Source organism: Neobacillus sp. 204, assembly GCF_046562815.1.
Classification (GTDB): domain Bacteria; phylum Bacillota; class Bacilli; order Bacillales; family Cytobacillaceae; genus Neobacillus.
In genome coordinates this window covers 1-48,923 of sequence record NZ_JBJORY010000027.1, presented here as the reverse complement: position 1 = coordinate 48,923, position 48,923 = coordinate 1, and the positions used below count along the sequence as shown (strand labels likewise).

General features: G+C 38.5%; 53 protein-coding genes and 1 riboswitch. Of the genes, 14 read left to right on the top strand and 39 right to left on the bottom strand.

Annotated elements, in window-relative coordinates; all coding sequences use genetic code 11:
• Window positions 1–495: 495 nt before the first annotated feature.
• Entirely contained in the window at window positions 496–633 is a 138-nt protein-coding gene (locus ACJ004_RS29240; protein ID WP_410896593.1) for a hypothetical protein, read from the top strand.
• A gap of 54 nt (window positions 634–687) precedes the next feature.
• On the opposite strand, the gene ACJ004_RS29235 is transcribed toward ACJ004_RS29240, so the two are convergent.
• The 6 genes from ACJ004_RS29235 to ACJ004_RS29210 all read right to left on the bottom strand — a co-directional run bounded on the left by ACJ004_RS29235 (window position 688) and on the right by ACJ004_RS29210 (window position 5,495).
• Window positions 688–1,458 (bottom strand): class I SAM-dependent methyltransferase, encoded by a 771-nt coding sequence (locus ACJ004_RS29235; RefSeq protein ID WP_410896592.1) that lies wholly within the window; start codon window positions 1,456–1,458, stop codon window positions 688–690.
• A 96-nt stretch (window positions 1,459–1,554) separates the two neighbouring features.
• Window positions 1,555–2,313: an exodeoxyribonuclease III gene (locus ACJ004_RS29230; protein ID WP_410896591.1), complete on the bottom strand. Its 759-nt coding sequence runs from the start codon at window positions 2,311–2,313 to the stop codon at window positions 1,555–1,557.
• Window positions 2,314–2,424: 111 nt separating this feature from the next.
• A complete protein-coding gene (locus ACJ004_RS29225) occupies window positions 2,425–3,225 on the bottom strand; it encodes a divergent polysaccharide deacetylase family protein (protein ID WP_410896590.1) in 801 nt (266 codons plus the stop codon).
• Window positions 3,226–3,319: 94 nt separating this feature from the next.
• Window positions 3,320–3,760 carry a peptidylprolyl isomerase gene (locus ACJ004_RS29220; RefSeq protein WP_410896589.1) on the bottom strand — a complete coding sequence of 147 codons (441 nt, stop codon included), beginning with the start codon at window positions 3,758–3,760 and terminating at the stop codon, window positions 3,320–3,322.
• Window positions 3,761–3,994: 234 nt separating this feature from the next.
• A complete protein-coding gene (locus ACJ004_RS29215) occupies window positions 3,995–4,447 on the bottom strand; it encodes a CBO0543 family protein (protein ID WP_410896588.1) in 453 nt (150 codons plus the stop codon).
• A complete protein-coding gene (locus ACJ004_RS29210) occupies window positions 4,374–5,495 on the bottom strand; it encodes a DUF2515 domain-containing protein (RefSeq protein WP_410896596.1) in 1,122 nt (373 codons plus the stop codon). The genes ACJ004_RS29215 and ACJ004_RS29210 overlap by 74 nt, the downstream gene beginning before the upstream one ends.
• Window positions 5,496–5,585: 90 nt before the next feature.
• On the opposite strand from ACJ004_RS29210, the gene shc reads away from it, so the two are divergent.
• On the top strand, window positions 5,586–7,451 hold the full coding sequence (gene shc, locus ACJ004_RS29205; RefSeq protein ID WP_410896587.1) for a squalene--hopene cyclase: 1,866 nt from the start codon (window positions 5,586–5,588) through the stop codon (window positions 7,449–7,451).
• 41 nt (window positions 7,452–7,492) lie between these two features.
• Here the strand turns inward: shc and ACJ004_RS29200 are convergent, their stop codons facing one another.
• The 24 genes from ACJ004_RS29200 to ACJ004_RS29085 all read right to left on the bottom strand — a co-directional run bounded on the left by ACJ004_RS29200 (window position 7,493) and on the right by ACJ004_RS29085 (window position 31,496).
• On the bottom strand, window positions 7,493–7,999 hold the full coding sequence (locus tag ACJ004_RS29200) for a mismatch-specific DNA-glycosylase (protein ID WP_410896586.1): 507 nt from the start codon (window positions 7,997–7,999) through the stop codon (window positions 7,493–7,495).
• A 62-nt stretch (window positions 8,000–8,061) separates the two neighbouring features.
• Complete coding sequence (locus ACJ004_RS29195; protein WP_410896585.1) at window positions 8,062–8,646, bottom strand: YitT family protein; 585 nt, start codon at window positions 8,644–8,646, stop codon at window positions 8,062–8,064.
• 135 nt (window positions 8,647–8,781) lie between these two features.
• Window positions 8,782–9,888 (bottom strand): glycosyl hydrolase family 18 protein, encoded by a 1,107-nt coding sequence (locus ACJ004_RS29190; protein WP_410896584.1) that lies wholly within the window; start codon window positions 9,886–9,888, stop codon window positions 8,782–8,784.
• A gap of 240 nt (window positions 9,889–10,128) precedes the next feature.
• On the bottom strand, window positions 10,129–11,328 hold the full coding sequence (locus ACJ004_RS29185) for a macrolide family glycosyltransferase (RefSeq protein ID WP_410896583.1): 1,200 nt from the start codon (window positions 11,326–11,328) through the stop codon (window positions 10,129–10,131).
• A 34-nt stretch (window positions 11,329–11,362) separates the two neighbouring features.
• Complete coding sequence (locus ACJ004_RS29180) at window positions 11,363–12,688, bottom strand: Na+/H+ antiporter NhaC family protein (RefSeq protein ID WP_410896582.1); 1,326 nt, start codon at window positions 12,686–12,688, stop codon at window positions 11,363–11,365.
• Window positions 12,689–12,801: 113 nt separating this feature from the next.
• Window positions 12,802–13,233 (bottom strand): cell wall hydrolase, encoded by a 432-nt coding sequence (locus ACJ004_RS29175; protein WP_410896581.1) that lies wholly within the window; start codon window positions 13,231–13,233, stop codon window positions 12,802–12,804.
• Window positions 13,234–13,335: 102 nt separating this feature from the next.
• Window positions 13,336–15,207, bottom strand: coding sequence for a ribosomal protection-like ABC-F family protein (abc-f, locus tag ACJ004_RS29170; RefSeq protein WP_410896580.1), 1,872 nt, complete (start codon window positions 15,205–15,207; stop codon window positions 13,336–13,338).
• Between the two features lie 332 nt (window positions 15,208–15,539).
• Complete coding sequence (locus tag ACJ004_RS29165) at window positions 15,540–15,674, bottom strand: RAxF-45 family protein (RefSeq protein ID WP_410896579.1); 135 nt, start codon at window positions 15,672–15,674, stop codon at window positions 15,540–15,542.
• Window positions 15,675–15,792: 118 nt separating this feature from the next.
• Window positions 15,793–16,206 (bottom strand): hypothetical protein, encoded by a 414-nt coding sequence (locus ACJ004_RS29160; RefSeq protein ID WP_410896578.1) that lies wholly within the window; start codon window positions 16,204–16,206, stop codon window positions 15,793–15,795.
• A gap of 24 nt (window positions 16,207–16,230) precedes the next feature.
• Entirely contained in the window at window positions 16,231–17,118 is an 888-nt protein-coding gene (locus ACJ004_RS29155; protein WP_410896577.1) for a foldase protein PrsA, read from the bottom strand.
• Between the two features lie 21 nt (window positions 17,119–17,139).
• Complete coding sequence (locus tag ACJ004_RS29150; RefSeq protein ID WP_410896576.1) at window positions 17,140–18,579, bottom strand: S1C family serine protease; 1,440 nt, start codon at window positions 18,577–18,579, stop codon at window positions 17,140–17,142.
• A gap of 166 nt (window positions 18,580–18,745) precedes the next feature.
• Window positions 18,746–20,164 carry an ATP-binding protein gene (locus ACJ004_RS29145; protein WP_410896575.1) on the bottom strand — a complete coding sequence of 473 codons (1,419 nt, stop codon included), beginning with the start codon at window positions 20,162–20,164 and terminating at the stop codon, window positions 18,746–18,748.
• Entirely contained in the window at window positions 20,136–20,837 is a 702-nt protein-coding gene (locus tag ACJ004_RS29140) for a winged helix-turn-helix domain-containing protein (protein ID WP_410896574.1), read from the bottom strand. The genes ACJ004_RS29145 and ACJ004_RS29140 overlap by 29 nt, the downstream gene beginning before the upstream one ends.
• Window positions 20,838–21,096: 259 nt before the next feature.
• The gene (locus ACJ004_RS29135; RefSeq protein ID WP_410896573.1) at window positions 21,097–22,095 is read right to left on the bottom strand and encodes a phosphotriesterase family protein; all 999 of its coding nucleotides are present in this window, start codon (window positions 22,093–22,095) and stop codon (window positions 21,097–21,099) included.
• Between the two features lie 80 nt (window positions 22,096–22,175).
• Window positions 22,176–23,150, bottom strand: coding sequence for a quinone oxidoreductase family protein (locus ACJ004_RS29130; RefSeq protein ID WP_410896572.1), 975 nt, complete (start codon window positions 23,148–23,150; stop codon window positions 22,176–22,178).
• A gap of 12 nt (window positions 23,151–23,162) precedes the next feature.
• A complete protein-coding gene (locus ACJ004_RS29125; protein WP_410896571.1) occupies window positions 23,163–23,942 on the bottom strand; it encodes an enoyl-CoA hydratase/isomerase family protein in 780 nt (259 codons plus the stop codon).
• A gap of 49 nt (window positions 23,943–23,991) precedes the next feature.
• On the bottom strand, window positions 23,992–24,762 hold the full coding sequence (locus ACJ004_RS29120; RefSeq protein ID WP_410896570.1) for an SDR family NAD(P)-dependent oxidoreductase: 771 nt from the start codon (window positions 24,760–24,762) through the stop codon (window positions 23,992–23,994).
• A gap of 16 nt (window positions 24,763–24,778) precedes the next feature.
• Window positions 24,779–25,516, bottom strand: a complete 738-nt coding sequence (locus tag ACJ004_RS29115) for a 2-phosphosulfolactate phosphatase (protein WP_410896569.1) — start codon at window positions 25,514–25,516, stop codon at window positions 24,779–24,781.
• 17 nt (window positions 25,517–25,533) lie between these two features.
• Complete coding sequence (locus tag ACJ004_RS29110) at window positions 25,534–26,610, bottom strand: phosphotransferase family protein (protein ID WP_410896568.1); 1,077 nt, start codon at window positions 26,608–26,610, stop codon at window positions 25,534–25,536.
• A gap of 112 nt (window positions 26,611–26,722) precedes the next feature.
• Complete coding sequence (locus ACJ004_RS29105; protein ID WP_410896567.1) at window positions 26,723–27,289, bottom strand: TetR/AcrR family transcriptional regulator; 567 nt, start codon at window positions 27,287–27,289, stop codon at window positions 26,723–26,725.
• Between the two features lie 130 nt (window positions 27,290–27,419).
• Window positions 27,420–29,033 carry a long-chain-fatty-acid--CoA ligase gene (locus ACJ004_RS29100; protein ID WP_410896566.1) on the bottom strand — a complete coding sequence of 538 codons (1,614 nt, stop codon included), beginning with the start codon at window positions 29,031–29,033 and terminating at the stop codon, window positions 27,420–27,422.
• 57 nt (window positions 29,034–29,090) lie between these two features.
• Window positions 29,091–29,843 (bottom strand): SDR family NAD(P)-dependent oxidoreductase, encoded by a 753-nt coding sequence (locus tag ACJ004_RS29095; protein ID WP_410896565.1) that lies wholly within the window; start codon window positions 29,841–29,843, stop codon window positions 29,091–29,093.
• Window positions 29,844–29,872: 29 nt separating this feature from the next.
• The gene (locus ACJ004_RS29090) at window positions 29,873–31,081 is read right to left on the bottom strand and encodes an acyl-CoA dehydrogenase (RefSeq protein WP_410896564.1); all 1,209 of its coding nucleotides are present in this window, start codon (window positions 31,079–31,081) and stop codon (window positions 29,873–29,875) included.
• A 217-nt stretch (window positions 31,082–31,298) separates the two neighbouring features.
• On the bottom strand, window positions 31,299–31,496 hold the full coding sequence (locus ACJ004_RS29085) for a hypothetical protein (RefSeq protein ID WP_335502991.1): 198 nt from the start codon (window positions 31,494–31,496) through the stop codon (window positions 31,299–31,301).
• Window positions 31,497–31,707: 211 nt separating this feature from the next.
• Between ACJ004_RS29085 and ACJ004_RS29080 the strand changes: the two genes are divergently transcribed.
• The gene (locus ACJ004_RS29080; protein ID WP_410896563.1) at window positions 31,708–32,592 is read left to right on the top strand and encodes a VanW family protein; all 885 of its coding nucleotides are present in this window, start codon (window positions 31,708–31,710) and stop codon (window positions 32,590–32,592) included.
• Window positions 32,593–32,622: 30 nt separating this feature from the next.
• Here ACJ004_RS29080 and ACJ004_RS29075 read toward each other — a convergent pair whose 3' ends face one another.
• Window positions 32,623–32,889 (bottom strand): hypothetical protein, encoded by a 267-nt coding sequence (locus ACJ004_RS29075; protein WP_410896562.1) that lies wholly within the window; start codon window positions 32,887–32,889, stop codon window positions 32,623–32,625.
• A 246-nt stretch (window positions 32,890–33,135) separates the two neighbouring features.
• Between ACJ004_RS29075 and ACJ004_RS29070 the strand changes: the two genes are divergently transcribed.
• Window positions 33,136–33,849: a class I SAM-dependent methyltransferase gene (locus ACJ004_RS29070; RefSeq protein WP_410896595.1), complete on the top strand. Its 714-nt coding sequence runs from the start codon at window positions 33,136–33,138 to the stop codon at window positions 33,847–33,849.
• A gap of 133 nt (window positions 33,850–33,982) precedes the next feature.
• The gene (locus ACJ004_RS29065; RefSeq protein WP_410896561.1) at window positions 33,983–34,234 is read left to right on the top strand and encodes a sigma-G-dependent sporulation-specific acid-soluble spore protein CsgA; all 252 of its coding nucleotides are present in this window, start codon (window positions 33,983–33,985) and stop codon (window positions 34,232–34,234) included.
• 282 nt (window positions 34,235–34,516) lie between these two features.
• Here the strand turns inward: ACJ004_RS29065 and ACJ004_RS29060 are convergent, their stop codons facing one another.
• On the bottom strand, window positions 34,517–35,386 hold the full coding sequence (locus ACJ004_RS29060; protein ID WP_410896594.1) for a YitT family protein: 870 nt from the start codon (window positions 35,384–35,386) through the stop codon (window positions 34,517–34,519).
• A gap of 821 nt (window positions 35,387–36,207) precedes the next feature.
• Here ACJ004_RS29060 and ACJ004_RS29055 point away from each other — a divergent pair.
• The 4 genes from ACJ004_RS29055 to ACJ004_RS29040 all read left to right on the top strand — a co-directional run bounded on the left by ACJ004_RS29055 (window position 36,208) and on the right by ACJ004_RS29040 (window position 38,966).
• Window positions 36,208–37,461, top strand: a complete 1,254-nt coding sequence (locus ACJ004_RS29055; RefSeq protein ID WP_410896560.1) for an erythromycin esterase family protein — start codon at window positions 36,208–36,210, stop codon at window positions 37,459–37,461.
• Between the two features lie 142 nt (window positions 37,462–37,603).
• Window positions 37,604–37,807: a DUF1657 domain-containing protein gene (locus ACJ004_RS29050; RefSeq protein WP_410896559.1), complete on the top strand. Its 204-nt coding sequence runs from the start codon at window positions 37,604–37,606 to the stop codon at window positions 37,805–37,807.
• A gap of 73 nt (window positions 37,808–37,880) precedes the next feature.
• Window positions 37,881–38,087 carry a DUF1657 domain-containing protein gene (locus ACJ004_RS29045; protein ID WP_410896558.1) on the top strand — a complete coding sequence of 69 codons (207 nt, stop codon included), beginning with the start codon at window positions 37,881–37,883 and terminating at the stop codon, window positions 38,085–38,087.
• A gap of 18 nt (window positions 38,088–38,105) precedes the next feature.
• A complete protein-coding gene (locus ACJ004_RS29040; protein WP_410896557.1) occupies window positions 38,106–38,966 on the top strand; it encodes a DUF421 domain-containing protein in 861 nt (286 codons plus the stop codon).
• 55 nt (window positions 38,967–39,021) lie between these two features.
• Here ACJ004_RS29040 and ACJ004_RS29035 read toward each other — a convergent pair whose 3' ends face one another.
• Window positions 39,022–40,005 (bottom strand): DMT family transporter, encoded by a 984-nt coding sequence (locus ACJ004_RS29035; protein ID WP_410896556.1) that lies wholly within the window; start codon window positions 40,003–40,005, stop codon window positions 39,022–39,024.
• Window positions 40,006–40,212: 207 nt separating this feature from the next.
• Here ACJ004_RS29035 and ACJ004_RS29030 point away from each other — a divergent pair, with 207 nt between their 5' ends.
• The gene (locus ACJ004_RS29030) at window positions 40,213–40,827 is read left to right on the top strand and encodes a PH domain-containing protein (protein ID WP_410896555.1); all 615 of its coding nucleotides are present in this window, start codon (window positions 40,213–40,215) and stop codon (window positions 40,825–40,827) included.
• Between the two features lie 40 nt (window positions 40,828–40,867).
• Here ACJ004_RS29030 and ACJ004_RS29025 read toward each other — a convergent pair whose 3' ends face one another.
• Window positions 40,868–41,500, bottom strand: coding sequence for a nitroreductase family protein (locus ACJ004_RS29025; RefSeq protein WP_410896554.1), 633 nt, complete (start codon window positions 41,498–41,500; stop codon window positions 40,868–40,870).
• Window positions 41,501–41,633: 133 nt separating this feature from the next.
• On the opposite strand from ACJ004_RS29025, the gene ACJ004_RS29020 reads away from it, so the two are divergent.
• Window positions 41,634–41,990 carry a winged helix-turn-helix transcriptional regulator gene (locus ACJ004_RS29020; protein ID WP_410896553.1) on the top strand — a complete coding sequence of 119 codons (357 nt, stop codon included), beginning with the start codon at window positions 41,634–41,636 and terminating at the stop codon, window positions 41,988–41,990.
• 46 nt (window positions 41,991–42,036) lie between these two features.
• Here ACJ004_RS29020 and ACJ004_RS29015 read toward each other — a convergent pair whose 3' ends face one another.
• Window positions 42,037–42,849: a YitT family protein gene (locus tag ACJ004_RS29015; protein WP_410896552.1), complete on the bottom strand. Its 813-nt coding sequence runs from the start codon at window positions 42,847–42,849 to the stop codon at window positions 42,037–42,039.
• A 205-nt stretch (window positions 42,850–43,054) separates the two neighbouring features.
• Window positions 43,055–43,246, top strand: a riboswitch (Lysine riboswitch).
• A gap of 105 nt (window positions 43,247–43,351) precedes the next feature.
• Here ACJ004_RS29015 and ACJ004_RS29010 point away from each other — a divergent pair.
• Entirely contained in the window at window positions 43,352–44,833 is a 1,482-nt protein-coding gene (locus tag ACJ004_RS29010) for an amino acid permease (RefSeq protein WP_410896551.1), read from the top strand.
• A 90-nt stretch (window positions 44,834–44,923) separates the two neighbouring features.
• On the opposite strand, the gene ACJ004_RS29005 is transcribed toward ACJ004_RS29010, so the two are convergent.
• Window positions 44,924–45,148 carry a helix-turn-helix domain-containing protein gene (locus tag ACJ004_RS29005; protein ID WP_410896550.1) on the bottom strand — a complete coding sequence of 75 codons (225 nt, stop codon included), beginning with the start codon at window positions 45,146–45,148 and terminating at the stop codon, window positions 44,924–44,926.
• Between the two features lie 160 nt (window positions 45,149–45,308).
• Here ACJ004_RS29005 and ACJ004_RS29000 point away from each other — a divergent pair, with 160 nt between their 5' ends.
• Window positions 45,309–45,482, top strand: coding sequence for a hypothetical protein (locus tag ACJ004_RS29000; RefSeq protein ID WP_410896549.1), 174 nt, complete (start codon window positions 45,309–45,311; stop codon window positions 45,480–45,482).
• A gap of 60 nt (window positions 45,483–45,542) precedes the next feature.
• Here ACJ004_RS29000 and asnS read toward each other — a convergent pair whose 3' ends face one another.
• Window positions 45,543–46,934: an asparagine--tRNA ligase gene (gene asnS / locus ACJ004_RS28995; protein ID WP_410896548.1), complete on the bottom strand. Its 1,392-nt coding sequence runs from the start codon at window positions 46,932–46,934 to the stop codon at window positions 45,543–45,545.
• A gap of 176 nt (window positions 46,935–47,110) precedes the next feature.
• Entirely contained in the window at window positions 47,111–47,992 is an 882-nt protein-coding gene (locus tag ACJ004_RS28990; protein ID WP_410896547.1) for an alpha/beta hydrolase, read from the bottom strand.
• A gap of 199 nt (window positions 47,993–48,191) precedes the next feature.
• On the opposite strand from ACJ004_RS28990, the gene ACJ004_RS28985 reads away from it, so the two are divergent.
• Window positions 48,192–48,422 carry a hypothetical protein gene (locus ACJ004_RS28985; protein WP_410896546.1) on the top strand — a complete coding sequence of 77 codons (231 nt, stop codon included), beginning with the start codon at window positions 48,192–48,194 and terminating at the stop codon, window positions 48,420–48,422.
• A gap of 16 nt (window positions 48,423–48,438) precedes the next feature.
• On the opposite strand, the gene ACJ004_RS28980 is transcribed toward ACJ004_RS28985, so the two are convergent.
• The coding region (locus ACJ004_RS28980) for a GNAT family N-acetyltransferase (protein WP_410896545.1) at window positions 48,439–48,923 on the bottom strand (485 nt) is incomplete at its 5' end.

Below are 48,923 nucleotides of genomic sequence, written 5' to 3'. Positions count from 1 at the left end.
TTGTTACGTTGGCTTAGTTTCGTAAATGAAACTAAAATTTATTGTTTGTTTGCACGATCTTGTTTGTTTAGTTTTCAAAGAACAAGTCTAGTATTCTTATTCACCAACCAAGTGATTAGCGACATTTATTATTCTACCATAATACTTTTTCAACGTCAACTTCATTTGAAATAATTTTTGTAAATCTCTTTACCTAAGTTATTTCGTAGCAGCGACAATGAATATAATACTATCCTTCCAATCATTCGTCAACCATTTCTTTTCTATTTTTAAGAAATTGATTTACACAATATTAAACTCCCATTTCACAATAAGAAAGTAATCACTTCATTCTTCCCTTCTGCCTAAAAGAAAGATGAACCAAGGATTGCTGGACTTGCAATTATCTTAAATAATTACATACCTATAGAAAAGATAAGTTAATTGGGTTTAGATTCCTTTTTAAAGGAAAAAATACATTTATATTTGTGTAAGCAAAAAGGAGCTGACGCTAAAATGAGTATGGACTTCCAGAAAAAAGAGGATGAAAGAGGATTAGTTACTCCTGTGGAACAAGAGCAATTAAATCAAACAGTTTTGGATGAGAAATTGCCTGAATTTGATGTAATCGGAACAGCACTAAACGATGTTTAATCGCAAAAACCCTTTGCAAAAAGAGATATTCTGCTCTTTATGCAAAGGGTTTTTTCACCTTTTAATCGCTTTTAAAATGATTGCTTCACCTTGGAATGAGATGACTTGATCCTTAACAATGGAGACCTTAAATTTCTCTTGTACGTTTTGAGATGCTGTTCGGATGTATCCGGAAAGTTTACCTTTTTCACTTTCTGGTAAATTCATTCGATTACACCATGATTCAAATTGAAATGTTTTTTCAAAACGATGCATTTCATAAATTTCAAACCCATTCATTTCAAGCATACGAATCCATTCGCTCTTCTTCCAAGCACGAAAATGACTGTAATCCCGCCATTTTTCAATAGAATTATAAAATAGGTCATAGTCATCTTCTTCCGGGACGACATTATCATCAAGTAAAAACTGACCCGAAAGCTTGAGAACGCGCTGCACTTCTTCCACGAAGTTATTCACATGAGGGAAATGGTGGGGGGCAATCCGACAGGTGACAATATCAAATTGTCCATCTGAAAAAGGTAGATTTTCTGCATCCCCTGTTTTAAACACGACATTTTGATGACCATTTCCCTGAATGAATTTTTCTGCTGCTTTCAACATTTCAGGTGTTATATCCATTGCAGTCACTTTCTTCACAAAGGGAGCAAAGGCATTAGCGGTATGTCCGCCCCCTGTTGCAACATCGAGAAGTTCTTCATTACCAGTGATAGCTGCCATTTGCACAAGTTTTTGTAAGTCTACACCATCTTTGTGAATCGCACTGTTTACATATGATTCTGCACTTTTTCCAAACTGTTGTTTTACATCATTTTTAATATCCATGTCATCTCCCCCTTCGTTAACTTCTATATAATTCACTATAGAGCAGCTACTTCATAAAGAAAATGACAGGAATTTTATGATATTCAATAAGAAAAACTAATCGTTTTTGATTTCGAGTAAGATAGGACAATGGTCACTTCCCATTACATTGCAATGGATATCCACATTCTTGAGGCGCTCGCGTAATTTTTCCGATACGATAAAATAGTCAATTCGCCAGCCGATATTCCTTTCCCGGACTTTAGCCATGTAAGACCACCACGTATAAGCTCCTTCTTGATCCGGATGAAAATGACGGTAGCTGTCAATAAAACCCTCAGCAAGTAAAGAAGTCATTTTTCCTCTTTCTTCTTCCGTAAACCCGGAATTGCCAAGGTTGGATTTGGGATTCCGCAAGTCAATTTCTTGATGGGCGACATTCAAATCCCCACAAAGTACGACGGGTTTTAATTGATCTAACTCTTTCAAATGTTGAAGGATCCGATCCTCCCAGTCCAAACGAAAGTTAATTCTAGCTAAATCTCTTTGTGAATTAGGAGTATAGACATTAACCAAGAAAAAATCGTTAAACTCTATAGTAAGTATTCGTCCTTCATCTTCAGACTCATCCGCCCCTACCCCATACCGAACAGAAAGTGGTTTGATTTTGGAAAATACCGCAGTGCCGGAATATCCTTTTTTAATGGCATAATTCCAGAATTGATGATATCCATCCAACTCCAGATTAATTTGACCTTCTTGCAGTTTTGTTTCCTGCACACAAAAAATATCTGCATCTACTTCCTGAAAATAATCCAGAAATCCTTTTTTAACGCACGCCCTCAGGCCGTTGACATTCCATGATATTAGTTTCATTTTTTAAGATTCCTACTCCCTTGCTGACTAATTAATATTTTTTTGATAGGAGACATTTTATCAGTTAAGAAGGAAATGGGAAAGTAATATGAACAAGATAAAAGGCAGTGGTTAACTGCCTTTTTTAAATGGTATAAAGTACTTTTCTGCTGATTTGCCTGAAAACAGGTTGGAAACAGGGACTATTTTAATATGTCGTCTTTTGAATTCGTCCATCGATTGAACGACCCCAATCGAACATACCTTCCCTGTTATTCCGACGTGCCCAATAGCAATTCCCATCCCTTTGATTTCAGCCACCTTCGCTAGTCTAATCATTTGTTTTCGAACATGTGAAGAAGAAGAGATGTCGTCTAGAAATACATCTCTTTTGAGGATGGGTACACCTAGCTCTTCGGCTATTTCCGGAAATTTCGTCTTTGGACTCGTGGCACTATCGATAATAAATAATCTTTTTTCTTTCGCCACCTCAACGATTGCGCGGACGATTTCTTCATTTTCAACAGCAAGGGAGCCCATGTGGTTATTAATGCCGACTGCATACGGAACATCCTTGATTGCATCCTCAACAATTTGTTTAACTTCTGCAGCTGAAAGGTCATTCGTAATTGGCCTAGGCCCTAGCCATGATCTTTTTCCTCTTTTCGGTTCCATTGATAGATGTATCATCACTTCGATGCCGTATTTATGTGCCCACTTTGCATGTTCTGTTGAGTTTTCTGTAAATGGCATGACAGCTGCGGTAATTGGTATATCACCTTCGAGGAAATCACGCACACCACCCGCCCCACCGCCGAAATCATCAATGATAATTGCAGCCTTTAGTTCTTTACTTTCAATTTTTTTGGCTGAGGTTGGTTGTTGAAACGTAAATACCATTAATGGGATAAGCATAAAAGCAAATTTTTTCATAAATGACCCCCAAATTAATTTTTGAGGTTAATTTGCCCTATCGAATCATAAATTAGACAAAAAAAAGAGAGCTTCTAGAGCCCTCTTCTGTTACCTATTCTTCATCAAATACTTTAACTTCGACCATTTTATCGCCGTTACGCATAGCTTTAGCTGTTTCAAGTCCTGATGTCACTTGACCAAAAACTGTATGAACACCATTTAAATGTGGTTGTGACTCATGAACGATAAAGAACTGGCTACCACCTGTGTTTCTACCTGCATGTGCCATGGATAGGGAACCGGGAACATGCTTGTGAGGATTTCCTTCTGTTTCACAATTGATTGTGTAGCCTGGACCACCCATTCCAGTTCCAGTTGGATCGCCGCCTTGACTTACGAAACCAGGAATAACACGATGGAATACTACTCCATTGTAAAAACCTTCATTTGCTAACTTTTCAAAATTTTCTACTGTCCCAGGCGCTTCATTTGGGAATAAATCAAATTTAATTGTCTCGCCGTTTTCCATTTTTATGTATCCTTTTTTAGCCATTAGAAAACACTCCTTTATGTAAAAATCATTATTATCATACACTTTCCAATCAAGAAAAGAAAGTTTCGCACCCTAAATTGGTTATATTTCTACCAGGCTTGTGGTAATATAATAGTACCCCTTCCGAACATTCGCTTGTTGCGGGACACTTAACCACTGTACGGACGGAAGGGGCAAGGTGTAACTAAGGGTTACATCGCAAAAGCCGAGATGAAAGTCTCGGCTTTTTGTTTGTTAACCTTTTCGTTTCGCCATCCAGCAGTAGTAAGAATAAATAAACGTTAAAAAAAGCAAGTACCCAAAAAACGAATAGATATGTTCCCAGTTCTCAGCGTGTTCAAACCAGCCCATCACTTCCGATAACCTTTCAAAAATGGGCATCAAAAGACTGATAAAAACAATTAAGCCTACCTTCCCCCATTTATTCACATGATCCATGACCCGAAGAAAAACAAAAACCAACACTGGCAGCACCACTAGTAAAAATGCAATATTAATGGAAAATATAGTTGGCATTGGCCTCATTGGAAAGCGATAGAGGTGTTTCCCTACGAAATATAGATCTAAATACGTAGCGACCAGACTAGCTAAAAACACTGCAGCAAGGGATGGGTTAGTCCAAAATCGAAATCGCTTTTTTGGCGATGGCTGCGAGCTCGAGTCGTTCAAGTGTTTTACAGTATTCATTTTTTATCTCCCCGTCCATTTTTTCATGATTCTCAATTAAATAATCCACAACACGATCATTTTTAAACCAGTCCCCTTTTTCAGCTTCCATTTGACTGACATTCTTCCATGCGTTTTCAAGGGCTGGACTATAAATTTTCCTTGCCCGTGGTCTGAGCTGACAAGCTTTTAAGCGGGTTTGATAAGCAAAGCCAGGATTTCCTTCGTTTACGTTATTAAAAATATGCGGCCAGTAATCCTTCCTTGATCCAGTATGTGGATGAGCCATAGCCCATTCCAACACCTGTTTTAAACGCTCCTTATTTTTAAAAAGGACCGAATATAATCTTTTTCCTAGTAAAATTCGTTCATGTAATGACTCAAATTGATGCAGAGTTTGCCCGGCAAGGTTTCTTTTTTCATAGGGAAAGAGAATATGGTTAAAGGAAAGCAGATCCTGGAGGATAAATTCAAATTTATTTAACACTCCTTTTTGATACAGTGGATTTTGAACCACTCGTTGCTCCAAATAGCTTTGTTCATTAATAACAAGCGCGATGGCAAGGATATAGGATTCTTGTTTGAGCCAAAATTGATTCCATATCGTTTCCATGAAGGTTGAAATATTTAGGCAAGAACATAAATGAAACAACGGTTTATTTTGCCTTAAACTTTCCTTGTACAGCAAAAATTGCGGATATACATCTTGGAAAATCAGCCAATTCCCTCGCTCTAAAAAGGCAAAAAACGTTTCTCTTTCTTTTTTCGAGAGCAAACGGGTGAGGAATTCTCCTTTTAAGTCAGTCATGTTCCAGCCGCCATTACGAGAGACCATGTGTCCAAGAAAGGCCCAATGGATTTCAGGATGTTGAAGGTAAAATTCCAAATAGGCCTTGGTTCTTGTCACATTATTTAAGTTATGCTCCTCCGTTTTTACTCTAATTTGTTCTAGAAGCACCCCTTCTGCTTTCGTTAGTTTTTGCGGCAAAACGGGTTGTTTGCTCTTTTTCTTTAATTCTTCTCTAATCAATTCAAGTGGGGGTTTCTCGCGATTTCTCGTAAAAAATATGGCACATGACCTCCTTTACGAATTCTCCTTCCACCAATGGAATATGTATGAATGAGAATAATTTACTGGGAGAGGAATGAGTACTTACTTATGATCAATACTAGTAAGGGCATCAATTGGCTTATCGATAGGCTTCGAACGGACCAGTCTCCCGACGGATCTTGGAACTATCCCTTTGAAACAGGACTGTCAACAGATGCCTATATGATCATTTTATTGCGGACATTGAAATTAAATGATGAAGAATTAATTCAAGGCTTGGTTGCGAGAATCTTAAGCAAACAGGAGAGAAATGGGGCTTGGAAACTCTATTATGATGAAGGAGATGGTAACCTCAGCGCTACTGTTGAAGCCTATTACGCTTTGTTGTATTCGGGGTACGCAAAGAAGGATGACAAACGTTTGCGAGCAGCGAAAAGATTTATTTTATCAAAAGGAGGTTTAGAAGAAGTAAGTATCTTTACAAAAGTAATGCTTTCTTTAACCGGCCAATATGGATGGCCAGATTTTTCACCTCTTCCAATTGAATTTATCCTCTTGCCACACTATTTTCCGATTAATTTTTATTCCTTTTCGGTCTTTGGCCGAGCCAATCTAACGCCAATTATTCTTCTGGCCGACAAAAAGTTTTTCATCAAGACTGAGAAAAGCCCAAACCTTTCCGATCTGTTTATACATCGGAATCAGAAAAATCCTTGGTTTCGTTCCTTAGAATATCGCTCCTTGTTTTCATTTATCGAGGATGGGGTCAAAAGATTAATGGGTATACCTGAACAGTTGCATAAGCTAGCGGTCGAGCGTGCGAAGAATTATATGCTGGAGCACCTTGAGCCTGACGGCACTTTTTACAGTTATTACAGCTGTACATTTTTGATGATTTTTGCCTTACTTTCGCAAGGATATAAGAAAACAGATCCAGTGATTACAAAGGCCGTGAATGGCTTGCTAGCGATGAAATGTGAAATCAATGGTCATCCGCATATGCAATACACAACAGCAAATGTCTGGAATACTTCGTTAATTGGTTATGCATTGCAGTCCGCTGGGGTTGCTACAGACGATCCAATGCTAACGAAGGCTAATCAATACCTATTAAATCGGCAGCATTATAAATTTGGAGATTGGGTTATTCATAATTCAAAGACTATGCCTGGCGGCTGGGGATTTTCCGATGTTAATACGATGAATCCAGATGTCGATGATACCACTGCATCACTTCGGTCTATTTCAAGAATTATTCCACTTGAAAGACATGCCTGGGACCGCGGACTAAATTGGCTATTGACGATGCAAAATGACGACGGCGGCTGGGCGGCATTTGAAAAAAACACCGACACAAAGTTATTCGAATTCCTCCCACTTGAAAAAGGAGAATTTTTACTGACCGACCCGTCATGTGCAGACATTACTGGGCGGACCTTAGAATTTTTGGGGAATTACACGAATTTATCAAGAGACCATAAAGCAATTAATAAAGGGGTTAACTGGCTGTTGAAAAAGCAATTGAAGGATGGTTCTTGGTATGGAAGATGGGGGATTTGTTATCTTTATGGAACGTGGGGAGCTATTACAGGTTTAATGGCTGTCGGGATCCCTTCTGAGCATTCAGCCATTCAAAAGGCCAAGAAATGGTTACAAGGGATTCAAAATGAGGATGGCGGATGGGGAGAGTCCTGCCATAGTGACAGTGAAAAAGCGTATGTTCCATTGCAAGCAAGCACCTTAACACATACAGCCTGGGCACTTGATGCCTTGATTTCCAGTTCAGATGAACCGACCTCGTCTATTCAAAAGGGAATCACTTATTTATTAACATCCCTTGAAAAAGAAGACTGGACTTCCGCTTATCCCAAGGGGCAAGGGATGGCAGGTGGTTTTTATATTCACTATCACAGCTATCGCTATATTTTTCCTCTTATTGCTTTATCCCATTATAAGAAAAAATTCGAATCCTAACAAAAAAACATCGTCGGGAAACTATTTATCCCTTCGATGTTTTATTCTGATAGAAGCGGGACAAGACCTTTATAGATGTCGATAATTTCTTCCATTTTCATTCGAACCAAGCCACTTGAAGATGGGGCAACGAAATCAACAACTCCAGGTACAAGATCCTTGGGTTGCCTTCCCCACGGAATTACTTTTAAACCACTGTATTGCTGATAGACTCCCTTTCCAACAAAGCAGACTACCTTTGGCTTAAACTGATCGACCTTCCTCTTTAAGATTTCACTTCCCTCCGTATACTCTTCTTTCGTAATTTCATCCGCTGCCTTTGTCGGCCTTTCAACAATATTAGTAGATCCAAATCCTAAATCTAAAAGCTTGGCATCTTCCATTGCTTCATATTTCCGTGGCGTTAACCCTGATTCGTACAATATCTTCCAAAAACGATTGTTTGGACTTGCATAATGATGCCCAAGTTCACTAGAGCGAATGCTTGGATTAAAACCAACAAATAAAACCTTTAAATTTTCGTTGATCAGATCTCTGAGAGGTTCCATCGTATTTCTCCTTATTAACTAGCCTTTTTATATCTAGTCATCTTACCCCTAATATGTAATATTTACTTTATTACATTCTGCTCAATATTCATAGTGGTAATCAGACTTGCCATTAGTCCCACTATCGCAACGATGACGAGCGAATAAAAAAGTTTCACATCTTGTAGCAGGAACAAACCGGTAATAATAATAACAGCATCCATCACAAACATAATCACCCCAACATTCACTCTAGACCATTTGGCGATGAGTAATGCAAGCAGGTCCATTCCGCCTGGACTAATATGATATCGGAGCATGACCCCAACTCCACTTCCAATGATCACCGCCCCGATAATAACAGTGCTGATAAGAGTCAATTGAAACACTCCATTTAATGGCCGAAACAATTCAATCATAATCCCCGTGCAGAGTGCTCCAATGACACCACCCGTAAAATATCCTGGGTCCGATTTAAATGCGAACAAGTATACAGGGATATTCAGAAAGATAAAAGTAATCCCTACTTTTAAACCCCAAATATATTTTAGGAGCAGGCTGATGCCTAAAAATCCCCCATTAATAATGTGCAAAGGAAGAATAAATCCATTAATGCCAATCCCGATCATGGTGCTACCGAAGCCGATTATCGCCAATTTTTTTAGCATATGATCATTCCTTGTCCCAATTCTTTATTAACATATATGAAAGAACAAGGAACTTCATTCACAAAGCTTACATAAAAGGAGCCTCAAAGGATAATGGAGTTTTCCCATAAGTTCAGGAAATGGAGGACCATTCCATCACTTTTTTACTTTTATTTTCTCGGGTATAGTCGTCCAGTACATTGGGTCTTCTAAGCCGAGCCGCCAAATCCCGATACCCTGTAAGTTATATTTTTCGACAAGGTTTAGCTTAAACCTCAGACTATAGCTATTCTCAAACCAAGCCTGGTGGCTATGATGTTTATTATCTACGTAACTGAAATGAGGTGTTTGCGAACGGGAGTCCCATATAACTTTAGCTTTATATTTTGCTTTCTGATCCATTAACAGTGCATAGGAGCTATACAAGGCCTTGCCTGCTGTTGTATCCCAGTCCCATCCATAACCAGAGATACCGAGTAAAATTTTTGATGGTGGTACTCCATGTTTCAATGCATAACGAATCGTTGCTTCTGTCCAATCGACTGATGCTGTCGACCCGGGTGTTGTTCTTGGGTTGTGTTCATCGTATGTCATAATCATTAACCTATCTGAAAATCGACCAAGCTTTTCGTAATCAAACCACGGTGACCAGGGATTAGCACGCGAATCACCTGTGTTTGCCGGGACTGAAACCGTAACTACTTTTCCATCACGATGTAGAGCATTAGACAATGTTTTTATCAGGAGACTAAAGGAATCTCGGTCAGTTAAATACAAATTTTCCATGTCAATATTAATACCGTCATATTTAAACTGATTCATTTCATTGCGTAAGTTCTGAATGAAAACATTGCGGTTTTTATCATTATCGAGTACATTACTCGCTACCTGCTTGCCCTTCTCCACGGTTTCATAGAAAAGATTATGTACAACCAAATATACCTTCAGGTGTTTTTTATGAGCACTCTGAATAACCTTTCTCTTATGATCTGCTGTAACGGAATCTATAAGACTGCCTGGACGTTTATCATCAAGTTTATACCAAAAGGGTGCAATGATGCTTAAACTGGTGAAATGAGAGTTAACTGTTGGTTGAGACCCTGGAAACGTTCCTTCCTGTTCTGTGTAGAAACCTAAAACTTCACGAGGAGTTTTACTCTTATTGTATTCCTCTTTTCCTTGTAACTGACTACAGGATGACATTAGTAATAATGCCAAGCTTAAAGAAATGATGGTGAATGACCGATAACCATTTTTCGCCATAATACACCTTCTTCTAATTTATATATTTCTTAAGTTGATAAGAAAAGTTGTAACTTATACACGAATTGAATTAGCAACTGAATTATCAATTTAAATAACATTACAATTGAAATAAAAAAAACACTCAGAGTGAAAAATCTCTGAGCGTTTTTTTAAGAATTAAAATATTTTTCTTGTTAAATAATTTTGTCCCGTCAGCTAAAAAAGAAAAAGCCACCAATAATGGCAGCTGAGAAATTTTTATATTTTGATATCAACTTGACTTTTAAATTCGAAAATCTCATCAACAGCTTGGTGATACCCACCCGGTTTTTGAAAGGATTCCCTAATATTAGCAACAGCTTTATGGAAAGATGGGTGGTTTAACACTTGATCTGCAGCTTCATATAGTTGATTTGCAGTCAAGCTTTGCATTTGCAATTTAATACCAGCTCCAATATTTTCCACTTGTCCGGCAATTATCGGCTGATCCGCGCTTTGTGGGATTACTATTAGCGGAACCCCGTAGAAGAGACCCTCATTGGTACTATTCATTCCACCATGTGTGATAAATAATTTAGTGTATTTTAGCACTTCCGTTTGTGGAACATATTTTTTAACAATGAAGTTTTGGGGGATTTCTCCTAAATCAAGTAGTGGAGTTTGTTTCCCAATAGACATGACGACCGTGTGATTGGTATTTCCAAATGCTTGAAAACAAAGCTTATAAAAATCAACAGCACGGTTAAAAACTGTCCCGAGAGAAATGTAAATGAGACTTTTTCCTTTGATAGCAGCAAGGTCAAAGTCATCCTCCATTAATCGTGAAGATATGGATGGACCTACAAATTTGTAAGTTTGGTCGAAAGCTTCTCCAAAAGGTTGAAACTCCCTAGTTGTATAAACGATTGTAAGTGGTGCAGGATTACAAAAAACTTCGTAAGGAGAATGGATCTCCACATCATATTTTTCTTTCAGTTTTACCGTCAGACTTTGAAATTCATCGTAAATAGGTTTAACTATTTCTGTAGGAATTTGCGATTCCAATATATTATCGAATGATGCTTTTGTCTGCGCAAAAGAGGTACAAGAATTGATTGCTGGAAGATTAAGGATTTGGGCTAGTAAACGTCCACAACCAAACATAGAATCGTGGATGATGTAATCAAAATGCTCTCCTTTGATCTGTTCAAGAACGCTAGGTATGACGATATCCGCAGTATGTAAGAGACCGTTGATTCTTTCTAGCAAATAATTTCTTCCACCTGAGATAAAAGCTTTAATAAATTTTTCACCGTCAATTGTTCGGACAGTAGCCCCCGTCCTCTCAATTCGCTCTCGAAAAGCTTCTATCGTAAAGTACACTACCTCCTCTCCACGCGAAATAAGCTCTTGCACGACTCCAATAGTTGGATTGATATGTCCTTCTGAACCAGCATTAATAAATAAAACACGTGCCATTTCTATCACTCCTTAGGTAAATTGTTCTCTATTTTCAAGCAATCTCTGTTCGCTTTTCTTTGGATTTTCGACCTTGTTTTACCAAAGATACCAAAACTGTTAACATAGGTAAAATCCATAAAAAAAGCGCATAAGGTAGATAATCCATGATTGGTATACCGACGATGGTACTGCACATGATGGCAAGAACACTCCACGGCACTACTCCCGGAAATAACATGGTCGTATCCCCCATGACTCGAGCTAATTCTTCTTTTCCATATTTATTTGACCAATGAGGTAGGAAGGACCTCCCCGTGAGAATAATTGGCAGAGTTTGATTGGCCGCTATGAGCGTAATCAAAAACGTCGACAGCAGCGTTTTAAGGGTATCACCCGTTAGAGAGCGAGAGGTTTGTAACCATTTATCTAAATAAGGCTGAATGACATTCATTTCTTCCAATAGTCCATTATACGCCCCTGCCAAGGCTAAAAACAGGAGTAATTCGTACATATGAAGGAATCCTCCCCCCAGACCCTCGATGCCATACCACATTGAAGAAAAGAGTTTTGGCCAGGATGTTCCACTGAAAAGTGCAATAACTGAAGCGGATAGAATACTAGTTAAAAAGGCATACACGATACTGATTCTCAAAAGAACACATGTGATTAAGAGGACTGGCGGGATAAATTTACTAGCTGATAGATCACTCCAATTTATATATTGTTGATGAAAAGCAGCTTTTTCTGAAACGAGATAGTCAGCAGCTCCATAGAAGCAAATGCATAGAATAATAGCCGCAAGTGTAGTAAACAGCATCGCCTTCCATTGACTTTTCACGGGTAATTCAACAGTATGGGCTAAAAGTTGATGGGCACTTGAAAACGGCGAAGTCCGATCGCCAACGAACGCACCAGAAACCAAAGCGCCAGCCACCATATCAACGGGAACCTGCAAAAGGATTGCCGTCCCGATAATCGGTAAGCCAATCGCGCTTAAAGTCCCCACAGTTGTTCCAAGAAGCATTGAGAATACCATTGCACAGAGAAAGGATAAAACAAAAAAATGACCTGGAATAATAAAATGCAGGGCCATTTTCACCATTTGCTGAATGGTACCTGATAAGTACCAAGACGGCAGTAAAAAACTTACTAGAAATAGGATTAAGATGACGATTCTTGTTTTGTTAACACCTAAAATACTAATCTGTAAAATCTGTTTGATCGATAGATCTTTTTTCTTTGCTAACCAAACAAGCATGATGTAGCCTGGAAAAAATCCAACCACAAGCGGATGATGAAAACTAACTGACCAAACCACCCCTGTTAATGTCATCAACAAAAGCAGTAACACTTGCCTTAAAGAAAAACCATTATCCATACAAACCCACCCTTTATGTAAGAAACATCTCTTATTATAAGGAAAAGTGAGCCTTCCGAAAAGCAATTACTGCAAGCTATAAGAAAAGAAGCCGCAAACAGACGGCTCCCTTGTTACCCAAAGGTATTATAAACTCTTTGACACTCTTCCCCAGTTGGCTGGTAAAAACAGTGCAATTTAAACCGCGCCACAAAGGGTTGATTATACCAAGTTTGCGGGCAATCTCCCTGTGGCCTGAAATACCATAGGCTGTATTTTGCCGGCCAAAACCTTTCACCATTAATCGTTCTTTGTGCTAAACGTTTTTCTGCTGTCCTAGCTCGCTGATAAAAATATCCTTTTGTCGTTGCTTCAAAAGCATGTGGTTGAAATACCATTTGTGGAATGGTTCGAAGACCTTTAAAATCAGAGCAATTTGCACGAAGCCTGTTTATTCCCACGTTTCCAACAAGGAGCATCCCTTGAACTCCTTCTCCTTCAGCTTCCGCTCTAAGTAATCGCGCTAAAAGATCAATATCGGATGAACTTGCCTTCACAACCGCCATCACGTCACCCCCATTTTATTGCTTTATATCCTATTCCTTAGGGTGGGTTGGTGACATAGATTTTACGAATAACTCCCCAAAGCCTTGGGGAGCCATTACTTTTTAGATGATTTCCTCGAGTTGTCGGTAGAGACCATCACGGTTGTATTCCCGCTGCTCGATCTCATGATAAATTTTTTGCAGCAATTCAAGCTGACTTTCTTCACCAAGCTTTTGTTTCAGAACCTGAATTTCAGCTTCTATTTGCTCAATTTTTTCCTCAAGTACGTCTGCTCCATCTATTTCGACCTTTGTTCCTTTTGGCGGGGTAGTTTTAATCAACAACGGCTTTTCCATTGGTTTTGTCTCCATCGTTTCAGCCAGCTTTCCCTTCGCCCAATCATAGTTACCATCGAAGAAGTGAACAGACCCATCCATGAGCCAGTATATTTTCTTAAAAAGTTTATTAAGAAAATAGCGGTCATGTGATACAGCTAAAATGGTGCCATTAAACTGTTCCAGCGCTTCCTCTAACACTTCACAGGAATCGATATCGAGATGATTGGTGGGTTCATCCAAAATTAGCAGATTGATATCCATGTACATCAGCTGGGCAAGTCTAAGTCTCATTCTCTCCCCCCCGCTAAGTTGACTCACCTTCCGGAATACCGCTGGGCCGTAGAATAAAAACCTGGCTAAAATATGACGGGCCTCTCCTTCATTGACGACTACCTCAGACCGAAATACGTCAATCAAAGGTTTATCACCTATATCCGTAAAGACATGCTGTGAAAGATAACCGACTTTTACATTGCTTCCAACCTTGACAACGCCTTTATCTGGCTCGATTTCCTTAAAAATCATTTTTAAAAGCGTGGATTTACCCGTGCCGTTTTCTCCGACAATAGCTGTACGGTCCCTATAGTGAACAAGCATATTTACTTGGTTCAACAGAGTCCTGCTGCCAAAGCTTTTCGCAACGTCTTCCATGACAATCACATCTTTCCCGCTACGAACATTTGCTTCGAAATCAATCGCCATTTTCTTGACATCTATCTTCGGTCGGTCCAGTTTTTCAATCCGATCAAGTGCCCGCTGCATATTGGTTGCGCGTTTATGAAGAGCGGCACTTGGTGGATTGGCGCGATTTGCCCAGTCACGGAGGCGCTTAATCGCTTCTTTCATCTTTTTTATTTTCTTCTGCTGTTCTTGATACTCCTGAAATTCTATTAAGAGCCTCTCTTCTTTCTCTTTCACATAACTGCTAAAATTCGTATGGTACAAATCAATTTCCCCATCTTCCATTTCCAGTACTTTCGTGACCACTTCATCTAAAAAGTAACGATCGTGGGAAATGAGAATAATTGTTCCCGTATATTCCTTTAGGAAGGCGCCTAGCCATTCGATTGCCTTCAAATCTAAATGGTTAGTCGGTTCATCCAGCAAAAGAAGTTCTGGATTTTTCAATAAACTCAAACCCAGTCCAACTTTTGTTTTCTCCCCTCCGCTTAAGGATGAGAAGCTTTTATCAAGCAGGTTCGTTATATTCAGCCCATTTGCAATCCGGTCTAATTGGGCATCCATTTCATAGCCGCCATTCAAGATAAATTCATCTTGGAGCTTTCCATATTGATCCATTAATCTTTCCAGGTCCACTGGAGCAATGTCTTTTCCCATTTCAAATTCTAATTGCTGAAGCTTGGTTTCAGTTGCTATTAATTGCTCAAAAGCTGTTTTTAATACTTCCTTACTAGTCAGCTCTTTGAAATCTGGAATTTGGGCCAAATAGCCAATTTTCAGACCTTTTTTCCAATGAATAACCCCTTCATCAACCGTTTCTTGATTCGCAAGTAGCTTCAATAAGGTCGTCTTACCACTCCCGTTCCGACCGACAAGACCAATCCTACTCCCTTCCTGTACTTCTAAGGATAAATCTTTAAAAATAATATTTCCGCCAAATGATTTAGCAATATGATTCACACTGCAAATGATCATGTTCATTCTCCTTATTAATAAAGGCTATTTTCGCATAGATTATTGTTTTTCGTAAAAGTTCATCAACCTGCTTAACTAGATGCTTCGTGGCATCTTTTCGTAAGAACCTTTGCGAAAATTGCCTAGAATATTAGTAAATGACCCTTTTTAAACTCCAAAAGCAACAAAGTTTACGAAAAGAGCCTTAATATAAATTAAGATGAACACTCTCTTCCAGATAAAAAAACCGCAGGCATCTTTTAAAGACCCGCGGCTTTTGAAATTAGGCATGAAAAAAGAGTGCAGATAGGCGCACTCTCTTCATACCTATTTATAGTGGGTAAAGAGATGTGTTATCGTTCCATATTCATTTTGTAATTTTGAAAAAAGGGCAGACTTCCCCCCTTGAAAACTACACCATGAAAAATTGCACGATAAATATTTAGAGCTTCCAGCCAAAGTAACCGTGCAAATATAGAACGTTTCATCTCTTCTCCACCTCCGTTTCAATCCAATTATTTTTATTGTAAATAGTTTTGAGAACGATTGCAAGCCCGTTTTTTCTGATAAATCTAAAGTTTCGGAATCTCATTCCGCCAATCCGTTTTAATGAAGGTACTTTTTACGAGAACCTTGCCTTTTTCGGTAGACAAACTTTCTGAAATCATCCTCCTTTAGATTTCCATCGTAGATTGAAAATAGTAATGATTGATATTCTGGATACTGCTCCATGACGAAAAGGGCGAACTCCTTCCGTTCGCCCTTTCGTTTCAATTTAAACTCATCCTGATTCATAATTTCTTCAATCTTCTTCTCATAATAGGCTTTCGTATCTTCCCATTTTTCCTTGCGTTTCTCCAAAACATCTCGGGCATACTCAGGTAATTTCTCAATCACAAGATCAATATAACCTTCTGACCACATGATCATTTTATCCTTTTCAGGGAGTTCAAAGACCATATTCATCAGTTCTAGATCATCTACTGTATCGTTTGCTGCATATTTCCCGACCCGATTCATCTTGTTCACCTCTTGATTCTTGGGTTAAACTTCTTCCAATGTGTTCTCAATGTCATAACTCTTCTTCTTTTTCTCTAACCAGGTTGTATACTCAGAATCGATTTTCTGATCCAATAATATTGCTTTAATCTTATCCTTACTGTCATTATAATTTGCTTCTTTGGCCTGCTTTTTAGCCTCTACTTTAATAATATGGTACCCATACTCAGTCTTGACAGGCTTACTAACTTGGCCGACTTTTAGTCCAAAAGCCACATCATCAAATTCTGTCACCATCGTCCCTTTTGCGAAATAACCAAGGTCGCCACCGGAATCCTTCGTCCCTTCATCGGTCGAATATTCTTTGGCTAACTTTGCAAAATCTCCGCCATCGCTTAGCTTTTGTTTGACCTCATTCGCGGTCTTCTCATCAGCAACTAGAATATGAATAGCTTTAATTTGCTCCGCTTCGGCAAACGAATCTTTATTTTTATCAAAATAGGTCTTCATTTCCTCGTCGCTAATTTCTATTTGTGGCGCCAGCAGTTGTTTGATCGTCAAATAGTCTTTTAAATCCTTTTTTAATAATGCCAAGGTTGTATTGTTACTTTCAAGCGCCTGATTAAATGCTTCATCTCCACCATATGATGCTTTTAGTTTTTCGATTTCATTATCCAGATCACTATCTTTAACCTTTATTTTTTGTTTTTTAGCTTCCGCAGCGACAATTTTTTCACTAATCATTTTGTCCACGGTAGCAGAACCATACTGTTTGACCATTTCACTATAAAGATCATCTTTACTTATGGCCTCACCATTAAACTTTGCGACGGTCTCATCCTTCTTTAGAGTAAAACTTAATAAAATTACTGCTGTAATAATTAATATAGATAGAATTAGGACAATCACTTTATTTTTCTTTATTAATGACATTTTTTTACGTACTTCCTCCAATTATTCAGCAAGTTTTACATTTACAGTGATTTGTTTTCCGTCGCGGTAAACTCCAAATTTTATTTCATCGCCCTTGCTTACTTTGGTATATAAATATTTTCTTAAATCTGTGGAACTGGTAATCTTTGTGCCATTCATAGAAATAATAATATCCTTTACTTGAAGTCCAGCCTTTGCAGCGGCAGAATTAGGCTCAATGTTCGTAAGCATGACACCTTTTGTCGTGTTCGGCAGGTTTTGCCAGTACATTTGTGCTACTTGATCAAGATCGGCAAGTCCTACCCCAAGATATGGACGGTCAATTTTACCGTTCTTAATTAATTGATTCACAATGGGAATCAGGTCATTACTTGGAATCGCAAAGCCTAACCCTTCAACACCACTCTCAGAAATTTTCAAACTATTAATCCCAATCACTTGCCCTTGAGGGTTAATTAAAGCACCCCCGCTGTTCCCAGGATTGATCGCTGCATCTGTTTGAATGACATTGGTATCCCAATTTCCCGCTGAGGTGGTAATGGCAATGCTTCGGTTGGTAGCACTCACAATCCCTTGTGTGACTGTCCGCGAAAGATCGAGTCCAAGTGGGTTACCGATTGCATAGACTTGGTCGCCTGGGCGAAGTGTGGACGAATCACCAAAATCAGCGGTTGCAGTCACGTATTTGGCATCAATTTTTAAGACTGCGAGATCGGTTAAAGCATCAGTGCCAACCACTTCCGCTGTCGCCTTTTCTCCATCAAACAATGATACTTCAAGTTTCGTTGCCCCTTCGACTACGTGGTTATTGGTAACGATATAAGCCGTGTCATTATTTTTTTGAAAAATTACTCCCGATCCAGAACCGCTTTCCACACTTTGTGAAGGGTTAGGATTTCCATAAAAATTATTCTGTTGTTGCTGATAATTAACGATGCCGACAATGGCTTTCGAAACCTTTTCAACCGTGTCCGCAATCGAGTTCGATGATGCAGCTGTGGGCTGAGCCACGACTGGTTTGACCGAAGTTCCTTGTTGAGAACTGATTGCCTCTTGATTTTCCACTTTCGGGAAATGATTTTTTATGTAGTCTGTATGAGGCAGTACGGCTAATGTCAAAACAGACCCAATGACCCCTGCGGCAAGTGTGGAGGCAAATCCTTTTACATTCCGTTTTTTCTTATGCTTTTGATCTACTTGACTGGTCGTCCGTGTTTGTTCCATTTCTGGCGGTAAAATTGCTTCTGTTGTGGGTTCGAATTCGGACCGATCTTCTCGTTCCTCACGATCCCAAGTGGCATTTGCTTCCACTGTAAAGGTGGCATCGACGGCATGCGAATTTTCTTCTGTATGGTTGACATGAATCGTGTCCTTTAATTGTTTTTCTATATTAGGATTTTCTATCGCCTCAGATGAATTTGGTTGACTTTTATCGAACTCATTTTCATTTTTAAATTCCATCATACTCAAGCTCCTTTATGCATGTTTTATCTTGTCTTTACTTTACCTCACAAATCTTAAGAAATTATTAACAAACTATAACGGCTTTTAGAAATAACTAAGAAATTTTAACGTTTTTGTAGAAAAAAGAAGCTACAGGCACCGGCCCGCAGCTTCTCGCAGATTTCTATAGTTTAATGACGAATTTTGTCCCTTTTCCCGCTTCACTGAAAACATTTATTTCACCATTATGAAGGAGAACCAATTGTTTAACAATCGAAAGACCTAACCCAAATTCACCATAGGGATTACTAGTCCTGGAAATATCAGCCTTGTAGAAACGGCGCCAGATATTTTCAATGTCACTCGGATCAATGCCAATCCCTGTGTCTTCCACTTCGATAATGGTTGACTGGCCTTCCGTTCTGCCTCGAAGCCAAATTGTCCCGTCCGAGGTAAACTGGATGCTATTTTTGGTGATGTTAATTAATATTTGGATCAGACGATCATAGTCAGCATTAACCATGACTTCAGGTCCCGCCTCAATCACAATTTGATTATTTTTATCCTCTGCTTGAGGCATTAATTGTTCCTGAATAATTTCCAGTAATTCGAGGAGCTGAAACTCTTCTCTGTATAGCTGGATTTGATTGGAGCGAATTTTGTCAAAATCCAAGTTTTCGTTGACAAGACGAATCAGTCTTTTTGCTTCTTGACTCACAAGATTTATTCCACGTTCTTTATCTTCTTCTGGAATCATGTCATTTTTCAAACCTTCGATGACTCCACTAATTGTCGTCAGCGGGGTCCGCATTTCATGGGAAACATCTGATAAAAATTGTCTTCGCCTATTTTCTAAACTTTCAATTTCCTCCATCGAGGTATTAATTTTATCGACCATATGATTAAAATCGTTCGCTAACTCACCAATTTCATCAAAATTAGAGGAAGAAACATGTACATGGTAATTCCCCGTTGAGACGAGGGACGTTGCTTCGCGCAGACGTTTAATCCGGTTCACATGAATCCTCGATAACAACCAACTAAGTAAAAACGAGACACCGAGTGCAATCAGAATCGTGTAAAAGATATATTGATTGACACGATGAACCATGGCACTTGAACCGCTAATCGGTGAGGTTAGCAAAATTCCTCCAATAAAGCGCCCGTTTTCTATATATGGTAAAACAACAAAGGTAACACCCTCTTGGCCAAACCTTTTAAAATCACTATTCACTACCAGGGTTCGACCTTTAGAAATTCGCTCCCAATCTTTGTCGGACAAGCCTCGAATTGCCGGACCCTGTTTCCCGACTGCGTATAGATTCCCATACTGGTCAAACATACTAAAACTCATTTTTCTTGTCTCTAATACAGAACTATAGCGATTAATAATTGACTCCGTTGCTTGTGGTGTTTGTTCAATCTCTGACAGGATGGACTTTCCGTAAGTGATCAACTCGTTAGCTTTGTTCTCATAGACCAAATTTTCAACATAATGAGCAAACAAAAGACTTAGTACTAAAAAAGCCACAATAATGATACTAATATGACTGAAAAACTGTTGGTAAATGTATCTAAACTTCATCCGTTTTGATTGACTCATCAAACTTATACCCTACCCCCCAAACGGTATGGAAGAATGGCTGTGCGGTTGTTTCGACTTTTTTTCGAAGCCGTTTAATATGAACATCAACCGTTCGTTCGTCACCGTAAAACTGATAGCCCCAAACCCTCTCCAGCAGCTGCTCCCTTGAAAACACTTGACGGGGATGCTCAACCATATAGTAAAGTAAGTCAAATTCTTTAGGTGTTAAGTTTGTAACTGGACTACCGTCCACAATCACTTCTCGCGTATTTTTACTTATTTTAAAATGCTCTGTCTGTAGGAAATCTTCACTGCCCTTAGGCACTTGAGTTTGGAAGCGGCGTGTAACTGCCTTAATTCTTGCCATCAACGTTAAAGGGCTAAATGGCTTGGTTACATAGTCATCCGCGCCCATTTCAAGCCCGAGCACTTGGTCTGACTCACTATCTTTTGCTGTTAACATAATGATGGGAACCGTATAATTTTCTTGCCTAATTTTTCGGCAAATGGTTACACCGTCCATTCCAGGTAACATCCAGTCAATAATAAGGGCATCCCATGTCCCTTCTTTAATGCGGTTATATCCTTCGAGGCCGTCATTCACAAACTCACCATCAATGCCCTCTTTGGCAAAAAACATTTCGATCATTGAGCAAACACTTTTATTATCTTCAATAACTAATATTCTCAAATTTGTTCAACTCCTACTGAAACCTAAAGTGTCCTTTTACCTAAGTTTATCTCAAATTTTAAGCATATCAACCATAAATACAATTCTTCCCTACTAATTAATAGTTTGTTCATAGTTTATTAATATTTAAAGCTATTTCTACAACTGGAATGTTGATTTCCGCTCCAATCAACATGTTGCCAATATCAACAATGGGTTTTAACATAGTCTTCCTCAAAAAAAAGAGGCTTGAATCAAATTCAAGACCTCTTCCTTTGCTTTAGTTCACTTTAACGGACGCACCCGCAAATAATGATACTGCGTTTAAGCCGAGCATTTTGTCGATTTGTTTTTCGGTGATACCAATTTCACGTAAGGTTGGTAGGATGTTTTCAAAAATATGGGCTGGATGCCAGTTTTCCATGATTTGTGTAACTTGTTCGTTCATGACAGGCGGCCGGCCAAGCCAAATATTCACGGAATCGTGGGCTAATAAAATTTGATTTTCATACCCCTCATTGATTAGTGCCATTAGCGTCGCTACTCTTTCCTGGTCAAAAGGGGCACCGACCAGAACCTGAATCCCGAAACGGTCAAAACCAATTCTGACGCCTTGGTCCAATACCTCTTTATGATAGGCGGAATTGGTGTTGCCACACATATGGCCGATAATGATTTTGCTCGGGTCCGCGCCCTGTTCGATAAGCATTCTTGCCTGCTCAGGTCCCATGGTTCCTTCCTGGGTATGTGTCAGAATAACTATCCCTGTTTCTCGTTGGACTCTTGCGGCCGCTCGAAAGAACATTTTCTCGTATTCAGAAATCTCATCCTTACTGGAAGCTAATTTAATAATTCCTGGTTTAATCCCCGTTCCAGCAATCCCTTCGGTAATCTCTGTTTTAAACATCTCATAGATTTCCTCTTCTGCGGAACCTAAGCCCTGTCTCATCTTGAAGTACGGAGGTGCCCCTTCACCTTCATAGTAATAACCCGTCGCACAAATAATCTGCAGTCCTGTTGCTTCAGAGATTTTCTTTAAGAATAATGGATTCCTTCCACATTCATTAGGTGTAGGGTCGACAACTGTTTGTACTCCATAACTTTGCATGAGTCGGGCTACATCAATGGCTGCTTCAAGTGCTTCTTCCTCAATGAAAGGACCAAGGGTAACATCGCCTTGATAGCCTGGATAGCCAAAAATAAAATGTTCATGAATAAGTGTTTTCCCTAATTGTGCAACGGGAATCGTACCTGTTACTGTTTCAACTGTTTTCATCATTCGTTCATCCTTTCAAAGTGTCTACTAAAATTAGAAAATAAGTTGCCCAGGTGCACTTTCACGAGTTGATTTTCGTCCTTCTACGGTTCTAGAATTAACTTCCCTTGTGTTTTCCGTCCTTGGAGGAGGGTATGGACCTTCGCAGCATCTTCTAATGGAAATACCCCGCCAATAGTGAGTTTTAATTTTCCAGCACCAAGGTATGTAAGTAACTCAACCAAGCTTGGCTGCAGTAATTCTGGCTTTCTCATAATCTGTGGCAGGAAAAAGCCGATCACGGATTGATTCCTAGCCATCAATGATGAAGGATAGAATCTACCTTGCTCTCCGCTTGCTGCTCCAAATACAACAAGGCGTCCAAACGTGGCAAGGCATTTGACTGTTTTATTAAAAACAACTCCGCCCACCATTTCTAGTGCAACATTGACCCCTTTGCCACCTGTTGCCTCAAGAACCTGCTGTTCCCAGTCCGGCTCTGTATAATTGATTAGGACATCTGCCCCCATTTCCTGTGCTAAAGCCAATTTTTCTTTTGAACTAGCTGTAGCAATGACCTTGCCTGCCCCAAACAACTTAGCCAACTGGACGGCAATGGTTCCTACCCCCCCGGCTGCTGCATGAACAAGGACGCTTTCACCCTTTTCTAACCTGCCCATAGTTTTTAAAATATGGTACGCACTTAAGCCTTGAAGCGGCAAGGCAACAGCGGTATGAAAATCTAATTGTTCAGGAATGGGAATCAGTGCCTTTTCATTGGCTAACGCATATTCTGCATAGCCCCCTGATTCGATTAGGGTTACAATTCTTGTCCCTGGCTTAACCGTCGTTACTTTTTCACCCACGGCGGCGACAACTCCGGCAATTTCAGCACCAGGAATGAAAGGCAGCGGTGTTTTGACTACATACTGCCCCTCTCTCCTTGCGGTGTCTGCATAGTTGACACCAATCGCTTTGATTTCAATTAAAACTTCGTGACCGGTTGGAACCGGCTTGTCGATTTCAACTAAATGTAATACTTCAGGTCCACCATATTCTGTTAATCGGACTGCTTTCATATTAGTCATCTCCTATTTTCCTTTAAATGCTGGTTTTCTCTTTTCCTTAAAGGCGGTTATTCCTTCTTTGTGATCAGCTGTTTGCACCATTAATGTTTGGATCAACCGTTCCTGCTCAAGGATATCCTCAAGCGTTGATGTATATGACTGTTCAATTAATTTCTTTTGCTTTCCAAATGCTTTGCCAGGACCATGGGCCAATTTTAAAGCAAACTTGGTTGTTTCTTCTTGAAGTTTTTCAACTGGGACTAAATAATTAATCGCACCTAGTTGATATAGACGTTCTGCTGGGATTGGCTCTGCCGTAAAGAAGAATTGTTTTGCTAAATGTGGGCCAATTAATCTTGGTAGTAAATAGGAGCCGCCGCCATCAGAGATTAAACCAACCTGTGAAAAGCTGAGGGCAAACTTACTATCCTCCGCAGCAATAATTAAGTCACACGCCAAGGCCAAATTAACCCCTGCTCCTGCTGCAAACCCATGGACAGCGGCAATAATCGGCTTTTCTGTGTCCTTCATTAATAAAATGAGTTCATTCAACTTCCCAATATGCTCGTAAACCTGAATAGAACCTGCCTGCCCCATCGTTTTCACGTCCCCACCTGCACTAAAGGATCGGCCTGCACCTGATAACACAATCACTTGAATATCTTCATCATCTTGGGGTTTTGTAAGCGCATTCTTTAATCCCAAAATCATTTCAGGGCTAAACGCATTTAGACTTTCAGGGCGGTTTAATGTCAAAGACAATACCGGACCTAATTTTTCAATTAATAAATGTTCTTGGCTCATCTTCATCTTCCTTCCAGTTTAAGTTTGCAATCTTCCATTCTATAAAGACTTATTTAATCAGCCAGCCTCCATCTACCAGTAAATCAGAACCGGTCATATAGGAGGCCTCGTGTGATGCAGCAAAGGCAATCACACTAGCAATTTCTTCAGGGTTACCTACTCTTCTTAAGGCTGTGTTTTTTTGAATTGCTCTCACAAATTTATCATTTTTTAACCCTCGTTCGGTTAATGGCGTTTCAACAAATCCTGGGGAGACAGAATTGACACGGATGTCATAAGGAGCTAATTCTAACGCTAGAGACCTCGTCAAATTAATGACTGCTGCTTTCGCCGCACTGTAATGTGGTATTTCCGCACCTGCCTGGTGTCCAGATAAGGAGGCAATATTGACGATTGCTCGGTTATGTGTCTGCCGTTGTGCCCCCTCAACCATGATTTTCCCAAGGGTTTTTGATACTAAAAAGACACTCTTCAAATTAGCATCTTGAACATCGTCCCACTCTTGTACAGACATTTCTAATATCCTTGAATTCCTTGAACCCCCGGCATTATTCACCAAAACATGTAAATCACCGTAATAGCGCTCAACATACTCTGCTAATTCTGTAACATCCTCTTCATCCGTACAATCAGCAGCGAAAACTTCTGCCAACGGAATTCTACTTTTTTTATTAATTTCCTCAGCGGTTTCATCAAGCTTTTGTTTCGTTCTGCCTACTAAGATTACCTTCGCACCCTCATTGGCAAGCCGGAGTGCTGTTGCCCTGCCTATTCCACTTCCAGCACCTGTTACTAAGGCAATCGTTTGTGCAAACCTCATCAAAAATCTCCACCTTTTATACAGAGTAAATTGTTTCAACCACGACTTTTCCTTTTTTTAAAATAGGAACAATCGATGTAATGCCTTTAGAAGCGGCTACCCTTAAGTCCGCCCGCTGTTCATATTTATCGAGTAGTTTTCCAACATAGGAATCTAGTAAAATTTCATATGCATCCACTTTCCCCTGGTAAAAATATAAGGCCGCTTTCGCTGCATCTGTTAATTCATATTCCCTATGATTTACCAAGCATTCAATTAAGTGGCCTGCCCCATAAAAATCTTCTAAACTCGTTTCTCCTGAATTTCCGGAGCAAATGATGAGAATGGTGTGATCCATTGTTACTTTCTGAATGGCACCGGCAATGGCTGGGTTATTGAGTAAAGAGGCAATATAGACCTTATTTGCTGAAGACGATCTTCTTAACGCAACGGTGCCGTTCGTCGTCGATAAAATTAACGTTTTTCCGTTAATTGTTTCTTTGATTATGGTGGGGCTGGGATAAACAAACCCGTCGATCGGTTTTGCATCTAATTCTCCAGCCAGAATACATTCATCCTGGTGATATTCTTTTGCAAGTTCGATGGCTTCATTCCTGTCTAAAACAGGAATAACATCCTTTGCTCCATCCTTAAGGGCTGATACGATAGTGGTGGTCGCCAGAAGTATATCTAAGACCACGACTACTTTATTTCCCTCTACAATCTTCTCTTCACGGATGTCTTCTTTCTTCATGAGAAGGTGAATCATCGTCATTCACATCCAGCTCCCTTTTAAAACCTCTCATCTGCAACATTAGCTGCATGCTGAATTAAATTTTTTACGAAATAATTAAAATTGGCAAAACGAATATCTGTTGTTTGCCCTTTTTTATAGCGATAGTAGATTTGTTGACCAATGACCGCCAGTTTGAAATAAGCAAACGTTAGGTAAAAGTTGAAATTAGTCACATCCCGCCCGCTTTTTTTCGCATAAAGTTCGATAAATTCATTCCTTGTCAAAAACCCATCATGGACCGCTGTGACTGGTGCCTTTCCTAATCCATTAATCAAAAGTTCCGAATCGTCGCTTTGATTCCAATACCCCATCGCCACTCCAAGGTCTGTAAGCGGGTCTCCGACGGTAGTCATTTCCCAATCAAACAAACCCACCATCTTCGTTAAATTTTCATTGAACATGGCATTATTGAATTTATAGTCATAATGAATAATGGTGAACTCATGTTTTTTAGGTGTATGCTCCACTAGCCATTTTTTCAAATGCTCGAGACATTCGATTTCATCCGTTTTTGCCCGTTCATAACGCCCGATCCAGCCCTGGACCTGCCTTTCCATAAACCCATCCGGCTTGCTAATTTCAGCAAGACTTGTCTCTCTGTAGTCAATGGCATGTAATTCCACAAGCTGCTCGACCATTACTTCCGAGAGATGCCGACAGAGGTCATCCGTTATCGCTATTCCGTCAGGAAATGAGGTATCGATAACGATTCCATTTTTCCTTTCCATCAAGAAAAAGCGGCTGCCTACGATTGTTTCATTATCAGAAAACAAATAGGGCTTCGGGGCAACAGGAAAAATCGGGTGCAATGCAGAGAGAATTTTAAATTCCCTCTCCATATCGTGCGCTTTCGGAGCCACTGGACCAAGAGGAGGGCGTCGCAAAACAGCTTCCCAATTACCTTTTTTTATTTGATACGTTAAATTGGAATGTCCGGCAGAAAACTGTAAAATTTCAAGTGGTCCACTAGATAAGTTTTCGATGTTTTCTTGTAAAAACTGTTCAAGGGCAAGCAAGTTTAGTTCCTCACCTTTTCGGACAGGGATGGTATCCTTACTCATTTGATGCGGCATCAGATTCCTCCTTTCAATTTCGAAAATTCAAAACGATACTAACCGGTTGGTATTTACATTAAATAAAGGGGGGGATAACAATACTCTAGAATCCCCCTCTATACCTTTTTCTTCAATTATCTTGAATTCCCTTTAAGATCATTTCGACAAAAAGCTCGGCAACTTCCTGGTCTGTACATCTTCCATTTGGATTAAACCAATGATAGCTCCAATTTGTGATCCCCAGAATACCCATTGTAATGATTGGTGCATTTAATTCGGGCCTGAACTCCCCTTTTTCGACGCCATCTCGAATCATACCTTCAATATTTAGACGGAATTGGTCTCTTTTTTGTACAATTAATTCTAAATGTTCAGGACTTAAATTATTCATTTCTCGAAAGAAAATTTTAGCTGCTGCCCCTTGAGTGGTTATATTCGTAATTAGCATATAAACATTCGCAGATAATTTTTCCTTAAACGATTTCGAAGCATCATTTAATATTCGCTCTTGGTTATAAAGTAATCCATCTATATACCCAAGGTGGATATCCATCAGTAATTCTTCCTTACTCGAAAAGTAATAGTAGAACGTACCCTTTGTCACACCAAGAGAATCAACCACGTCTTGAATGGATGTTTCGGTAAATCCCTTTTTTTCAAATAGACGGATGCTTTGTGTTGTAATTTTTTCTTTCACATTATGTCCTCGCATTCTCTAATATGTCTATTGAGAATTATATCATATACTATAACGACCCTTTAAGCACAAACGAGGAATTCTACTATCTAAATTGTTTTTCGAAATCATTCTCAAATTCGAAACGTACTTATTTATTTTTCACTTCATCCCTTAAGGCACGACGGAGAATTTTTCCTACATTAGTTTTCGGTAGAAAATCACGGAATTCAACCTGGCGTGGCACTTTATAAGCTGCCAAGTTTTGCTTACAATATTGGATGATTTCTTCCTCCTTCACCGTTTTATCTGCCTTTAGTACTATAACAGCCTTCACATCTTCTCCTCGATAGGGATCGGGAACACCAATACAAACCGCCTCTTGTATAGTTGGATGTTCGTACAGGACCTCTTCTATATCTCGTGGATACACATTGAAGCCGCTCGCAATAATTAAATCCTTTTTCCGGTCAACGATGTATAGATAACCATCTTCATCCACCTTCGCAATATCGCCTGTGTATAACCAACCGTCACGGAGGGTATTGGCCGTTTCTTCCGGCAAATTCCAATAACCCTTCATAATCTGCGGTCCTTTAATAATGACCTCCCCTAGTTCACCAACTGGCACCTCCTTAGTCCCGGTTGCGACATCTACAATTTTGTACTCGGTAGACGGAACACCGATTCCAACGCTGCCAGGTTTCCGTTCTGAAAATGGCGGGTTGCAATGTGTTGTTGGTGAGGCCTCTGATAATCCATAGCCTTCTAAAATCTTTGACCCCGTTTTCTTTTCAAAGCTGCGCAACAGTTCAAGCGGCATTGGCGCACTACCGCTGTTGCACGTTTTAATGCTGTTAATCCCGTATTCTTCAGCACGAGGATGACTAGTAATGGCAACATACATCGTTGGCACACCAGGAAAAACCGTAGGCTGTTCATTCTTAATGGTGTTTAATACTTCCTCCAGCTCAAACCGAGGAAGCATGATCGACTCAGAGGCTGTATAGATTGATAGATTCATACAAGAACTCATCCCGAATACATGGAAAAGTGGAATAACCGTTAAATACCGTTCTTCCCCTATTTCCATTTCTTCCTTAAAGAACTCATAACACTGTATGACGTTTGCCAATACATTACGATGAGTCAGCATCGCACCTTTTGACCTTCCGGTTGTTCCACCCGTATATTGAAGAACAGCAACATCGTGCTCTGGGTCCACTTCAATCGGGAGGACATTTCCGGTGCTTTCTGATAAGAAACCTTCAAAGCTTCTGTCTGGAGCAAAATTATGCTCCGAAGGCTGGAGGCTCACAACAATGATGTTCTTTAATTGGGAAAGTGCTTGAACACTTTTCACCCTTGGATATAGAGCATCGAGGACAACAATGGTTTCCACACCGGAGTCCTTTAGGATATATTCAAGTTCCCTTTCCACTGACATCGGGTTCACTTGGGTAACGATTGCCCCAGCAGTAAGAATTCCGTAATAGGAAATGACATATTGCGGACAGTTAGGGAGCATGATTGCTACTCGGTCGCCTTTTTGAACTTGATTTCGCTGTAAAGCAGATGTAAAGGTACGGACGAGTGCGTTCAATTGCTGATAAGTAAATTTCCTACCATAGAATGATAGGGCATTATTGTCCGGGTATTTTTCAGTCGTCTCTTGAAGGATTTGACTTAATGGTATATTTGGAATTGTAATATTAGTTTCAATGCTATCTGGATAGTGGGCTAACCAGGCTTTCTTGCCAGTCATCAATTTACCTCCCAAAATGTTTTATTAACTCCGGTAATAGCAATAATTACAAAGTTACTAAAAGGTTAAGCCGCCACCATCGACAGACAAAGTTGCCCCTGTAATAAACGAGGCCTCATCTGAAGCTAAAAATACCACCGCATTAGCAACCTCGTCCGGGGTCCCAATTCTGCCCAGTGCATTGGCCCTTGAAATGATTGGCCATTTCCGCTCATTTTGCTTCCAATGCTCAATAATTGGGGTGTCAATCACTCCGGGTGCAATCGCATTGACTCGGATGTTGTGTTTCCCATATTCAAGTGCCGCATTTTGTGTCAGCATGACAACCCCTGCTTTTGATGCATTATATGCAGACACATATTTCTGCCCTTTTAAGCCAAGTAAGCTGGAGGTGTTAATAATTGCTCCGCCTCCTGCTTTAATTAATTCTGGTATGGCATATTTTATTCCAAGGAATACACCCTTCAAATTAATATCAATGACTCGGTCCCATTCATCTTCTGCCAAATCAACACTTCTTACTTCAGAGTTTCCCACTCCAGCATTGTTGAACAAAATATGTAAAGCACCAAATGTGCTTGTCGTGGTGTCGATTAATGCTCTTATACCGTCTGAATCGGTTACATCTGTTTTAATAAAAATTGCTTCACCGCCATCTCTTTTTATTAAACTAACGGTTTCTTCACCAATAGCGGCGTCAATATCTGCTACAGCGACCCTTGCTCCTTCTTTTGCAAATCGGACAGCGGTCGAGCGGCCAATACCGCCCCCACCCCCGGTAATGATCGCTGTTTTTCCTGCTAATTTCATATATCCTCAGCCCTTCATCACTTTTAGTTCTATTGATATTTTCTCAATTCAAGTTTAGCTAACTGGGCACGATGTACTTCATCAGGTCCATCAGCTAATCTTAATGTTCGCGCATTGGCCCATTGTGCCGCGAGTGTAAAATCGTTAGATACACCAGCAGCCCCGAAAGCTTGAATCGCACGGTCAATGACTCTTAACGCCATTGAAGGGGCAACCACCTTAATCATGGCAATTTCCGTTTTCGCTTCCTTATTTCCAACGGTATCCATCATATAAGCAGCTTTTAGGGTAAGCAGTCTAGCCTGCTCAATTTCAATTCTGGAATCAGCAATCCATTCCTGAATGACCCCCTGGCTGGCTAATGTTTTTCCAAAAGCCATCCTACTCTGAACACGCTTACACATTTCTTCTAAGGCTCGTTCTGCAGCACCAATTAATCTCATACAATGATGAATTCTCCCAGGTCCTAGTCTACCTTGGGCAATTGCGAACCCTTTACCTTCTCCCCAAAGAATATTTTCCGCAGGTACGCGAACATTTTCATAGGTAATTTCTCCATGTCCATGTGGGGCATGATCATATCCGAAGACCGGGAGCATTCTTTCAATTTTCACACCTGGAGAATCCAATGGGACAAGAATCATCGATTGTTGTTCATGACGGTTTGCTGAAGGATCTGTTTTCCCCATGACAATCGCAATCTTACAACGAGGGTCGCCTGCACCTGAGGACCACCACTTCCGGCCATTAATGATGTATTCATCACCATCTCTTTCGATGCTGGCTTCGATATTTGTGGCATCCGCCGAAGCAACAGCTGGCTCTGTCATTGAAAAGCAAGAACGAATTTCGCCTGCTAATAAGGGCTTTAACCACTGTTCTTTATGCTTTTCTTTCCCATAGCGAACAATGACCTCCATATTTCCTGTGTCAGGAGCACTACAGTTAAATACCTCTGGTCCGATTAAAGACCGTCCCATGATTTCACATAGAGGGGCATATTCCTGATTGGTTAATCCAGCTCCGTATTCACTTTCTGGTAAAAATAAATTCCACAGACCTTCAGCTTTTGCCTTTTCCTTCAGTTCCTCCATAATTGGTGGGACCGCACTCCAACGGCTTTCTTGTTCGTTTAATTGCTGCTCGTAAGTTCGCTCATTAGGATAAACATTTGCTTCCATAAAGGCAGTTAATTTTTCCTGCAACTCTTTTACTCTTTGAGAATATGAAAAATCCAACATTTCCACTCCCTTTCTCATACTAACCAGTTGGTATGTTATGAATTTAATTATACCTGTAAATATTAAATATTCAAATAAATTTCGAAATATTCTTTAAAATTAGTAACTGAGTGGGGATTTACTAAGTGAGTCTGTGGTTTAAAGTTGAGGGGAGGAGGCCAGAAAATGTCTTTTAGTCCTATCTTGATGAAATAGACCATTCCTGACCCTAAAGTTAAAACCTTTTTGTAAATGATCTCTTCTGTTTGTTCATTACTTCATGCGATTTTTCAATAATATCCGTTAGTACATCTCCTTTATAAATTCTACCCAGTTTCAATCCTTGCTGATAATATTCTACAATTTCATCTAACAGCTTAGACGTTTCTTTTGTAATCCTTACATTTAATTGAATTCTCTCGTTTTCGGACATGATATTTCACTCCTATGTAATAATTAGCAATCTGCTAGCACCGTTCTATCCTATTGTTATCATCTTTAAATATACAATATTTCTACAAATTTTTCAGCAGAATCACAAATGTTCATCGAAATTTATCATTTCAAAAATGTTTGAATGAGTTTTTCTTGTTACATGAATTCGCAAACTTCTACCAATATTAAAATGAGGGGGTTTGCTAAGTATGATTTTTTCATTGTTAGTGGGGTATTTATTGTTTACCCAACCGATTACTACTTCACCAGATAGTTTAACGATTACAAAGGACGGCCATCCAGTAGCTATTATTAATCGTGAAGATTTTACCTTTTCCCAAACCGGCTTGCCATTAATTAATACGAATAAGTACAGTAAATTTTTGGATAACTTAGATAACCAATTTTCATTTGATCCGAAAAATGCCAGCTTGGATCAGAATGGTGTTATTATCCCGGAACAAACAGGTTCTAAAATCTATCGGCAGGCCTTTACGGAACAATTTTATGCTTATTTATTCAGTTCTAGAAAGGCAAAGTTAGAATTACCTATCCTTACGGTTTATCCAAAGGTGGATAGTGAATTGCTTGGTGATATTCGCAGCATGAGGATCGGACGGTATGTAACCTCTTTTAATCCACGAAATAAAAAAAGAGCTAACAATATTCAATTGGCAACAAAAGCAATTAACAATTATGTGGTTTTTCCTGGTGAAACATTTTCCTTTAACAAAGTGGTCGGTAAAAGGACAGCTGCCAAGGGGTATTTACGTGCTCCTGTCATCGTTAGAGGCGAATTCTCAGAAGACATCGGCGGAGGGATTTGCCAAGTATCCTCAACCCTTTATAATGCTGTTGACAATGCTGGCGTCAAGATTGTAGAGCGTTTTTCTCATTCAAGAAAGGTCCCTTATATTCCTCCTGGACGAGACGCAACAGTCAGTTGGTATGGACCCGATTTTGAGTTTAAGAATAACTATAACCAGCCTGTGTTAATTAGAGCAAGGACATTAGGCCATCTGTTAATAATTAAAGTTTATTCTTCCGAAAATATAAATTACAAACCTCGGAAAGTCCCCTTTCTCCCATATTAAAAGTCCGCAGCTAATGTGCGGACTTTTTTGTTAACGTTTTTTATTTAAAGCACTCATTAATAGCTCCTCTGAAAACTCCGTTAATGCAGCATTGTCCATTAAATTAAGATTTGTTTTAGGTGCCATGTTTTTCATCATATTTTGAAAAGGAAGTGCAAGATCCTTACGTTTTCCTTTTGTCACTCCAAAAACGGCAGCACTTAAACCAATGCCTACTAGAGATGCCCACATGGCTCCTCTACTTTTTCGTTTTCTTCCAAACATTTTGAAAAACGGCTGAGCCATTATTTTTTTCATCAAAAGCACTCCTTCAAATTGAAATGGAAAGGTTTCTTCCCTTCCATTTCATTAATTTGCACTTGATTAACAGAGAATATTAACAAGAATTACGAACAAAATTAGTTATTACTGGAATATTGGACCTGAAATAGTTTACATAATATTTTTATTTTTACTAATCGAGATGAATACCTGAATAGAAAGAACCTCTCACCACTATTTTACATAAAATGCTACAAGATAAATGAGGTGGTGTCTTTATTTATGGGAGGTTTGACTTATTTTGACTTCTTAGCCAAATTTGGTGTGGGTGGAGCACACCCCGGTGGAATCCCTTTAACAAAAAACATTCTGGCTAGTGAAAATATAACCAACAAATCACGTATCTTAGATGCAGGCTGTGGCACTGGCCAAACAGCAGCATATTTATATCAGCATTACTTTGCAAAGGTAGTTGGCTTAGAAATTAATCCAATCATGATTGAAAAGGCAAGAACAAGATTTCAATCCTTAAATTTCCCGATAAAATTAATCCAAGGATCTGTTGAAAAACTTCCCTTTAAAGACAATAGCTTTGATTTTGTTTTGTCGGAATCCGTTTTAGCTTTTGTTAACAAACCCGCAGCATTAAGGGAATTTTTTAGAGTCTTAAAAAATGGCGGACGTTTGATTGCAAATGAAATGACAATAAATTCGAAGCTTAGTCAAGTGGAAGAATCCGAAATTATGAAATTTTATGCATTGGATTCTTTATTGATGGAAGATGACTGGCGTAATTTATTTGAGCAGGCAGGATTCGAAGAAATAGTAATAAAAACTGAGAGTATGAACATGAGTCATGGAAATAATACCTTGGAATTTAATTTCTCGAACAATTTTGAACCTGAGTTATTTCAAATTTTAAATGAACATGGAAATATGATTTTAAAATATCAAAACATTTTAAGTCATCGAATCATCACATGTTCAAAACTGTAGTAGGATGAACAGCCTCTCGCCTTCCAAGGATGAGTGGCTTTTTTAATTTAATGGGGCAAATATTTCTCTTTACTTATGAGGAATATAATTATTATCTCGTTGAAAAATATGAGTTGAAAGGAATGGTGAAATAATGGATAAAACTTTGGGGTACCTAAGGGAAACTTTATCAAACTATACGGATGATCATTCTGAAGGCGGACATATTTACCGTAAACTATCGGAGGGGCACTATACTTCTGAAGAGTCTTTTGTTCGAGATTTAAACCAAAAAGAAATTAATTTTCTAAATAAAATACTTCCTAAAGAAATTAACTATGCAAAAGATGAGCAAGATGAAAAAAGAGCAAAAGAGCTAAATGAAGTTTTCGAACTTTTATTCTAAAACAACAGCCATTTGAAAAAGAGCACATCAATAGAACTATAAAAGATGGCAGAATGATCTGCCATCTTTTTTGGAAATAATTCATATTTTGCAGTTTTATTTCCTAGGTAAGCGCATGGTACGACAAAACACCGCCCAAACTCCGTAATATTCTGCATTAAGCGACATGAAATAAAAAGAAATTACAAGCTATTTATATTTTTAATTACAAATTAATCCTCATAACGACAAAATACCCATTTTTATCATATTCAGGCGCGGGGTAAATAAGAACTATCTTTACTAATGGATGTCTTTTTTCTTAAATCTTCCACCACGAACTTCCGCAATATCCGCAACTGCTAAAAAGGCATTATCATCATAGTCAGTAACTATTTCCTTCAATTTTGCTTCTTCAAGACGATTGATTACGCAAAAAATGACTTTTTTATCATCACCTGAATATGCGCCCTCTCCATTGATATAAGTGACACCACGACCTAGACGATTCATAATTGCGTCTCCGATTTGTTGGGCATTGTCACTTATGATCCACACCGATTTAGATTCATCAAGCCCTGTAATGGTAATATCAATCGTTTTGTAAGCTACAAAATAGGCAATAAGCGAATACATTGCGCGGTCCCAAGTAAAGACAAAACCTGCACACGCTAGAATAAAGAGGTTAAAAAACATAATGATTTCCCCAACAGAAAAAGGAAGCTTTTTATTAAAAAGAATCGCTAAAATTTCGGTTCCGTCCAATGAACCACCATACCGAATCACCAATCCAACTCCAATACCAAGCACAATGCCCCCAAATACCGTTGCAAGGAGAATATCTTGTGTAAAAGCTGGCACGGGATGAAGTAAAGTTGTTCCAATCGAAAGAATTATGATTCCATAAAGTGTGGATAATGCGAAGGTTTTCCCTATTTGTTTATAACCAATAAAGAAAAAAGGTATATTAAGAATAAAGAGGAACATTCCTAATTTCCATCCTGTTACATACGAAAGCATAATGGAGATTCCAGTGATTCCACCATCAATGACATTATTAGGTACGAGAAATATCTCTAGCCCTACAGCCATTAGGGCGGCACCTAATGTTATCAATAAAATACGTTGAAAGATCTTTCTCTTTGATAATCTCCGATGTTGTATTTTTGCCATAATCGCTTCCTGCTGTTCAATTAAATTCAATTCTTGTGTTCCTGGCATTATCTGGCCCCTTTCAAAATTAATTTCCTAAATCCATTATAACGAATTAACCTTTCTATTTATAATGAAATGCTCTTTTATTTACTCAAATCAAAATAAAAAGGAGCTGCTTCAATGTTTGAAGCAACTCCTTAATTTTTATTAACATCTCAGGAGACCCAACCATGACATCGGCTGATACTTGAACCAATTATTCATTCCAAGTAGTCGTTTCGAACAAAATGGAACATTGTTCAGTCCGCCAATATGTGTTTGTTCCGTTGAAGGAATTAATTCACATGAAAATAATGGAATTCAAATTCCTAAAAGAAACAAATTTTCGGTTTGTTACCGATTGAGACTCATTTCTCCATCATTTGGATGATTGGCTTCTTGGCAATTCATCCTTTTTGGAAAGGTTCAATAACATTTCTATTGATAAATCTTAAACTTTTTCCTTTGATAAGGTTTCCTACGGATTACAGAGATACCAATTATGAAAGGATTTTGTTTTAGGATTTAGCCTTTCCTTAAAGTGTAACAATCGCTCCACCTACCAAATGATTGTATAGGAATAACCTTACTACTCGTTCACAAACGGAACGAACACGTATGGTTGAGCCTCCTAAGATGGTAATCTTTATTCTATCTTCCACACTTAAATTATATCACGTAATTTTTTGAATTTACGGACTACTTGTGTCAAATATGTGAATTATTGGATATTTAAGCGGATGAAGATAAGGGTACATTGATATCAAAACCAAGTATTTTGGAAAGGAATGCTTCCCCTTATGATTAATGCCATTAATAAATACGCCAAATCTTTTGACACAGTTGAAAATCTAGATCCATTAATCGAGGCGATTGGTGATGCAAAATATGTGCTCCTAGGGGAATCTTCTCATGGAACCTCGGAGTTTTATTCTCTCAGAGCAGAGTTGTCCAAGAGGCTGATTAAAGAAAAAGGCTTTTCCTTTATTGCAGTTGAAGGTGATTGGCCCTCCTGCCAAAGTATCAATCAATACATTAAGGGTTTTAACCAAACTACAAAGGAGGTACGGAAGGTCCTTGAAAGTTTTAATCGTTGGCCAACTTGGATGTGGGCAAACCATGAGATCATTCATCTAATCGAGTGGCTGAAGGATTATAATCAACAAAATAACAGTTCCCAATCAGTTGGTTTTTATGGACTGGATGTGTATAGTCTTTGGGAAAGTATGGATGAAATTATACATTATTTAGAAAGAACCAATTCCCCCAGCCTTAAGGAAGCTAAAAAAGCTTTTTCGTGCTTTGAACCCTTTAATCGCAATCATGATTCCTATGCTGTATCTGCAGGGTATCTCTCTGAAAACTGCACAAAAGAAGCACTTGAGCTTCTCGAATCTATCCAGGAAAACAAATGGAAAATTGACGATGATCAGGAAATGAGCCTAAATATGGAGGTTAACGCCCTTGTCACGGCTAATGCTGAAGAATATTACCGGACAATGGTCAAAAGTGACTCTAAATCATGGAATGTACGTGATCAACACATGGTCGAAGCTCTAAACTCCGTAATGAACTTTTACGGAGAAAAAGCAAAAGTCATCATCTGGGAGCATAATACTCATGTCGGAGATGCCAGAGCAACAGACATGAAGGATGATGGAATGGTGAATGTAGGCCAAATTATTAGAGAACAAAATGGCGCGGAACATGTATTTATCGTTGGGTTTGGAACTTATAGTGGTACGGTGGTAGCGTCAACGGAATGGGGAAAAGATTTTCAAATTATGCAAGTGCCTCCAGCTCAATTTGGCAGTTGGGAATCGCTCATGCATAAGACCGGTGCTGCTAATAAATACTTACTATTTACTAATCAAAATCGTCATGAATTTTCGACAATAATTGGTCATCGTGCAATAGGTGTGGTTTATCGACCGGAATACGAACATTTTGGTAATTATGTCCCTTCCTACATGAGTCAACGGTACGATAGCTTTATTTATTTTGATCAAACCAAGGCGTTACATCCCCTTGTTTTGGAACATGTACTTTTATAATTAAAAAGTCTTCCTTCAATCACTAGAAGGAAGACCTTTCTTGCAGTTTGAAAAATTAATTCGGCTTATGTATACATAACCAATGGGATAATCCACATACTATTTTTGTATTTCAATATTTACACGAAAGAAGGATTAATTTATGACTGTTGGAACACAAGTAAAACAAGCATTAGCTGGGCTAAAAAGTGCACAGGCAAGTTTTGAAACCTTCGCATTAGCAACAGATAACCAAAATGCAAAGCAGCTTTATCAACAAGCGGCTCAACAAACTCAATCAGTTCTAGATACCCTTGAACCACGGCTTCAAGAAATTATTAAGGAAGAACCTCAATATAATCAATAGAGCAGTTTTAGGTTGGCATTTCTGCCAACCCCTTTTTGATATATAGAATCCCTTATGAAAGGAAGTTAATTCTGTGACAATCGCTTCAAATGTCAAGCAATGTCTATCAACTATAAAAGGAATCGAATCACAATTGGCTTCTTTCGCTTTAAATTCTCTTGATAGTGAAGCACAAGTTATTTTTAATCAAGCCATGTTAACGGTTGGAGAAGTAAAAAAGGATCTCCAGTACCGTGTATTAGAACTTGAACGAAATGAACCCCAATACAAAGGGTCATAAATCTTGAGGTGAGAAATGATGCCAGGTTGGGTTTTGATAATCGTCCGTTCGTTAGTCTTCTTGGTACTCTTATTTGTTACAACCAAAGTACTCGGAAAGAAACAAATCTCGGAACTCTCTTTCTTTGAGTATGTTGCAGGTATTACTATTGGAAGTATTGCTGGTGAAGTCGTAACTGGTTTAGAAGGTAATATGGTCCATGGTGCACTGGCACTTGTAGTTTTTGGATTTGTTACTTTTTTAGTTAATTTCTTAGCAATAAAAAGTAAAAAATTTAGTGATTTCGCTGAAGGAAAAAGTACCGTCGTTATTAAGGATGGAAAAATATTAGAAGAAAACTTGAAAAAAGAAAAATATACCCTTGACGAATTATCAGCTCTTCTCCGTCAGAAGAATATTTTTAAGTTTGCTGATATAGAATTTGCTGTTTTGGAACCGCGAGGAAATTTAAGCGTTTTATTAAAAAAGGAAAACCAACCCCTTACACCAAAAGATTTACAAATGAAAATGCCGAATGAGAAGGAACCGCAAACTGTCATTATGGATGGAAACATTGTTGATGAATCATTAAGATGTGCGGGAAAAGGCAGAGGTTGGTTATACACAGAGTTAGATAAACTAGAGGTAACACTAGATAATGTATTTTTAGGACAAGTGGATTCTTACGGGGAACTCACGGTGGATCTTTATGACGATAAAATTCAGGTGCCAGCACCCGCTCAACGTCCACTCCTGCTGGCTACGCTTAAAAAAGTTCAGGCTGATTTGGAGATTTTTTCACTTGAAACCAATTGTGAAAAATCAAAAGAAATGTACAAGCGAAATGCAGAAAAAGTTCAAAAAACCATTGATATGTTAAGTCCTTTTTTAAACGGTTAGCCATAATTAGAAACTAAAATCCTTATCAATTTCAATTGATAAGGATTTACCATTTCTAGCTATTCATTTTTAATGGATTTTCTGTACGGATGATTTTCTGGTTACTCTTATGTGAAAAAAAGCTGTGTAGTATCATTCCAACCATGACTAGAATCATCCCCCACCAGGATAACTGCGTTGGAAATACGCTGTGTAGAAGGATCAATTCACCAATAACCGCAAATAAAACTTCCACCGATTGGGTTGCCTCAACAGCAGCAAGTTTTTGCATATTTCCTCTTACAAGATCGGTTGCCTTGAAAAATAAAATCGTTGCAATTACTCCTGATGATATGGCAACAAGACCCGATTGGACTAATTGCCCTTTGCTTGGTGTACCGACCGTTAATAGGCCATATAAGGATAAAACAATCCAAATCGGCAGACTAGCTATTGTCATCCCTAATACACGTTGAAAAACATCAAGCCGTCCCCCACAAATATCCATCATTTTTCGGTTACCTAGAGGATAAGCAAATGAAGCAATGATAACTGGAAGTACTCCTAGGGAAATCGCCCCAAGCGAAATATGATTGGACTGTTCGAATTGCATCAAAATAATCCCTAAGAGAATAATCACTGACATTCCTAAGCCCTTAAAAGGGATTTTCCCCTTTTGTTGGATGGGACCTTTTTCAGTCATAACCCTTTCATAAAAAAAGGGAGCTAGCAACGAACCTGAGATAATCGTTACCTGCCATGTGGCTGCAATGAGCCAGCCGGGCGCATAGGCGGCAGAAAAACAAATAGGACCATAAAACAGGCCAAAGCCAACCGAACTCCATAATAGCCAAGCACCTGGACGCTTTTTCATTTCTAAAAGCAATGGTTTAAGATTTTTTCGTCCAATCACGATCATGAACAAGAATGGTACCATAAAGAAATACCTTAATGAGGCACTCCATAACCAGCTCCCGCCTGCTTGATCCATTGATCTGTTGAGGATAAATGTGAATGCAAAAAAGAAAGCCGCAAAGATGCCTAGAATGATCGGCCGCATGATTCTTCTCTCCCTCCATTCTTCTGTTTTTAATATGTATATAGTGTATTTTCTATTAAAACAGGAAAACCATCAAGATGTAAACTTTTTCTTTTCATGTGAATATAAACTCATTTTAACGAATAAAGTTTTTTGAATACAGTTGAAACTTTCTTTCCCTCTATTCGTAAAAGAAAAAGTAAAAATAAAAAAGTGAGGTTGATACTCATGTTTGGAAAAGTAGCTGCAGATATTTTGGGATTAAGTGATGTAGGTTCTGTTATTAAGCCAGAAAACTATGATAAGGTGGACTCAGACGATTATGTCATGCATGAAGATAATGAGAAAATTTATTTCCTCATCAAATCAAAATCGGATGAATATTGTTTTACCAACAACGCACTCATTCATTTAGATGGTACAAGTGCAACCAGCAAAAAGCGAATGCTTCATCGCTATAGTTATGCAACAAACAGAATTTCCGAGGTTAAACTGGAAACAGCTGGAACGGTCGACCTTGATGTGGAAATAAAATTTAAAATCGGTTCAGAGCCTTTCTCCATCGATGTACATAAGAAACATATTGAGGAAGTTAAGGATTTATATAAAGCCCTTATAAAAATTTCTGAAATCTCACATGAAAATGAAATTTCCCTTCAGTTTGCCAAACAAAGCCTAGATGTCGCCTCCACTACTTTAGGCCGCGTGACAAGTGCAGACAGCAATTTGGTTGTTCAATTTAAAATGTTAAATCAAGCTGCCTTTCAATGGTTAGAAGACAGCAAAAAACAATATATGGTAAAAGACTTCGGCTATGTATTTGAAAAGTATATTAATAATTAAAATCAGCAGGCGCATGAAATTCTTTCATGCGCCTTCCCTTTTACTTATAGTCTATTAAAACATCTTCCAAAGGCAAACGTGTGGTATTGAAAGCTGGCGCAGCAGCCTTCCCTACGGAAATCAACACAATTGGGAATAATCGATCTTCAATATTAAACATTTTCACAAATTTTTCTTTGTCAAATCCCCCCATGGGAACGGTATCATATCCTCTATTCTTTGCAATTAACATCAATTGCATCGACACTAAGCCTGCATCAAATGAAGCAATATTTTTTAAAACTTCTTCTGACGCAAATGGGTAAGTTTTATTGGTCCCTTCGATTAATCGATTCATATTAGTCTCATCCATAAAACCAGCATCATAGGCACTTCGATAAACTTTTTCTACGTTTTTATACATTTCCTTGTCACCTAAGACAGCAATCACCGCGGATGCAGTTTCCACCTGCTCTTGATTGTTAGCCACCGTTCTAAGTTCCTTTTTAACCTCTTGGTCCTGAATGACAATAAAACGCCAAGGTTGTAGATTACTAGAGGATGGGGCTTGTGTTGCTTCCTTTAACATATCATTGATTTCTTCTTGAGAAATTTTATATGTTGAATCATATTTTCTAACAGAGCGACGTTCTTTGATCACTTCAGATAAACTTTTCGAAACGGTTGTTTGCATGAGAGAATTCCCCCTAATTAATTTAACTTACTAAAAGTAAGTACAAAAGCATCTTACTATTAGTAAGTACCTTTCGTCAAGAAATTAAACTATGGTATGATAGAACTAGAAAAGTAAAAAAGAGGGATTTTATATGAGTGAACCTAAAAACCAAAATTGTATGACTCAGTCCGCTGAGGAAATTAAGCATATATGTACCAATTTTCATAATGCGATTGAATTTATAGGTAAACGTTGGATGGGTTCTGTTATTTTTTCGCTCCTCGATGGACCGAAGCGCTACCATGAAATTGTTTCCTCGATTCCTGGAATTTCTGATCGACTGTTAACCGAACGGTTGCGAGATTTAGAAAATGAAGGATTGATTGTCAAAAGAGTGATTGCCACATCACCTAAAAAAGTGGAATATGACTTAACCCAAGCGGGTAAGGAGCTTGAAGAGGTGATCCATGTGATGATGAAATGGATAAAAAAGCGAGGGAAATCCTAATTAAACAAAAAGGCTTGCTCTATTTAATAGATGCAAACCTTTTTGTTTACGGACTTGGCCGATGAAACAATCCCATGACTTCAATTGTTTCTGTTATATTAACAAAAGCACATGAATCGACTTCCGTGATTAAGTTTTTAACTTCATTAAGTTCGTATCTAGAAATGACCGTTATTAATACATTCCGCTGGTTATTTGAATATCCGCCAACACCATCCATAACGGTTAAACCTCGATACAAATTTTTCAGTAAATGATGTCTCATCTCTTCGCCTTTATCTGTGATAATCATTAACGTTAATTTAGCATGGTCTGTATAGATTGCATCGACAACTTTACCTGTCACAAAAATGGAAACTAAGGTATAAAGAGCAGAATCCCAATCAAATAAAAATCCGCTGATCAAAATCACAACTGCATTCATGCCTGAAAGTAAAACACCAATTGGGAAATCTCTTTTTCTTGCTACAATCATGCCAATAATATCAAATCCTCCGGTCGATCCAGAACAGCGGAAAACAATTCCAACACCTAAACCGGTTAACGCTCCACCAAAAATAGCTGAGAGAATGGTATCATCTGCAATGGCATAAACGGGAATTAAATAAAGTCCAATTGAGATAATGATCACTGAAAAAATCGAATTTACGATAAATTTTTTCCCTAACATTTTATATCCAATAATTAATAAAGGAAAATTTAGCAGGAAATTTGCTACCCCTGTATTAACCGGTGAGATCATCCCTAATATCATTGAAATTCCGCTTAATCCGCTGCTCAACACTTCATGCGGGATTAAAAAAAGGTTAAAGGCAACCACAATAATTAGAGATCCCAACATCATTCCAACAATCTGCATGGTACAAATCCTCCTAATACAAACAGGCAATTAATTCTATTTAAAAATAATACAGATTCTCTCTCTTAAAGTAAAATAAAAAATTTATTTTAAAAAAATAAATTATCTGTTTATTACGGAATTGATTTTTACATATTGACATTTCTATATGAATCCATATAGTATACTAGTATATTAACTTAATGATACTAAATCCTCATCAAACCGATGAGGTAGAGGTCGCGGTTTTTATTAGTAAAGCGGACGAGATGTGTGAGACATCCCTGACTCCGTTTGAAAGGAAAATCCGCCGAAGTGTGCTTTCATCTCTTCAAAAAGCATGCTGGGGCTGTCTCCTAATAGGAACAGAACTGTCACGATTAGTCCTACCAGCTTATCGTGTTGAGCTATCTTTCGGAAGGTATGATGCGGGGTATTTACAATGCCATCGATTATTCCTCGATGGCATTTTTATATTCCAAACTCCTTCTCGAAAAACAAGAAGAAAAGAGGAGTTAAGATTATGCAAACAGCGAGAGTATTAAAAGAAGCTGAAAACACTAGTGATTTAACTATACAAAGAGATCCATCAGAATTAAAAAGAGGTTTAAAATCTCGTCACCTTACCATGATTTCCCTTGGTGGGACGATTGGAACTGGGCTTTTTCTTGCTAGTGGCGGCGCGATCCATAGCGCAGGACCCGGAGGGGCTATCCTTTCCTATCTAGTTATTGGGATTATGGTTTTCTTTTTGATGCAAGGATTAGCCGAAATGGGTGCCTATATGCCCGTTGCCGGAAGCTTTAGTACGTATGCAACCAAATTTGTCGATCCTTCCCTTGGTTTTGCCTTAGGCTGGAACTATTGGTATAACTGGGCCATAACCATTGCTGCAGAATTAGCTGCGGTAACCATGATCATGAAATTCTGGTTTCCTGATACGCCCTCATTTATTTGGAGCGGCATCTTTTTAGTGATTATGTTTCTCTTAAACTACCTTTCTGTCAAAGGATTTGGAGAAGCAGAATATTGGTTTTCCTTAATTAAAGTGGTAACAGTAATTATTTTTGTTATTACAGGTGCGTTAATGATTTTCGGGATCATGGGTAATGATGCACCCGGCTTCAAAAACTTCACAATTGGTGATGCACCCTTTCACGGCGGCTTTATGTCGATGCTGGGAATCTTTATGGCTGCTGGCTTCTCCTTCCAAGGAACTGAGCTTTTAGGCGTCGCTGCTGGTGAAACAGAAGATCCAAAGAAAGCCATCCCACGTGCAGTTAAGCAGGTGTTCTGGCGTATTTTATTATTTTATATATTAGCTATCTTAGTCATCGGACTTCTTATTCCTTATACAAACGATAATTTAGCAAATGGTGATATTACTGTTAGCCCATTTACTTTGGTTTTACAAAAGGCAGGAATTGCTTTCGCTGCATCAATCATGAATGCTGTTATCTTAACGGCTGTCTTATCGGCAGGGAATTCAGGAATGTACGCCTCCACTCGAATGCTTTGGGATTTGGCCCGTCAAGGTAAAGCCCCAAAGTTCCTTGGTAAATTAAACAAAAAAGGTGTTCCAGTTAATGCTTTAATTGCAACAACCTTAGTGGGAACACTCGCTTTCCTTGCTTCATTCTTTGGAGATGGAACGGTTTATGTCTGGTTATTAAATGCTTCAGGAATGTCTGGCTTTATCGCATGGTTAGGGATTGCTGTCTGTCATTATCGTTTCCGTAAAGCATTTATTGCCCAAGGAAAAGATCTGAACTCACTGCCCTATAAATCAAAATTCTTCCCATTTGGTCCAATTTTCGCCTTTCTAGTTTGCGGAATTGTTGTCCTAGGCCAAAACTATTCTGCCTTCACGGGTGACCAAATAGATTGGAATGGTGTTTTAGTTTCATATATCGGCCTGCCATTATTCCTTATTGTGTGGCTTGGTTATAAATTCACAAAAAAAACAAAGGTTATTCCTTTAGATAAATGTGATTTGAAGAATTAATCTTTTTTAAAATAGCACGCAAAACGCGTGCTATTTTTTTACAGCTTAAACAAAAAACAGACTCATAATCGAGTCTGTTAATTAATGGTGCTATGCTTTTTTCTTCTCAGAAGACCAAACATATAAATCTTCAATACGACAATTCAATTCTTTGGAAATTGTCATCGCAGTATTTAAGTTCATTACTTTCTTTGACAAGTAGTCGTTCAGTTGAGTTTGGGGAATATTTGTATTCCTTTCCAAACTTTCCAAGTCCATGCCGTTTTTAGATAATAAATCCTTGAGGTTACTTTTTTTTGCTTTATAATTTGTCAAAATGACACCTCACTTTTATTAAAGCATAACACATTAAATTTGTTTTTGAAAGGAAGAGCGATTTCCTCTTTCCATCTATGCGCAAATTTCCCATAAGTAAGAAATGAGTTTAGGGATTTTATGATATACTAAATAGGGAATAGGTAAAGGGGTGTTAAATTTGAAAAACTCAAATAATCTATACAAAAACGGACAATCAGTAAACATTATAGAAACGGGTGAAGTCGTCACCATTTTAAAATCACAATATGTCAAAAACATGAAAAGATATTCTTATATCGTTAAGGAACATCCAGAAACCTTCTTTTTCGAAGAAGAATTGAAAAATCTTTAATAAAAAAGGAGAAAGCTGATTTTGCGTATCTAATCAGCCTTCTCCTTTTATTATTTGTCCTTAAAAATCGGCATTTCCTGTTGTTCTTGGGAACGGGATTACGTCTCTAATATTGGTCATTCCAGTGAGGTACATAATTAATCGTTCAAAACCAATACCATAGCCCGAATGCTTCGTACCGCCATATTTTCGTAATTCTAGGTACCACCAGTAATCTTCTTCATTCATACCAAGTTCATTAATTTTACCAGCCAAGATTTCTTCACGCTCTTCACGCTGACTGCCGCCAATCAATTCACCAATTCCAGGTACAAGTAAATCAGTTGCTGCTACTGTTTTGTTGTCTTCATTTAGTCTCATATAGAAGGCTTTGATTTCTTTTGGATAATCTGTAACAAATACAGGGCGTTTAAATACTTTTTCACTTAAATAACGTTCATGCTCTGTTTGCAGGTCAAGTCCCCATTCTACTGGATAGGCAAACGTTTCACCAGAATCCTTTAAAATATTAATCGCTTCCGTATATGTCACACGGCCAAAGTCAGCTGTATAGGCATTATTTAAACGGTCTAATAAACCTTTTTCGATAAAGCTGTTAAAGAAATTCATTTCTTCAGGTGCTTGTTCTAACACATACCCGATGACATATTTGACCATTTCCTCCGCTAAATCCATGATATCTGGCAATTCAGCAAAGGCAATCTCTGGTTCTACCATCCAAAATTCAGCAGCATGTCTTGCTGTGTTGGAGTTTTCTGCTCTAAACGTTGGGCCAAAAGTATAGACATTCCGGAAAGCCAACGCAAATGCCTCAGCCGACAACTGTCCGCTAACGGTTAAATTGGTTTCTTTGTTAAAGAAATCTTTTGTAATATCCGTTTTGCCTTCTTCATTTTTCGGAAGATTGTCCATATCTAAGGTAGTTACCCGGAACATTTCCCCCGCACCTTCTGTATCACTACCGGTGATGATTGGAGAGTGAACATACACAAATCCTTTATCTTGGAAAAACTTATGAAGGGCATAGGAAGCAAGGGATCTCACCCGAAAAACGGCTGAAAACGTATTGGTTCTTGGTCGTAAATGAGCAATTGTTCGTAAATATTCAAACGAATGCTTCTTCTTTTGTAATGGATAATCGACACTTGACGTACCTTCAATCACAATGTCAATCGCTTTAATTTCAAAAGGCTGTTTCGCTTGAGGAGTATGAATAAAATCTCCTCTAACCCTAATCGATGAGCTGATAGGGAGTTTGGCAATTTCTTTAAAGTTTTGTAACTGCTCATCAAATACGATTTGCACCCCTTTAAAAAAGCTGCCATCGTTTAATTCAATGAATCCAAAAGTTTTCGAATCACGAATGGTGCGAATCCATCCAGATAATTCAACGTTTTGGTCAATATAGCTTTCCGTATTCCTGTAAAGGTCCTTGATTAAGGCTTGTTTCATTGGTTTTCCTCCTAAATCATATGTAAAAAAGTAAAAAACCTTCCATCCCGATTGGGACGAAAGGTAAAATTCCACATTACTATCATCGTTTTTCTTTTATCCCTTCAATATTATATAAAATACCATATCAATTAAGCAATTTTCAACAATATTTCCGGTTTGAAAGTGAATTTATTTTAGTTTGTGGTAAATTCTGTTGGAAACTTGCCATTTTGACCAGTAAATTGCTCATCCAGCCATTCTAGACGGTCGGTTAAGGCCTGATCGCAATTGGAAAATAAATGATTGGTATCATACCAACTGATATTTTTAGGAGAGCTTGCAGACGAATAAAAAGTCACGGCTTGTTCTCGATCGATGTATTCGTCATTGTCAGCAAACTGAAAAAAGATCGAAGCTGGAGAAGCATTTTTAACATAATGAATCGCATCCAATTTTTTCAGACTCGAAATAAAGTATTCATATCGTTCAGGAGGCAGGAAGCTGCGAATTAACCTTGCTATCGGATGCTCACTTGTCAGTTGCATTTCTGAGACCTTCCCATAGCCGGATATCAAGATAAACGATTTTATTCGATTATCAATGCCTGAAAGGATACCACCCCATGCTGCCCCTATCCCGTGCCCAATAAAAGCGATTCGAGCTTCATTCACCTTTGGTAGCTTACTTAGCAATGTAACTCCCCTTCTAATTTCAATAACTGATTGAATGTATTTTTGAATATCTGCCATTTCTTCAATCGTCTTTTTAAATTCTTTTTTCCTTCCAGATTTCTGTTGTTCAAATCCTCTTAAGTATTGAGCTTCAATTAATAGGGTTACATATCCTTTGGTAGCAAGCAACTCCGCTTCACGGAAAAATGTCTTTCGATTTCCTTGACTTGGGTGCATAAATATTAATCCAGGAAGTGGGCCTGTTTTATGTGGTACGAGGAGATAAGCAGATACCTCCCCTTTGAAAGGGCTTTCAAATTTAACATCAACAATGTTAAAACTATCTTTCGAAATTGAGTTAATCACCTCAAATCCAGAAAGTGTTTCTTCCTTGAATTCAAACATTCCCTACCCCTCCCCGCGAAGAATCCCTTGTATAATTTATTTGAATTTTCTGATTAATAGACCATGTTATCGATAATTCTTATCAATATACAAACTCTCTGAATTTCTTTGAAAATATTCTGAATATTAGCAGGAAAAACGTTGCTTCTCGTCGAAATAGTAAAAAAATGTTATTTTTGATTATAGAGGAGTGGTAATTGTGGATAAGGTAACATGTATTGCCTACCTATTATACAAGTCATCTAAGAATCAAGACATTAGAGAAATAGCAATCGAATTATTAAACGGAGATGTGTCCCTTCGTGAATTAAAAAAAATTGCGTCAATTCAGACACATGTGGTCATAGCAGAATCGCTGTTGAAAAAGAATCAAATCGACAAAGATCAAGTTCAGCTCTTTGCTGAGCAATTTATGTATTTAGAGGTATAACTTTTTAGGTTGGAAGTTATTGTCCGATTTGTTTTTCATAACAAAAAATACCACTTCCATTTTTTAGGGTTGCTGTACTATAATAGATAAATCCTAATGCTTCCCAAAAGCGTTGTGCTCGTAAGTTATCTTTTAATACACCAATTCTAACGACTTTCTTACCTCGTTTAAGCATCTCATTTTCGTATACTGCAAATCCCTGTGCACCGAACCCATATCCTTGATAATCGCCATGTAGCAGTAATAAACCAAGCCAAGGGTACTGGTCCTTCGGATTTTCTAACAAGTAATCAATTATTCCAATGTATGTATCATCTAGCTTTATAAATGCACTGATTGAATTAGGATTTAAGAATTCTTCTTCCATGTCAGCAAGTGATCTGGCCTCTTGGCCATTTTCCAAAATATTATATTCTGGATTCGAGTTAATTATTTCGAGTGCAATATACAACGTTTCTTTTTTAACCTCTTCAAAATACATTGAAATCGGCAACCTCCATT

Excerpts from the sequence above, each read along its gene's own strand:
- abc-f (WP_410896580.1), bottom strand. The coding sequence starts at position 15,207 with ATGATCATTTGCAGTGTGAATCATATTGCTAAATCATTTGGCGGAAAT.
- ACJ004_RS29120 (WP_410896570.1), bottom strand. The coding sequence starts at position 24,762 with ATGAGGTTTGCACAAACGATTGCCTTAGTAACAGGTGCTGGAAGTGGA.
- shc (WP_410896587.1), top strand. The coding sequence starts at position 5,586 with ATGATCAATACTAGTAAGGGCATCAATTGGCTTATCGATAGGCTTCGA.
- ACJ004_RS29240 (WP_410896593.1), top strand. The coding sequence starts at position 496 with ATGAGTATGGACTTCCAGAAAAAAGAGGATGAAAGAGGATTAGTTACT.
- ACJ004_RS29165 (WP_410896579.1), bottom strand. The coding sequence starts at position 15,674 with ATGAAACGTTCTATATTTGCACGGTTACTTTGGCTGGAAGCTCTAAAT.
- ACJ004_RS29025 (WP_410896554.1), bottom strand. The coding sequence starts at position 41,500 with ATGCAAACAACCGTTTCGAAAAGTTTATCTGAAGTGATCAAAGAACGT.
- ACJ004_RS29160 (WP_410896578.1), bottom strand. The coding sequence starts at position 16,206 with ATGAATCGGGTCGGGAAATATGCAGCAAACGATACAGTAGATGATCTA.
- ACJ004_RS29015 (WP_410896552.1), bottom strand. The coding sequence starts at position 42,849 with ATGCAGATTGTTGGAATGATGTTGGGATCTCTAATTATTGTGGTTGCC.
- asnS (WP_410896548.1), bottom strand. The coding sequence starts at position 46,934 with ATGAAACAAGCCTTAATCAAGGACCTTTACAGGAATACGGAAAGCTAT.
- ACJ004_RS29200 (WP_410896586.1), bottom strand. The coding sequence starts at position 7,999 with ATGGAACCTCTCAGAGATCTGATCAACGAAAATTTAAAGGTTTTATTT.
- ACJ004_RS29075 (WP_410896562.1), bottom strand. The coding sequence starts at position 32,889 with ATGAAAAAAATAATGGCTCAGCCGTTTTTCAAAATGTTTGGAAGAAAA.
- ACJ004_RS29130 (WP_410896572.1), bottom strand. The coding sequence starts at position 23,150 with ATGAAAGCAGTCCGATTAACAGAATATGGTGGACCTGAAGTATTACAT.
- ACJ004_RS29010 (WP_410896551.1), top strand. The coding sequence starts at position 43,352 with ATGCAAACAGCGAGAGTATTAAAAGAAGCTGAAAACACTAGTGATTTA.
- ACJ004_RS29020 (WP_410896553.1), top strand. The coding sequence starts at position 41,634 with ATGAGTGAACCTAAAAACCAAAATTGTATGACTCAGTCCGCTGAGGAA.
- ACJ004_RS29080 (WP_410896563.1), top strand. The coding sequence starts at position 31,708 with ATGATTTTTTCATTGTTAGTGGGGTATTTATTGTTTACCCAACCGATT.
- ACJ004_RS29135 (WP_410896573.1), bottom strand. The coding sequence starts at position 22,095 with ATGATGAAAACAGTTGAAACAGTAACAGGTACGATTCCCGTTGCACAA.
- ACJ004_RS29175 (WP_410896581.1), bottom strand. The coding sequence starts at position 13,233 with ATGGCGGTTGTGAAGGCAAGTTCATCCGATATTGATCTTTTAGCGCGA.
- ACJ004_RS29095 (WP_410896565.1), bottom strand. The coding sequence starts at position 29,843 with ATGAAATTAGCAGGAAAAACAGCGATCATTACCGGGGGTGGGGGCGGT.
- ACJ004_RS29235 (WP_410896592.1), bottom strand. The coding sequence starts at position 1,458 with ATGGATATTAAAAATGATGTAAAACAACAGTTTGGAAAAAGTGCAGAA.
- ACJ004_RS29060 (WP_410896594.1), bottom strand. The coding sequence starts at position 35,386 with ATGGCAAAAATACAACATCGGAGATTATCAAAGAGAAAGATCTTTCAA.
- ACJ004_RS29035 (WP_410896556.1), bottom strand. The coding sequence starts at position 40,005 with ATGCGGCCGATCATTCTAGGCATCTTTGCGGCTTTCTTTTTTGCATTC.
- ACJ004_RS29180 (WP_410896582.1), bottom strand. The coding sequence starts at position 12,688 with ATGGATAATGGTTTTTCTTTAAGGCAAGTGTTACTGCTTTTGTTGATG.
- ACJ004_RS29220 (WP_410896589.1), bottom strand. The coding sequence starts at position 3,760 with ATGGCTAAAAAAGGATACATAAAAATGGAAAACGGCGAGACAATTAAA.
- ACJ004_RS29145 (WP_410896575.1), bottom strand. The coding sequence starts at position 20,164 with ATGAGTCAATCAAAACGGATGAAGTTTAGATACATTTACCAACAGTTT.
- ACJ004_RS28990 (WP_410896547.1), bottom strand. The coding sequence starts at position 47,992 with ATGTTTGAATTCAAGGAAGAAACACTTTCTGGATTTGAGGTGATTAAC.
- ACJ004_RS29100 (WP_410896566.1), bottom strand. The coding sequence starts at position 29,033 with ATGACTGGCAAGAAAGCCTGGTTAGCCCACTATCCAGATAGCATTGAA.
- ACJ004_RS29085 (WP_335502991.1), bottom strand. The coding sequence starts at position 31,496 with ATGTCCGAAAACGAGAGAATTCAATTAAATGTAAGGATTACAAAAGAA.
- ACJ004_RS29125 (WP_410896571.1), bottom strand. The coding sequence starts at position 23,942 with ATGAGCCAAGAACATTTATTAATTGAAAAATTAGGTCCGGTATTGTCT.
- ACJ004_RS29110 (WP_410896568.1), bottom strand. The coding sequence starts at position 26,610 with ATGCCGCATCAAATGAGTAAGGATACCATCCCTGTCCGAAAAGGTGAG.
- ACJ004_RS29190 (WP_410896584.1), bottom strand. The coding sequence starts at position 9,888 with ATGGCGAAAAATGGTTATCGGTCATTCACCATCATTTCTTTAAGCTTG.
- ACJ004_RS29050 (WP_410896559.1), top strand. The coding sequence starts at position 37,604 with ATGACTGTTGGAACACAAGTAAAACAAGCATTAGCTGGGCTAAAAAGT.
- ACJ004_RS29185 (WP_410896583.1), bottom strand. The coding sequence starts at position 11,328 with ATGGCACGTGTTTTATTTATTAATGCTGGTTCAGAAGGACATATCAAT.
- ACJ004_RS29030 (WP_410896555.1), top strand. The coding sequence starts at position 40,213 with ATGTTTGGAAAAGTAGCTGCAGATATTTTGGGATTAAGTGATGTAGGT.
- ACJ004_RS29225 (WP_410896590.1), bottom strand. The coding sequence starts at position 3,225 with ATGAAAAAATTTGCTTTTATGCTTATCCCATTAATGGTATTTACGTTT.
- ACJ004_RS29230 (WP_410896591.1), bottom strand. The coding sequence starts at position 2,313 with ATGAAACTAATATCATGGAATGTCAACGGCCTGAGGGCGTGCGTTAAA.
- ACJ004_RS29065 (WP_410896561.1), top strand. The coding sequence starts at position 33,983 with ATGGATAAAACTTTGGGGTACCTAAGGGAAACTTTATCAAACTATACG.
- ACJ004_RS29115 (WP_410896569.1), bottom strand. The coding sequence starts at position 25,516 with ATGACGATGATTCACCTTCTCATGAAGAAAGAAGACATCCGTGAAGAG.
- ACJ004_RS29195 (WP_410896585.1), bottom strand. The coding sequence starts at position 8,646 with ATGCTAAAAAAATTGGCGATAATCGGCTTCGGTAGCACCATGATCGGG.
- ACJ004_RS29070 (WP_410896595.1), top strand. The coding sequence starts at position 33,136 with ATGGGAGGTTTGACTTATTTTGACTTCTTAGCCAAATTTGGTGTGGGT.
- ACJ004_RS29055 (WP_410896560.1), top strand. The coding sequence starts at position 36,208 with ATGATTAATGCCATTAATAAATACGCCAAATCTTTTGACACAGTTGAA.
- ACJ004_RS29150 (WP_410896576.1), bottom strand. The coding sequence starts at position 18,579 with ATGGAATTTAAAAATGAAAATGAGTTCGATAAAAGTCAACCAAATTCA.
- ACJ004_RS29155 (WP_410896577.1), bottom strand. The coding sequence starts at position 17,118 with ATGTCATTAATAAAGAAAAATAAAGTGATTGTCCTAATTCTATCTATA.
- ACJ004_RS29215 (WP_410896588.1), bottom strand. The coding sequence starts at position 4,447 with ATGAATACTGTAAAACACTTGAACGACTCGAGCTCGCAGCCATCGCCA.
- ACJ004_RS29040 (WP_410896557.1), top strand. The coding sequence starts at position 38,106 with ATGCCAGGTTGGGTTTTGATAATCGTCCGTTCGTTAGTCTTCTTGGTA.